The sequence below is a fragment of the Cereibacter sediminicola genome (assembly GCF_007668225.1).
Lineage (GTDB): Bacteria > Pseudomonadota > Alphaproteobacteria > Rhodobacterales > Rhodobacteraceae > Cereibacter_A > Cereibacter_A azotoformans.
Genome location: NZ_VDEK01000001.1, coordinates 224,321 through 279,877, shown reverse-complemented (window position 1 = coordinate 279,877; position 55,557 = coordinate 224,321). Strand labels below are relative to the sequence as shown.

The following is a 55,557-nucleotide window of genomic DNA, read 5'->3' as shown; positions in this document are numbered from 1 at the left end:
GCCAGCGTCCGGCCCAGGAAGGCGCAGCGCACCAGGGCCTGCCGCACCTCTTCCTCATGGTCGTCCGCGTGGCGCAGAAGGCAATCCCGTGCGGCGGCAAGCCGCTCCTGCACCGTTCCTTCCGTCTCCTGCACCTCGACGAGCCGCTCGGCGACATAGCGCCCGAGCCGCCCCGCCACGCAGGTGGCGTACATGCCGCCCGCGTTCAGCACGATGCCGGCCTCGCAGAGCCGGCCGCGCACCTCGAACTCCTGCCTCAGGTCGAGCAGGCGGAAGCCCGCGGGCGAGTCGGGATCGGCCTCCTCGAACTCGGTCACAACCGTGAGGCGCTCGTCCTCGTCCGACAGCTCGATCCTGATCCCGCCGCGCAACGCGAGCGTCTCGAACTCCACCAGACCGTCCAGGATGATCCGTCTGTCCATCGGCGCCTCCCTTTCCGAAGGAAGGCCGCGAGGGCGGAACAGGTTCCCCGGCCGCCTCAGTGCTCGAGCACGATCACGTCGCGGGCCGCGAAGCTGACCTGCGTATGGGCGCCGACCTGCGGCGGGGGCAAGTCGGGGCGGTTGAACGTGTCGAGGGCGACCGTCGTGCCGCCCGTGTGCAGCTGGAGACGGATGACGCTGCCCAGGAACTGGACGTTGGCGATGGTCGCGGGCAGCATCGTGTCGCGCCCGTCGCCGGGCCCGAGATGCAGCGCCTCGGGGCGGAGCGCGAGGCCGATGCGGCCACCGCGCGGCGCCTCGATCGGCTGGGGCAGGCGGATCGTCTGCCCGGCGACGCGGACCGCGCCCGAGGCCGGATCCTCGACCTCGGCCACCAGCGTGCTGATCGTGCCCACGAAGTTGGCCACGAACTTGGTCGTGGGGTGGTTGTAGATCTCGAAGGGGGTGCCCACCTGCTCGGCGATGCCGCCGTTCATCACCACGATCCGGTCGGACATCGACAGGGCCTCTTCCTGATCGTGGGTCACGAAGATCGTGGTGATGCCCAGCCGCTGCTGGATGGCGCGGATCTCGGTGCGCAGGCTCACCCGGATCTTGGCGTCAAGCGCCGAGAGCGGCTCGTCCAGCAGCAGCACGCGCGGCCGCACGGCGAGCGCACGCGCCAGCGCCACGCGCTGCTGCTGCCCGCCCGAGAGCTGGAACGGGTAGCGCGCGCCCAGATCCGGCAGGCCGATCAGCGCCAGCATCTCGGCCACCCGCTCGGCCGCCTCGCGGCGCGGCACGCCCGCGACCTTCAGCCCGAAGCCCACGTTCTGCGCCACGGTCAGGTTGGGAAAGAGCGCATAGGCCTGAAAGACCATGCCGATCTTGCGCGCGTTCGGGCGCTGGCGGACGACATCCTTGCCCTCGATGCGGATGGCGCCCTGGTCGGGCATCTCGAAGCCCGCCACCATGCGCAGGACGGTGGTCTTGCCGCAGCCCGAGGGGCCGAGCAGCGAGACGAACTCTCCCTGCTCGACGGTCAGGTTGAAGTCGCGCACGACGCGCAGGGGGCCGAAGGATTTCTCCAGCCGGGCGATCTCCAGGAAGGCCATCAGGCTGCGTTCCTTCTCATCTTTGTTGGGCTCGGGTGTGTTTCGACAGGCGGGTCACCAGCTGGATCAGCGCCATGCAGGCCCAGGTGACGACAAAGGCGATCACGGCCAGCGCCGCCGGCTCGTAGGCCTTGTTGGCGCCCATCCAGACCATGTAGGGGCCAAAGGCCGGGCGGTTCAGCAGCGCCGCCAGCACGAACTCGCCGATCACGATGGCGAAGGTGAGGAAGGCCCCCGACAGGACCGCCACCAGCACGTTCGGCAGGATCAGCCGCGCGATGATGGTGATCCAGCCCGCGCCGAGGCTCTGCGCCGCCTCGGTCAGGGTCTGCACGTCGATGGTGCGCAGCCCCGTATCCACCGCGCGGTACATGTAGGGCAGGGCGAGCATCGTGTAGCCGAACATCAGCAGCAGGTTCGTCCCCATCGCGCTGCCGGTCAGCGGCAGCCAGCTCGAGGTGTTGTAGAGCCGGATGTAGCCGAAGACGATGACGATGGGCGGGATCACCAGCGGCAGAAGCGTGATGAACTCGATCACCGGGCGCCAGCGGGGCAGCTTCAGCCGGACCCAGAAGACGGTGGGCACGACGAGCAGGATGCCGAAGGCGATGGTGAAGAGCGCCATCAGCACCGAATAGCCGAAGGTCGCGCGAAAGGCCGGATCGCCGAGGACGCTCGCATAGGCGTCAAAGCTGTACTCGCCGCGGCGCGCGCGCAGCGAGAACTCGAACATGCCGATCAGCGGCAGGAAGAAATAGAGGATGCCCGCGATCAGCGCGATCCAGGACCAGAGCTTGGCCGACCTCATTTCACCCACCTCTCGGCCCGCGTGCGCAGCACGATATAGACGAGGTTGGCAAAGCCCGTCAGCACGATCATCCCGAAGGCGATGGCATAGCCGAGGTGCGGATCCTGCAGAACGTCGCCGCGGATCTGCGCGAAGAGGATGATCGGCACGATCGACAGCTGCGATCCCGTCAGTGCCATGGCGGTCGCCACCGCCCCGAAGCTGTTGGCAAAGAGCAGCGCAAAGGTGCCGAGGAACGAGGGCCAGAGCACCGGCAGCGCCACCATCCGCCAATATTGCGCGCCCGTGGCGCCCAGAGTCTCGGCCGCCTCGCGCCACTCGCGCTTCAGCCCGTCAAGCGCGGGCGTGATGATGAGGATCATCAGCGGGATCTGGAAATAGAGGTAGGTCAGGGTCAGCCCGAGGAAGCTGATCAGGTTGAACCCCGTGCCATAGAGGTTGAAGCCGAACCAGTCGCGCAGGATCACCGTGAGAAAGCCCAACCGGCCCAGCGTCGCGATGAAGGCGAAGGCGAGCGGCACGCCCGCGAAGTTCGACGCCACCCCCGAGAAGGTCAGGACGAAGCCCCGCAGCGGGCCGGGCAGGGGCCCGCGCGTCACGGCCGCCGCGATCAGGAAGCCCGCGACGCAGCCGAGCAGGGCCGTCAGAAGGCTGATGCGGATCGAGATCCAGAAGGCGTTCATGATCGAGGGTGTGAAGAGCCGGCCGATGTTGGCAAGCGTGAAATCGCCCGCCGGCGTGCGGAACGCGCCGAGCACGATATGCATCGTCGGAAGGAACAGGAACAGCAGCGCGAACAGCAGGAACGGCGCCACGCCGAACCAGTTCAGCGGCAGCGAGACGCGGCGTCCGGCGCTCGGCGGGGGCAGGTCGGTCATGAAGGGTCCGTCAGGCGAGGAAGCCTCCGCCGGGCGGGCGAAGGCGGAAAGGGGCAGGCCGCGAGGGCGAAGCCGTGCGCGGCGGAAGGGGCTCGGGGCGCGCCGTGGCAAGATCGCGCGCCCACCAGCCCGTGGGCCGAAGGCCCCCGCCCGCAGGGCGAGGGCCGACGTCTCGCGTTACTGGACGTTGGCGCCGACGACACCATCCCAGCCGGAGGTGACGGCCGCCTTGTTGGCCTCCTGCTGCTCGATGGTCGGGAAGACCGCGCGGGCATATCCTTCGGCCGGCGGCAGTGCGTCGAGCAGCTCCTGCGGGACCTTGCCGGCCTCGACCATCGCGTTGAAGCGGGCGGGGTGGCAGTAGCCCTTGAGCCAGCCCAGCTGACCTTCGTCCGAATAGAGATACTCCATCCAGAGCTTCGCGGCATTCGGATGCGGCGCATAGGCCGAGATCGCCTGAACATAGACGCCGGCGAGGCTCGGGCCCTCGGGGATGATGACCTCGAGCGGCGGGTTGCCCTTCAGCTCGTCGCGCCACGAGAGCAGGTTGTAGTCCCAGGCAGCGACGATCGGGGTCTGGCCCTGGGCGATGGTGCCGGCCTTGCCGATCACCGGGACGAAGCCGCCGGCCTTGTTCAGCTCGCCGAAGAACTCGAGCCCCTTCTCGGCCGAAGCCTCGCCCGGCTCGGCGCCGGCCGCGACACCGGCCGACATCACGGCCAAAATCGCCTGGTTCGAGGCGCGCGGATCTCCCGCGAGCGCAAAGGAATTCGCATACTGGCTGTCCAGAAGGGCGGTCCAGCTCGTCGGCACCTCGGTCACGAGGTCGGTGTTCACGCCGAAGGACATGACGCCGTAATAGTCGCCATACCAGTAGCCGTCGGCATCCTTGATCTCGTCGGGGATCTCGTCCCAGGTCTCGACCTTGTAGGGAACGATCAGCCCCTCGTCCTTGGCCTGCGGCCCGAAGGCGAGGCCCACGTCGATCACGTCGGGCGCCTGCGGGCCCTTGTTGTCCTTGTTCGCCCGGATCGCCTCAAGCTCGTCGGCCGAGCCCGCGTCGGGGTTCAGCTCGTTCACGGTGATCTCGGGATACTTGGCCTTGAAGCCCGCGATCACGCCGCCGTAGCCGCACCAGTTGTGGGGCAGGGCGATCGTGGTCAGCATGCCCTCGGCCTTCGCGGCCTCGACGAGTTCGGCGCTTTGCGCGCTGGCCCCCGAGGCGGCGGCCACCGCCATGAGGCTGACCGAAGCAGCCAGTGCAAGTTTGATGGTCATCGGAACTTTCTCCCGGTTGTTGTCGTGCCGAATGCCGTTCTTCCGCGACCGGAGCGGCGATTAGTGTCAGCTAACGGCCTGAAACGGATTCTGGCAAGTTCCCTAACCGGAGCAGGTAACAGATTTTTCGCGGACTAATCAGACTGTAACGAATCCGACAGGCTGCCCGACTTTCGGGCAGGAGCGGCGGCCTTGCCCGTGGCGCGCCACCGTCTTACCGTCGCGCAAAACTTATCCGACAGGGCGAGAGGGTGACATGACGGGATTCGCAACGACACGGCGCGGGCTTCTGATGGCCGGAGGGGCGGCGCTTGCAGTGGGGGCCTTGCCCCGGACGCTGCGCGCGCAGGAGGCGCTGAAGGTCGCCGGCATCTATACGGTGCCGGTCGAGCAGCAGTGGGTCAGCCGCATCCACAAGGCCGCCGAGGCCGCGCGCGCCGCCGGGCGGGTGGAGTACACCTTCACCGAGAATGTGGCCAACACCGACTATCCGCGCGTGATGCGCGAATATGCCGAAAGCGGCGTCAGGCTGATCGTGGGCGAGATCTTCGGCGTCGAGCAGGAGGCCCGCGAGGTGGCGGCCGAATATCCCGACGTGGCCTTCCTCATGGGATCGAGCCTGCCGCCCGACGAGTCGATCCCGAACCTCGCCGTCTTCGACAACTACATCCAGGACGCGGCCTACCTGTCCGGTCTCATTGCCGGATCCATGACGGCCGGCAACATCGGCATGGTTGGCGGTTTTCCGATCCCCGAGGTCAACCGCCTGATGAACGCCTTCATGGCGGGCGCGCGTGAGGTGAAGCCGGACGTGACCTTCCAGGTCAGCTTCATCGGCTCGTGGTTCGATCCGCCGAAAGCGAAGGAGACCGCCTTCGCCATGATCGAGAACGGCGCCGACCTTCTCTATGCCGAGCGGTTCGGCGTGTCGGATGCCGCGAAGGAGCGGGGCGTGCTGGCCATCGGCAACGTGATCGACACGCAGGGCGACTATCCCGACACGGTGGTCGCCTCGGCGCTCTGGCATTTCGAGCCGACCTTTGACCGGGCGGTCGAGGAGGTTCAGGCCGGCAGCTTCAAGGCCGCTGACTACGGCGTCTATTCCTTCATGAAGGAAGGCGGCTCGTCGCTCGCGCCGCTGGGCACCTTCGAGGACAAGGTGCCGGAAGAGGCCCGGGCCCTCGTGGCCGAGCGCGAGGCCGCGATCCGGGCCGGCACCTTCACCGTCGCCATCGACGACAGCGAGCCGAAATCCTCGTGAGCCGTCCGGTCGTCCTGCGTCTTTCGGGGATCACCAAGCGGTTCGGATCCCTTCTGGCCAATGCCGGCATCAGCCTCTCCCTGCACAGGGGAGAGGTCGTGGCCCTCTTGGGCGAGAACGGCGCGGGCAAGACGACGCTGATGAACATCCTCTTCGGCCATTATGTGGCCGACGAGGGCACGGTGGAGGTCTTCGGCCAGCCGCTGCCGCCCGGCCATCCGCGCGCGGCGCTGGCGGCGGGCGTGGGCATGGTGCACCAGCATTTCACGCTGGCCGACAACCTGACCGTGCTCGAGAACATACTTCTCGGGACCGCGCCCCTCTGGCGCCTGTCCCTCGGCCGGAGGTCGGCGCGCGCGCGGATCGAGGCGCTCTCGCGCGATTTCGGCCTGGCGGTCCATCCCGACGCGCGGGTGGGCACGCTCTCGGTGGGCGAGCGGCAGCGGGTCGAGATCCTGAAGGCACTCTACCGCGACGCGCGCATCCTGATCCTCGACGAGCCGACCGCGGTCCTGACCCCGCAGGAGACCGAGGCGCTCTTCCGCACGCTGAAGCTCGCCGTGGCCAAGGGGCTCTCGATCATCTTCATCTCGCACAAGCTGCATGAGGTGATGGGCGTGGCAGACCGCTGCGTGGTGCTGCGGCACGGACGCGTGGTGGGCGAGGTGGCCACCGCCGAGACCGACCGGCACCGGCTGGCCGCGCTGATGGTGGGCGAGGAGGTGGTGCCCCCCGCCGTCGCCCCGCCGCAGCCGGGCCCGGTGCTCCTGCGGCTCGACCGGGTGACGACGCCGGCGCAAGGATCGGCCACCGGCCTGCGCGGCGTCAGCCTCGATCTGCGCGCGGGCACGATCACCGGGCTTGCGGGCGTGTCGGGCAACGGTCAGGCGGCGCTCTCCGATCTCGTCTCGGGCCTCGTGCGGCCCGAGGAGGGGCGGGTCGAGCTGGCGGGCGCCGAGGTGGTCCGGTGGACGCCGCGAACGGCCGTGGCCTCGGGCATCGCCCGCATCCCCGAGGACCGGCATTCCACCGGCACCATCGCCGACTTCACCCTGACCGAGAACGCCATTCTCGAGGGCTACCGTTCGCGCTTTGCGAAGGGCGGCTGGATGGACTGGCGCGCCGCCCGCGCCTTTGCCGAGAGTATCATCGCCACCTACGACGTGCGCTGCCCCGGCCCCGAGACGCGCATCCGCCTCCTGTCAGGGGGCAACATGCAGAAGCTGATCCTCGGCCGCGTGCTCGAGCCCGGCCCCCGGATCATTCTGGCGAACCAGCCGGTGCGGGGCCTCGATATCGGGGCCATCACCTATGTGCATTCCCGCCTGCTGAAGGCGCGGGACGAGGGGGCCGCGGTCATCCTCATCTCGGAAGATCTGGATGAAATCATGTCCTTGTCCGACACTGTTCATGTCATGTCCGAAGGGCGCCTTTCGCCCGGATTCGCCCGCGGCACGATGAGTCAGACCGAGCTTGGCCTCTGGATGGCCGGCCACGGATTCGCCGATGCGGCTTGAGCCCGTAGCCAACCCCTCGGCGCTGCGCCGGGCCGGATTGCCGGCGGCGGCGCTGCTGGCCACCATCGCCGTGGCCTCGGGACTGGCCGCCGTGGCCGGCGCCGACCCGCTCGCCACGCTGGGCCTGATCGTGAAGGGCGCGGTGGGGTCGAAGTTCGCCGCTCTCGAGACGCTGAACCGCGCGACGCCCCTGATCTTCACCGGGCTTGCCGTGGCCGTGGCCTTCCGCGCCCGGCTCTGGAACATCGGGGCCGAGGCGCAGCTCTACGCCGGGGCCATCGTGACGGTCCTTCTGGGTTCGGGCGCGGTCGGCGGCCCCCTTGTCCTGCCGCTGATGGCGCTTGCCGCCATGGCCGCGGGGGCGGTGGTGCTGCTGGGGCCGGTCGTGCTCAAGACCCGCTTCGGCGTGGACGAGGTGGTGACGACGCTCCTCTTCAACTTCATCATGCTGCTCTTCGTGAGCTACCTCCTCGAGGGGCCGCTGAAGGACCCGATGGGGATGGGCTGGCCCAAGTCGGCGCCTCTGGTGAAGGAGGCGCGCCTGCCGCGCATCGTGGATGGCCTGCGCCTCCACTGGGGCTTCGGGCTCGCGCTGATTGCGGCCGTCGCGGTCTGGGTGATCGAGCGGCGCACCGCGCTTGGCTACGAGATGCGGGCGGTGGGCCTGAACGCCCGCGCCGCGCGATTTGCCGGCATCCCGGTGGACAGTGTGCTGGTCAAGACTGCGCTCCTGTCGGGAGGGCTTGCCGCGCTGGCGGGCTATTCCGAGGTGGCGGGGCTCAAGGGGCACCTGACGCTCGATCTGTCGCCCGGCTTCGGCTACACCGGCATCATCGTCGCCATGCTCGCGCTGCTCAATCCGCTGGCGGTGGTGCCGGCCGCGCTGTTCGTGGCGGGCGTCTTCGTCGGCGCCGACAGCATGAGCCGGGCCGCGGGCGTGCCCACCTACATCGCCGACATGCTGCTGGCCACCTCGCTCCTCTTCATGGTGCTGGCGATCCTTCTGATCCGGTTCCGGGTGGTGCGCGGATGATGAGCCTGTTCGACATTCTGCTGTCCGCGACCTTCTGGGCCGCGGCGGTCCGCATCGCCTCGCCGCTGATCTTCGCCACGATGGGCGAGCTGATCTGCGAGCGGGCGGGCGTGCTGAACCTCGGGATCGAGGGGATCATGGTGATCGGCGCCTTCTCGGGCTGGATCACCGTCTGGGCGGGGGCCGGGCTGTGGGAGGGCGTGGCGGTGGCCATGCTGTCGGGAATGCTCTTCGGCCTTCTGCACGCCGTGCTCGTGGTGCCCTTCGGTCTCTCGCAGCACGTCGTGGGGCTGGGGATAACGCTCCTGGCCACCTCGACCAGCTACTTCGCCTATCGGCTGATCCTGCCCGAGGTCACGAGCCCGCCGCGGATCGAGCCCTTTGCCGTGTGGGAGGTGCCGGGCCTCTCGCAGATCCCGCTGCTGGGGCCCGCGCTCTTTGCCCAGACGCCGCTGACCTACGCGGCCTTTGGCGTGGCGGCGCTGACGGCGCTGGTCCTCTGGCGGACACCGCTCGGTCTGGCCGTGCGGGCCGCGGGTGAGAACCCTTCGGCGGTCGATGCGCAGGGGCTGTCGGTCACCGGGCTCCGGATCGGTGCGGTCATGGTGGGATCGGGGCTGATGGCGGTGGGGGGCGCCTTCCTCACCCTCTCGGCCTTCTCGAGCTTCTTCTTCGAGATGGTGAACGGCCGCGGCTGGATCTGCATCGCGCTGGTGGTCTTCGGCGCGTGGCGGCCCGGCAAGGCCGTGCTCGGCGCGCTCCTCTTTGCCGCCTTCGACGCGCTGCAGGTGCGGCTTCAGCAGACGCCGGTGGGGCAGGTCGTGCCCTACCAGCTCTTCCTGATGGCGCCCTACGCGCTCTCGATCGCGGCGCTTGTCCTCATGTCGCGCCGGGCCGAGGTGCCCGCGGCGCTGATGCAGCCGTTCAACAGGGGAGAACGCTGATGTTCGATCTGATCGTCAAAGGGGGCACGCTGCCCGATGGCCGCGTGGCCGATGTGGGCATCCGGGGCGACCGGATCGCGGCCATCGGGGCGCTCGGGACCGAAGCCGGCCGGGTGATCGAGGCCGCGGGCGATCTGGTGAGCCCGGCCTTCGTCGATCCGCACTTCCACATGGATGCCACGCTCTCCTACGGGCTGCCGCGGGTCAATGCGAGCGGGACGCTGCTGGAGGGCATCCGGCTCTGGGGTGAGCTGAAGGAGATCGTGACCGTCGAGGCGATGGTCGAGCGGGCGCTGGCCTATTGCGACTGGGCGGCGAGCATGGGCCTTCTGGCCGTGCGGACCCATGTCGATGTCTGCGACGACCGGCTCCTGGGTGTCGAGGCGATGCTGGCCGTGCGCGAAGAGGTCAAGGGCTGGATGGATCTGCAGCTCGTGGCCTTTCCGCAGGACGGGCTCTACCGCGATCCGACGGCGCGGGCGAACCTTCTGCGCGCGCTCGACATGGGCGTGGATGTGGTGGGCGGCATCCCGCATTTCGAGCGGACGATGGAGGACGGCGCGGCCTCGGTGCGCGACCTCTGCGAGATCGCGGCGGAGCGTGGCCTGCCGATCGATTTCCACTGCGACGAGACCGACGATCCGCTCAGCCGCCATATCGAGACCTATGCGGCCGAGGTGCGGCGCACGGGCCTTCAGGGGCGGGCGGCGGCGGGGCATCTGACCTCTATGCATTCGATGGACAATTACTATGTCTCGAAGCTCCTGCCGCTGATCGCCGAAGCCGGGATCGCCGCGATCCCGAACCCGCTCATCAACATCGTGCTGCAGGGGCGCCACGACACGTTCCCCAAGCGGCGCGGCCTGACGCGGGTCAAGGAGATGCAGGCCTTGGGCATCACCGTGGGTTGGGGGCAGGATTGCGTCCTCGACCCGTGGTATTCGCTGGGCACGGCCGACATGCTCGATGTGGCCTTCATGGGCCTGCATGTGGCGCAGATGACCCATCCCGACGAGATGCGGCGCTGTTTCGACATGGTGACGGGCGAGAATGCGAAGATCATGGGCCTCGACTACGGGCTGAGGGAAGGGGCGGTGGCCTCGCTCGTGGTGCTCGACGCGGGAAACCCGGTCGAGGCGTTGCGGCTCCGGCCCGACCGGCTCTGCGTGATCGCCAAGGGGCAGGTCGTCTCGGAGAAGGCCCGCAACGACGCGCGCCTGACCCTTCCCGGCCGTCCGGCCACGGTCCGCCGCCGCCACGAGCTGTCCCCCCGCTGAGGAGGGGCGCCGGTCGCGGGCCCAGTGTGCGAGGGGATCGCGGCTTGGATCCACACGGTGCGATCCGCGACGACGTGCCCCCCACTTGGGTTCGCGGCCCGCCGCCCGGGCTTCGGAACAGCTTGGCCCGCCGCCACGTTGCCTCTGTCCAAGGGCTCATCGGCCCCGCACCACGGACGGAGGCATGATGAGCCGGCGCGCGGTTTCCCTTTCGGTGCTGGCCTTCGTGCTGGCGCTTCTGATCCTCGTGGCGCCCGACGTCCTTCTGGTGATCTTCGCGGGCATCCTGTTCGGGGTGTTCCTGTCGGCCGGTGCGGGGCTGGTCTCGCGCGTGACCGGCATCGGGCGGGGGGGCGCCATCGCGCTCTTCATCCTGCTGGTGACGGCCGGTCTGATCGGCAGCTTCCTCGCCTTCGCCCCGGCCATGCTCGAGCAGGCCGATGAGTTGGCCCGCCAGCTTCCGCCCGCGCTTGAGAGCCTGCGCGACAGGATCTCGAGCTTCAGCTGGGGTCCGTCGCTGCTGGGCCGCCTCGCGCCGTCGCGGCTGATGTCGGGCGAGGGCGGCTTTGCTTCGACCGCGGTCAGCGCCACCTTCGGCGCGATCGGCAACTTCGTCATCATCCTCTTCGTGGGCCTCTATGCGGCCATTGATCCCGGTCTTTATCGACGCGGCCTGAGGGCGCTGCTGTCGCCCGAGCTGCGCCCGCGCGGCGAGGAAGTGATGGATGTCGCGGGGCACACGCTGCGCAACTGGCTCGGCGGACAGCTGATCTCGATGGGCTTTGTCGGGCTCTTCACCTGGCTCGGGCTCTGGCTCATCGGCATCCCGTTGGCCTTCATCCTCGGGCTGATCGCGGCGATCCTCACCTTCATTCCGAACATCGGCCCGGTCCTTTCGGCCGTGCCGGCGCTGCTGCTGGCCATGCCCGAGGGCTGGAGCCAGGTGGGGCTGGTGCTGGCCGTGTTCCTCACCGTCCAGGCCGTCGAGAGCTATGTCGTCACGCCCATCATCCAGAAGGAGAGGGTTTCCCTGCCGCCGGCCCTCATCATCTCGGCGCAACTGCTGATGGGGGTGCTGTTCGGGCTGATGGGGCTCCTTCTCGCAACGCCGCTGGCCGCGCTGGTGCTCGCCCTGGTGCGCGAGGTTTACGTGCATGATTATCTTGAGGAAAGGCAGAAGACGCGCCTTCTGCGGGATCCGCCGGATCAACCAGTGCAAGAAAAAAGACAACTTTAGAGGGAACCTGCGGCATTGCCGCAACAGTCCTCTCCTTTCGGATAAGAGGGGGAACGCCGAGGGGCGCCGGGAATTGTGCTGACGCCGCCGCCTCTTGCGGCCGAAGACAACCCCGGAGAAGACGAAGATGAGTGTGACCCTGGCCCAGACCCTGGACCGCTGCCTCGACATTGCGGGCAATCCCACCGTTGCCCTGAGCTTCCCGCAACGGCGGATGTTCGGTCAGGCCCTGGCGTTCCTGCCGCGGCAGCACTACCGCCGGGTGCTGGAACTGGGATGCGGCGCAGGGGCGCTGGCGCGCGGCCTGGTCGTTCGCTGCGATCAGTATGTCGGGCTTGATGCCGACGCCGAGGCGCTGGTCGAGGCGCGGGCCCTGCCGGCGCACTTTGCCCGGACCGACTTCCTTCAGGGGCGGGTCCCCGATGACATTCCCGAAGGCCCTTTCGATCTCGTCGTGCTGAACGGCGTGCTGCAGGACCTGTCCCCCGATGAGCTGGAGCGGCTGGCGCTTCGCCTGCAGGAGGTCGCGCCCGCGGCCGACATCCTCTGCCTGCGCAGCCTGCTGTTCGAGGCGCCGGACGAAGCCTTCCGCCCTCAGGCGCGGCTGGGCGTGGCCCTTGGCCGGTCGCTGACCGCCTGCAATCTCGACCGGCTGTTCCGCATCGACGTGTTCGAGCCCGACCGCATGGCCGCGGCCTGAGAGGAACCGCGCCCCGCCGGGAACGTTTGGCCCGGCGGCGACAGGGCCGCGGAGCGCGAGTGCGGAGACCATGATGCCCGAGCCGGATATCTGCGTGGTGATGAATGCCGGATCGGGCAAGGGCGAGGACGCGGATCGCGTCCGCGCCGCCTTCGAGGCGCAGCAGGTGCCGGTGCACCTGGAACTGGTGGAAGACGGCAGCCGTCTTGCTTCGGTTGCCAGCCAGGCCCTCGACCGCGGCTTCGGCACGATCGTGGCCGCGGGCGGCGACGGCACCATCTGCGCTGTCGCAGCGGCGATGGCGGGCTCGGGGCGGCGGATGGGGATCCTGCCGCTCGGCACGTTCAACTATTTCGCGCGCTCTCTGCTGCTGCCCCAGGAACTCGAGGCGGCGGTCGAGGTGATCTGCGCCGGGCGCACCGCCCCGATACGGATCGCCACGGTGAACGACGAGGTGTTCCTCAACAACGCAAGCCTCGGCGTCTATCCCGCAATCCTCGAGACTCGCGAGGAGATCTACAAGCGGTGGGGCCGCAGCCGGGCGCTTGCCTACTGGTCGGTCCTCAAGGTTCTCGCGCGGATGGGCCGGCCCCTGCGCCTGCGCGTCCGGGCGGGGGGCGAGGAGCGCCTCGTGCGCTCGCCGCTGGTCTTTGTCGTGAACAACGCCTTCCAGCTCGAGCAGATGAACCTGGACGGGGCCGATCGGGTGGCGGCCGGGGATCTTGTGGTCTTCATCGCGCCGAACACGGGGCGGCTTGGCATGTTCCGCAACGCTGCGGCGCTGGCGCTGGGCTATGCCAGCGTCGATCAGAACTACATGATGATGAGCGGCCCCCATGTCGAGATCGACCTGCCGCAGGGGCATCGTCATGTCTGGCATGTCGCCCGCGACGGCGAGCGCGAGCGGATGGTTCCGCCCTTCGATCTGCGGGCGATCGAGGGCGCCCTCGAGGTCACCGTTCCCGAACACTGGAATCGCGAGGTCCGATGAAGCGGTTGCTGCACCTGTCCGATCTGCATTTCGGCCGCGACCGGCCCGAGCTGCTGCGCCCGCTGATCGAGACGGTCAACGGGCTCGCGCCCGATCTGGTGGCGATCTCGGGCGACCTGACGCAGCGGGCGACGGAGGCGCAGTTCCGGGCGGCGGCGGCCTTCGTCGAGCGTCTGAAGCCGCCGGTGCTGGTGGTGCCGGGCAACCATGACGTGCCGCTCCACAATCTCTATGTCCGTCTCGTCAAGCCCTGGAAACGGTATCGCCGCTGGTTCGGCCGCGATCTCGAGCCCTGCTGGGAGGATGACGAGATGATCGTGGTGGGGGCGAACACGGTCAATCCGCTGGCCTGGCAGCAGGGCTGGTTCCGCTCGCGCTCGCTGGCGCGGATCCGGCGCAGCTTTGCCAACGAGGAAGGCCGGGTGCGGGTGGTGGTGGTGCATCATCCGATGGAACACTCGCCCGAGGACACCAAGGAGCTGATGCGCGGGGCGGGGCGGGCCATCGGCGAACTGGCCGAATGCGGCGCCGACGTGATCCTGTCGGGGCACCTGCACACCTGGCGCGTCGGTCCCTTCGCCGAAGTGGCGGGACGGGGCGTCGTGCTGCAGGTTCATGCGGGCACGGGCCTTTCGACCCGCGTACGGGGCGAGCCGAACGACTTCAACCTTCTCGAGGTCTCGGCGGACCGGATCCATGTGCAGCGCCACACCGCGCTGGAGGATGCGACGGGCTTCCAGCTGGCCGAGACCCGCACCTTCCGCGGTGGCGGTGGCCAGTGGCGGATGGAGACGGCCGACCCCGCCTGAGGCGCGTCGCCCGTGGCCGTCGTCAGCCCTGTCCCAGCGCCGCACGTTCGACCGCCGGCGCCGCCAGAGCCTCGACCTCGGGGGGGAGGGACAGCTGCGGCGCATCCGTCGGGCGCCCGAAGAGATAGCCCTGGAAGGTCCGGCACCCCTTGGCGCGCAGCCAGGCAAACTGCGCCGTCGTCTCGACGCCCTCGGCCACCAGCGCCACGCCCAGACCCGAGGCGAGGCCGATGATCCCTTCGAGGATCGTCCGGTTCGCCTTCGACTCCGCAAGCCCGCCAAGGAAGCTCCGGTCGATCTTGAGCACGTCCACCGGCAGGTCCCGCAGGTAGCTGAGCGAGGAAAAGCCGGTGCCGAAGTCATCGAGCGCGATCGACAGGCCGAGGGACCGCAGATCCATCATGGTGGCCCGTGCAAGGCCAAGGTTCGACAGCAGCGTGCCCTCGGTCACCTCAAGCTCGACGCGGGTCGGATCGACCCCCGTCTCGGCCAGAACCTCGCGCACCATCTGTCCGAACTCGTCCGAGAGGAACTGGGCCGAGCTTATGTTGATCGACAGCCGCAGGTGGCGCCGGTCGGGATCGCCGGCCCAGCGGGCCAGCTCCTGCGCCGCAGCGCGCAGGACCCAGCGGTCGATGTCGCGGATGAACCCGGTTTCCTCGGCGAAGGGGATGAAGGCCACGGGCGACAGCAGGCCGCGCACCGGATGCTGCCAGCGGATCAGCGCCTCCTGCCCGACCACCTCGAGGCCGCCTTCGCCCAGCCGGACCATCGGCTCGAAGAAGATGCGGAACTCGTCGCGCCGGATCGCCTCGCGCAATTCCTGCGCGAGCGCCACGCGCCCGACCATGTCCTGTTCCATGTCGGGGCGGTAGGCGCAGGCGCGGTCGCCGCCGGCGGCCTTGGCGGCCATGACCGCCAGATCGACGCCCTTCAGCAGGCCCTCGACCGTGTCCTCGGCCGTGATGGCGGCGAGACCGATCGAGACGGTGATTTCGATGGTGAGCCCATCCACGACCAGCGGCTTGCGCAGCTCGGTCAGCACGCGCTCGGCCGAGGCTTCGGCGGCGGCCACGGCGCTGGCGGGATCGGGATGGCTCTCGCTGCAGGTGAACACGAACTCGTCGGCCGAGATCCGCCCCAGGTCGCAGCCGTCCTGCCGCAGATCCTCGAGTCGCGCGGCCAGGGCCTGAAGCACCCGGTCGCCCAGCCAGTGCCCGCGGGTGCCGTTCACCTGCCGCATGCCGTCGATGTCGATGTAGAGCAGGGCGAGGCACGAGTTTTCCCGCGCGCAGATCTGCAGGCAGTCGCGCAGCACCTCGACCACGCCGCGGCGGTTGTAGAGCCCGGTCAGCGGATCGAAGAAGGCAAGCTGATGCGCCTCGGCCAGCGCGGTCCGCAGCGCGCTGTCGGCCGAGACCTGGCCGGTGACATCATCCACCGTCGCCACGACGCGCACCCCGCCGCCGCCGTCGCCGCCCGCGACCGGCGCGGCATTGACCGACAGGATGCGTTGGCGCCCGTCGGCGCCGATCAGCACATGGTGGAGCCCGCGCAGCGCATGGCCTTCCGCCATCGCCTGCCGGACGGGCATCGCCTCGGGCGAGAGCGGTTCGCCGTCGCGTGACAGCAGCCGGCAGCCGATGCCTTCCAGCGTGCATCCCCGCAGCCGCTCAAGCTCTGTCCCCAAAAGGCCCGCGGCTTCCTCGTTGGCAAAGACGATCCGGGCTTCGCCGTCGAAGGCGATGATGGCCGAGTTGCTGGTGCGCAGGATCGCCTCGAGCAACATCCGGTCGTCCTGAAGCGCCTGCAGGGACAGGGCGTGGCGTCCCTCGTGGTCGCGCCGTTCGGCTGCGGCCAGCATCGCCTCGGCCAGCGACTGCAGAACGGCGAGATCTTCGGGCGGCAGACCGGGCCCCCGGGATCGCCAGCCCAGCAGGAGGCTGCCCGCAAGCGCCTCATGCCGCGGCGCCGGTATCGCCACGACCGACCGCAGCCCCGCCGCCTCAAGCCGCGCGCGCAGCGCCGCATCCGACGCCTCGGCCCGGTCGCGCAGCACCAGGGGCTTCTCTCCCGCGGGCAGGGCCAGACCGGTTCGGGATGGGTCAGCGGCCGGGTCGCGCGCCCAGTGGTGGCATGTCTCCAGATCGCCTCCCGGAACGGCACGGCAGAACTGCGCCACATCCGCGCCGCAGCTCAGGGCCACATGCGCCAGAGCCTCCTGGATTTCGGCCGCATCGGGCGACCGCAGCAGCCGGCCGATCAGGTCGATGACGCCCAGTGCCGCCGGGCTGGCATGAAACTTGCCGTTCCCGGTCGAGGAAACGACCGTCGGCACCCATGATCCACCCTGTCCCTTGCCCGTCATCGATCGGCTTCGTCTTCTGTTCAGGCGGGGAGGGACCCGACCGTGGTTTCAACCTAGAGCACAGCCGAAGGCACTGTCAAACCGTTAGAGGAGAGCCCCGCTGGCGGGGTCCGGTCAGATCAGATCGAGAAGGTCTTCAAGGCCCTCAACATATTGCGTCGGCACGGCAAGGAAGTCACCATCATTCTCCATTTCGTATGAGGCGTGCGCGCCGCAGGCCTGTATTTCTGGCGTTACATCTCCTTAAGGATGCAGTGCTACAACAGTCAGGGAATTCAGGTAGGCTCGTTTTGATAAAAAGTAGCGACAAAGGACGAGGAATGCGATGCAGATCGCTTGAGTCCTCCCGTCGGGGAAGGTCGCGTTCGGATCTGCTGTGACGGAGCACGGATGACACAGGCTTGCACTTTTCGCGCCCCGCTGAGGCCCGCATTTCTGCTCGGGGCGGCGCTTCTGACCATCGCCGCCTGCCAGGAGACGTCGATCCCCGGTCGGCCGGCCCTCTCGATCCGCGAAGAGACGACCGAGTTCCGCAGCGTGCCGGACAGCCGCCGCTGGGTGGCGGTCCCCGGCGCCCTTCTGGTGCAGGAGCGTGATCTCGGCGGCGATGTGGAACAGCGCGTGGCGCTGCCCAACGCCACGACGCTCGAGGGCGACAACATGATGCTGCTGCGCGCGCGCGCCGCCGCGGGCCCGGTGCTGCCGCGGCTGCAGCTTGCCTCCTTCGCAGATGCCGAGGGCCGGCTGCCCGCGCCCTTCGGCCGGACCAGCGAAAGCGCGCTCAACACGCGTGAGGATGCGCTCGGGACGGTTGTCTATGCCGAGCGGCGGATGGGTGTGGATACGGTCTGCGTGCTGGCGATGCGGCGGATGCCGCCCACCGCGCGGCCGCTGCCCCCGCGGACCGAGGCGCTGGATGTGATGATGCGCAACTGCACCCGCGGCGGAACCGACGAGGCGCTGCGTCCGATCGACGCCGCAAGCCTCGGCTTGGCGGCGCCCGCGCCCGAGGCCGGAACGGCCACCGGCAGCCGCCGCAACCTCTCGCCTCTTGCCGCCCCCACCCAGTGAGCCACCGCCTTGACCCTGCCGGAGACCCGCCCATGACCGACCGAGCCGCGGCCCGCGCCCGAAGCCGTGTCCTGCCGCTGTTCCTGTTCCTCATGTGGGCGGCGCTGCTCGTGCCCTTCGCGCTGCTGGCCGCGGCGCCCGTCGCTCCCTCGTCGCAGGGGCTCATCGCGCTGTCGGCGGTTCTGCTCGTCGCCCTCCTCAAGCCCTTTGCCAACCATATGGTGCCGCGGTTCCTGCTGCTGTCGGCCGCCTCGATGCTGGTGATGCGCTACTGGTTCTGGCGCCTGTTCGAGACCCTGCCGCCGCCCGCGCTGGACCCGTCCTTCGTCTTCGCGCTGCTGCTCTTCGCGGTCGAGACCTTCTCGATCGGCATCTTCTTCCTGAACGGCTTCCTCAGCGCCGATCCGACCGACCGACCCTTCCCGCCGCAGGTGCAGCCCGAGGATCTGCCGACGGTGGACATCCTCGTGCCCTCCTACAACGAGCCGGCGGACATGCTGAGCGTGACGCTCGCCGCGGCCAAGAACATGATCTACCCGGCGCGGCTGCGCACGGTGGTGCTGTGCGACGACGGCGGAACGGACCAGCGCTGCCTCTCGCCCGATCCCGAGATTGCCCGGCAGGCGCAGGAGCGGCGGCGGGAACTCCAGCAGCTCTGCCGCGAACTGGGGGTGGTCTATTCGACGCGCGAGCGCAACGAACATGCCAAGGCCGGCAACATGTCGGCCGCGCTCGAACGGCTGAAGGGCGACCTTGTCGTGGTCTTCGACGCCGACCATGTGCCCAGCCGCGACTTCCTCGCCCGGACGGTGGGCTATTTCGTCGAGGATCCGAAGCTGTTCCTCGTCCAGACGCCGCACTTCTTCATCAACCCCGATCCGATCCAGCGCAACCTCGCGCTTGGCGACGATTGCCCGCCCGAGAACGAGATGTTCTACGGCAAGATCCACCGCGGGCTCGACCGGTGGGGCGGGGCCTTCTTCTGCGGCTCGGCCGCGGTGCTGCGGCGCCGGGCGCTGGACGACGTGGGGGGCTTTGCCGGCGAGACCATCACGGAGGATGCCGAAACCGCGCTCGAGATCCACGCGCGCGGCTGGAAGAGCCTCTATATCGACCGGGCGATGATCGCGGGGCTGCAGCCCGAAACCTTCGCCTCCTTCATCCAGCAGCGGGGCCGCTGGGCCACGGGGATGATGCAGATGCTGCGGCTCAAGAACCCGCTCTTCCGGCCCGGACTCGGGATCGCGCAGCGCCTGTGCTACCTCAACTCGATGAGCTTCTGGTTCTTCCCGCTGGTGCGGATGACCTTCCTGATCGCGCCGCTCATCTATCTCTTCTTCGGCGTTCAGGTCTTCGTGGCCACCTTCGAGGAGGTGCTGGCCTACATGCCCGGTTACCTTGCGGTAAGCTTCCTCGTGCAGAATGCGCTCTTCTCGCGGCAGCGATGGCCGCTTGTCTCGGAGGTGTACGAGGTGGCGCAGGCGCCCTATCTCTCCCGCGCCGTGATCGGCACGCTGCTGCGCCCGCGCGGGGCGCGCTTCGCCGTGACCGCCAAGGACGAGACGCTGAGCGAGAACTACATTTCGCCGATCTACCGGCCCCTGCTGCTGACCTTCCTGCTCTGTGCGGCGGGGGTGGCGGCAAGCGTCGTGCGCTGGGTCGCCTTCCCCGGCGACCGGTCCGTGCTTCTTGTCGTGGGCGGCTGGGCCCTGTTCAACTTCGTGCTTGTGGGCTTTGCCCTGCGCGCCGTGGCCGAAAAGCAGCAACGGCGCACCGCGCCGCGTGTCCATATGGAGGTGCCGGCCGAAGCCCAGCTGCCCGCCTTCGGCAACCGCCCGCTCTCGGCCACGGTTCTGGATGCCTCGACGCGGGGCGTCCGGCTGCTGCTGCGCCTGCCGGGATCGGGCGATCCGCGGCCCGCGATCGAGCCGGGCGGCATGATCCAGTTCCAGCCGAAGTTCCCCGATGCCCCGCAGCTCGAGCGGATGGTGCGGGGCCGGATCCGATCGGCGCGGCGCGACGGAGGGACGGTGATGATCGGCATGGTGTTCGAGGCCGATCAGCCGATCGCGGTCCGCGAGACGGTGGCCTACCTGATCTTCGGGGAAAGCGCCCACTGGCGCACGATGCGCGAGGCGACCTCGCAGCCGATGGGTCTCGTGCGCGGGATCGTCCGCATCCTGTGGAAGGCGCTGGCCAGCCTGCCCAGCACGGCGGGCGACTTCCTCGCCGAGCCTGCAAGGCGGAAACGGCGCCGGGAAGAGCCGGTGGAGCGTCAGGCGCATCTTCTGGCCTTCGGCACCGATTTCGCCGCCGAGGCTGACTGGCAGGACGATCTGCTCGACCCGACGGCGCAGGTTGCCTCGCGGCCCGGCCCGGTCGCATGGGGGGCAAACTGATGCGCGCGCCGCTTCTGGCCTGCCTTCTCCTCGCGGTGCCGCTGCAGGCTTCGCGGGCGCAGGAGGCGCCCATGATCGTGATCGACGGGCTCACGCCCGAGGAACAGGCGCAGCTTGCCCCGGCCGCCACGCCAGAGCCGGCGGCGCCGTGGCTCCTGCCCCTGCGGCCGGTGCTCGAGACGGTGCAGCCGGGCCCGGTGCTGCGGATCCAGGGTCAGCAAGCGCAGGCCAAGTTCCGCCTGTTCCTGCCGCAAGAGGCGCTTGGCGGAACCCTCACGCTTGCGCAGCGCAGCAGCATAGACGTCCTGCCCGAGGCCTCGCGCATCGTGGTGCGCCTGAACGGTGCCGAGATCGGCAGTTTCGAGCCGCGGCAGTTCGGCGCGCTCGGTGCGGTCGAGATGCCGCTCGGCACGGCCGCCCGGGCCGGGGACAATCTCGTGACGATCGAGGCCCAGCATCGCCACCGGATCTATTGCGGCGCCGATGCCGAGTTCAACCTCTGGACCGACATCGACCTGAGCCAGAGCGGCCTTGCCCTGACGGGTTCCGCGCTGGGCACCGGGCCGAACGCCTTCATCGCTGCCCTGACCGCGCAGGCGGCCTCGGGCCGCCCGATCGAGATCCGCGCCGCCGAGAGGCCCGACGCCGACAGCCTGCGCGAGCTTGCGCAGATCCTCGGTCGGCCGCTGGCCGACGAGGCGCTGCCGATCGCATTGGCCCGGCCCTGGTCGGCCAGCGCGGGCCGGTCCTTTGCGCGTGTGACGCTGCTTGGATCGGACACGGACCGCGCCACCATCCGGCGCGGCGGCGACGGCGCCCTTGTGCTTGTGATCGAGCATCGGGCCGGCGCCGCGCCCAGGCTCGGGCTGGTGGAAGAGATGCTTCAGGCCGCCACCGCCCTGCCGCCGCCGATGCTGCCGCAGGTGCCGCCGGGGCAGACCACGACGCTTGCGGCGCTCGGCGTGCCCACGATCGTCACCGAGGAGCGGTATTTCTACCGCAAGCTGGACTTCCGCCTGCCCGATGACTGGCTGCTGCTGGCCAGCCAGAAGGCGCGCATCGGCATCGACTACGGCTTTGCCGACGGGTTGGCTGACGGCGCGCTGCTTCTCGTGAAGGTCAATGGCACGACGGTGCGGATGCTGCCGCTCGACCGTGAGGCGGCCCCGCAGAAGCCGCGGCTCGAGATCCCGTTCCCGGCCCGGCTGCTGCGCCCCGGCGCGAACCGCCTCGCGTTCGAGGCGATCATTCCGGGCAACCCGCCCGACGAGCCCTGTCCGGCCGGGCAGGGAGAATTGCTGGCGATCCTGGACACGACCGACCTGACGGTGCCGCCCTCGCCCCGGATGCGGATGGCGGACATGGCGCAGGATCTTGCGCAGCTCTCGCCAGAGGCGGTGCAGCCCGCTACACCCGAGGCGCTTGCGCGCGCGCTGCCCTTCATGTCTGCCTTCCGCGATGCGGCGGGAGGAGGGCAGGTGCGCATGACGGTGGCGGGGATCCACGATCTGGGCCGGATGCCGCTGGCAGAGGAAGGTCTCACGCCGCGGCTTCTGGCGATGGCCCTGCTGCCATCCAGCGTGATGCGCCTCGACATCCCGGAGGTGACGGCGCCCGATGCGGGGGCAGACCCGCTCTCTCCGCTGGGCGCCGCACCGGGAGAGAGGACGATGCCGGCGCTGGTCGAGTCGAACTGGCTTGACCGGGCGCATGCCTTCGCGCTGGCGACGCTCGAGCCGGCGCTCGACGGGGTGCGCCGCCTCGTGCGGCCGGGCGACGGAGAGCTGGCCGAATGGCTTGCCGCGCGCAAAGGCATCGCCCTGCTGCTGGCGCCCGAGCCGGGCCATCTCTGGGTGGTGCTCGGGCCGGGCGCCGAGCCTGCGAAGGTCGCCAAGGCGCTCGCCGTGGCCGTGCACTCGCCACTGGGGCCGCGCGGGCAGGTGTCGCTTCTGGCCGAGGATGGCAGCTGGTCGAGCTGGTCCGCTCCGGGGCTGATGCCGCAACTGCAAGAGCCCGTGAGCCTCTCGAACGTGCGCAGCGTGGTGGGCAACGTGGCCTCGGCCCGCCCGCCCCTGCTGCTCGGCGGGATGCTGGGGCTTGCCTGGATCAGCGCCGCCATCGCGGTGGCCTTCGTGTTGCGCACCCGCGCGAGGAGCCGGTCATGAGACGTCGCACCCTTCTCCGGCTCGCCGCCGCCACGGCCCTTGCCTCTCCGGCAGGGCGGCTCCTGGCCCAGGAGAGCGGTGCGGTGCTGCCGCCCGATCATCCGCTCCAGACCGCCTGGGAGAGCTGGAAGGCGGCCTTCCTGCTGCCGGCCGGACGGATCATCGATGGCCCGCAACAGAACGCCAGCCATTCCGAGGGGCAGGGCTATGGTGCGGCGCTGGCGGCCATCTTCGGGGACGAGGCGGCGCTGCGACGCATCGTGGACTGGACCGAGACGAACCTTGCCCGCCGTGACGACAAGCTGCTGAGCTGGCGCTGGCTGCCGGGCGTGACGCTCGCGGTGCCCGACGAGAACAACGCCACCGACGGCGACCTGTTCTACGGCTGGGGTCTTGCGCTGGCCGCCCAGCGGTTCGGCAACGCCGACCTGGCCAAGCGCGCGACCGAGATCGCCCGCGCCATCGCGCTGCACTGCGTCCGCCCGCACCCGGATGGGTCCGAGCGGCTGGTGCTGCTGCCGGGCGCCACGGGTTTCGAGACCGAGGAGGGGGTGGTGCTCAACCCGTCCTATTACATGCCGCGCGCCATGACCGAGCTTGCCGCCTTCAGCGGGCAAGAGCGGCTGGCCCGATGCGCGCGGGATGGCGCCCTCTGGATTGGCGGGCTCGGTCTCGCGCCGGACTGGGTGCTGGTGACGGCCACGGGGGAGGATCTGCCGGCCAAGGGTCTGTCCGCGCACAGTGGCTATGACGCGATGCGCGTGCCGCTCTTCCTGCTCTGGTCCGGCCTTACCGCGAACCCCGCCCTTCGCCGCTTCATCGAGGTGCAGCGAGAGGCAGAACCCGGAACCGGAACCCCCGTCGTCTTTGACCGCGACACCGGCGCCCTGCTCGAGAGGTCGGCGGATCCGGGCTTCGCCTCGGTGCCCGCTCTGGCCGACTGTGCGCTGTCCGGGCGGCCCGGCGCGGCCATCCCGCCCTTTGACGCGCGGCAGCCCTACTATCCCGCGACGCTGCATCTGATGACGCTCGTCGCACAAGTGGAAGGTTTTTCCGCATGCGCTCCGATATGATGTCCCTGCGCCGCCTGACGCTGGTCCTGCTTGTCGCCGGAGGGGCGGCCCTTGCCCAGGCTGCGTCGCCCACCTCGCAGGATCTCGAGGCGCTGAACTACTATGTCTCGAGCGGCGATACACGCGCGGCAGAGGCGGAGCTGCGGCGGCTGCGGGCCCAGTTTCCCGATTGGGCCGTGCCTTCGGATCTCTCGACGCTGGGCGCGCAACGATCCCCCGCCTCGGAGATCGACCGGATCTATCGCCAGATTGCCGCCGGCGAGTTGACCGACGCCCGCAGCACGATGGATGAGACCTCGCGCAACTTTCCCGGCTGGAGCCCGCCGGCCGATATGGTTCGCCTGCTCGAGACGGCCGAGGCGCAGGTGGCCTTCGACGCCGCGGCCGATGCTGGCAATGCGGCTCTGGCGGTCGAGATCGCCCGGCGCATGCCCGCGATCCTGCGCTGCGACCGGGTGAACAATGTCTGGCGTCTGGCCGAGCTTCAGGCTGCGGCCGGCCAGACCTCGGCGGCGGTGCAGAGTTACCGGGGGGTGATCGGCTCCTGCTCGGGGCCGGCCGAGATCACGTCGACGCTGGAAAAGGCCGAAGCGGTCGCCAGCGATGCGGAACTGGCGGATCTGTTCCGGCTGGCGAACAGCCAGCTTCCGAACTCGGGACCGGCGCTTCGCGCTCTCGAAAGCCGCCTCAGGGCGGGACGGGGGCAGGCGGTCGCGGACGGGAGTTCCGCTCCGGCGGGCGGGGCTTCCACCACGGCCACTGGTCCGGGTCAGAGGGCGGCGTCGGAGGCCGGGCTGCCGCAGGCGGGCCAGCCCCGCGGGGCGGCCGTTGCAGCCGTGGCGCGGGGCGGCGGGGCGGGCCTCACCGCGGTCCGGGCCGCTGCACAACAAGGCGACTGGCGCAGGTGCACGGGCCTGACCACCGGCGCGACTTCGGCCGAGATGCTCTATGAGCGCGCATGGTGCGTCTACAATCTCGAACGGCCTCTCGAGGCGCTGGCGGCCTTCGAGCCGGCCGCCGTGGGGCGCCTGGGGGCGCAGGTCGCCCGCGACGCGCGGTTCGGCAAGGCGCTTGCCTTCCTTGCGCTGCAGATGACCGAAGAGGCCGCACGCCTCGCCGCCGCGACCGACCTGACCGATCAGCAGCGGCGCGAGGTCGAGGCGATCATCCTCGACCAGCGCGGCGTCCGCGCCTATCGGCTCAGGGAATACCGACGCGCCATCGCCTTCTTCGACGCCTATGAGGAGCTGACCGGCGGCCTGCGCCGCGATCTGGCGGTCCTGAGGGGCTACGCCTGGCTGAACATCGGCAAGCGCACTGAGGCGAAAAGGATTTTTACCGAGCTGAACAACCAGCTCGCCACGCCCGAGACGCGCGCCGGCCTCAATGCGAGCCGATAGGGCCGCAGAGGCGGCCGGCGCCTGAGGTCAGTGGAGCAGTCCCGGCGAGAGCCTCTCGCGCTTGTCGAGAGTCATCTCGCTCCGGTTGCGGCCGGCCACCTTGGCAGCCTTCACGCAAGTGTCGGCGGCCGCAACCCAGGCCTCGGCGCTGGTGTAGGCCGGCGACCAGGGCGCGATGCCGAAGCTGGCCGTCACGCGCACCTCGGGATGGCCGGGAAAGCGCGTGTCCTCGACCGCCTGCCTCAGGCGCTCTGTCACCTGTGCGGCCGCCTCGGGCGTCGCATTCTCAAGGTATATGCCGAACTCCTCGCCGCTCAGCCGGCCGAACTGGTCGCCGCGGCGGATCATGCCGCGGATGGTGCGCGCGACCGTGGCGAGCACCACGTCGCCGAAGGCATGGCCGTGCGTGTCGTTGACGTGCCGCAGGTGATCCAGGTCGAAGGTTACAAGAGCCGAGGGCGGACCGTTTCGCCGCGCCCGGTCCATCGCGCGACGCAGCACGGACAGGAAGGCGCGGCGGGTCGCGGCGGTCGTCTGCTGATCCTCGGTCGCCTGCAGGCGGAGTTCAAGCTGGATCACCGCAAGCCGTGCAAGGTCGGAGAGCACCTCGCGGTCCACCACCGTGTAATCCCGCGGGATCGTGTCCGCGATGCAGATCGTGCCGATGTTGTGGCCGTCGGGCGTGGTCAGCGGCGCCCCGAGATAGCTGCGGATATGGGGCGCGCCCACCACGAACGGATTGTCGCGAAAGCGAGGATCGCTGAGCGTATCGACGATCTGCACCACCTTGTTGTCGCGGATCGTCTGGTCGCAGAAGGCATGGCACCGCGGGATGTCCACCTCGACCGCGCCCGAGTGAGACTTGAGCCAGAGACGCTGATCGTCGATCAGCGTCATGGCCGCCATCGGCACCGCATAGATCGATCTGAGAAGTCCGACCATCAGGTCGAACTCGACCTCGGGTTCCGTATCGAGAATCTCGTAGCGCTGGAGGGCAGCCAGCCGCGCTGCTTCTTTGTCCGTAAGGGACATGCCTATGATAAGCTCCTGATGCGGCCAACCCAGCGGAAATGCGTGGCACCCGGACGGGCACGGACCGTTGTGAGAACTAATCTCCCCTACGGACGGGTTGTCAACCCTTCGACGAATTACCCCCTACGGATAAGACTATCCGTTCGACGGTATCCGCCCCAGCGAGGGCCGCAGCAGGCAGGGCCCGATCCGCCCGACATAGATCGCGAAGCCTAGGGTCCAGAAGGCGGCAGCGAGGCTGTAGCCGTTGATCCCGCCAAGATCGGCCGTGGCCAGCAGGGTCCGGGCGGCGGCCGCGGCCACGATGCAGGCAAAGCCTGCGGACAGGGCTGGCCCGGCCTCGAGCGGACGGCCGGTATGGCCGAGCGAGGCGCGCATCATCACCGCCAGCGTCATGCCCCCGATGGCGCCGATCCCGAGGAGATGCAGCCCGGCCGGGGCCGAAGCCCAGCCCGCCGCGGCCGCCGCCGTGGCGGCAAGTCCGAGGGGCAGGAAGCCATAGGCCACATGCAGCATGAGAAGGAGCGGCGAGCGCCAGACGAGGTGGCCCCGCCACCGCACCAGCCGGACGCCGTGGAGCGCGGCGGCGAGGGCCAGAAGGGCCGCCGTCAGGATCGCTTCGGGCGCCAGCGTCCAGCACAGGAGCGCGCCCACCGCAGCAAGGAGGCTCGCGGCGTCGAACCGGCCGAAGGGGACGGGCAGGGGGCCCGGGCCGCCCCTGGCCAGCCAGTTGCGGGTGAAGCTCGGGATGATGCGCCCGCCGATCAGCATGATGAGGAAGGTCACGGTGGCAAAGCCGAGGCGGCGGCCGATGTCGCTTTCGCCCTGCTGCATCGCCTCGAGGTGGAAGAGGACGTTGGCGGCCAGATAGAGGCCCACGGGCCCCACCACCATGAGGTTCTTCCAGTTCTTCCCTGCGGCGATCTCGGTCACGGCCATGAGCGTGACGGCGAGGAGGAAGCCCGCATCGATGACAAGCACGAGGAGCGGATCGGTGCCGAAGGCGCCGGCGACGGCGAAGCGGCCCGCGATCCAGAGGGCGGCGAGGGCGGCCAGCGGCAGGCCCCGGCGCGGCATCCGGCCCGTCCAGTTCGGGATCGCCGTGAAGAGGAACCCGGCGATCACGGCCGACGTATAGCCGAACAGCATCTCGTGGATGTGCCAGTCGATCGGAGAGAAGGGGCCGTCGATCCCGATCCGTCCGCTCCAGACCGCCAGCCAGACCGGGATGGCCCCGGCGGCGAAGAGCGCCGAGAGGAGGAAGAAGGGCCGGAACCCGTAGCTGAGCACGGCTGGTCCGGTGTAGGATCTGGGTCTGTCGCTGGCCATTGGCCGCCTCCTCGTGCAAAGAGAGGGCGGCGGCTGATGCCGCCGCCCTCCGAGGTGCCGGCCGTTCCGGGACGCGGGTGGCCGGTTGCTTGCAGGTACGACGGTCAGGCTCTGCTTGGGGCCGGCGCCTGATCTGTTCCGTCTCTCGCTCTCTTGCCCCAGGACCGGCAGGCGTTCATTGTGCTGTCGCAAACTCGGAACGGATCCGTGAACAAACTCGACGAAAGCCTTCTGACCAAGCTGCCGCCTTTCTCGCTGCTCGAGCGTCCGCAGATTCGGACCATCCTCGATCAGGCAACGCCCCGCCGCTACGACGAGGGGAGCACGGTCTTTGGCGAGGGTATGGCGGCGGAGCGGTTCTACCTGCTGCTCGACGGCACGATCCGCGTGGTGCGCACCACCCCCACCGGCGAGCAGATCATCGCGCTGCACATCGGGCCGGGACAGCTGTTCGGGATCGCTCCGGCGCTGGCGCGCGACACCTATCCGGCGACGGCGGTGGCCGCGGCCGAGTGCGTCACGCTCTCCTGGCCCGTGCGGCTCTGGGGCGAGTTCGTCGCCTCCTATCCGGGCTTTGCGACCGAGAGCTACCGCACGCTCGGCGCGCGGCTGGGCGAGATGCAGAACCGGATCACCGAGCTTGCGACCCAGCAGGTCGAGCAGCGGGTCGCGGCCTGCCTTCTGCGCATGGTCAACCAGTCGGGCCGGAAGGTCGCGACCGGGATCGAGATCTCGTTTCCGATCACGCGGCAGAACATCTCGGAGATGACGGGCACGACGCTGCACACGGTCTCGCGGCTTCTCTCGGCGTGGGAGCGCGAGGGGATCGTCGAGAGCACGCGCCGGCGCATCGTCGTCACCGCCCCGCACCGGCTGGTGGTGCTGAGCGGGCCCGCCGGTCAGGTCTGAGCGCGCCGCGGCGCGGGGTTTTCAGATCCCGGCCACGAGACGCAGGGCGCGACGGAACTCGTCCTCGTCCAGCCCGTATTCGGCGCAGGCTTCCACGACCGTGTGGAAGGGCGCGATGGGGCAGCCGGGGCAGAGCATCCGCCGCGTGAGGAACACCTCGGCCGTGGCCGGCCAGCGGTCGAAGAGCCGCGAGAGCGGCAGGTCTGGGTCGTCGAGATCGGGTCGCATCTGGGCCTCCGCCCGGCCGGGAAAGGCCCGACCGATGTCGGATCCAGATAACGCCGGTCAATCTCATGCTTCTTTGTGATGCCGCAACCTCTCCCGCGCCGGCCGGGGCTAGAGGGTTTCCACCCGAAACCATTCGCCAGGACCCTCCCATGTCGGAAATCCTCACGAAATCGCGGGCCCGCAACGTGTTCTATGGGGGATCGCTCTTCTTCATAGCCGTGTTCGTGGGCCTGACGGTCCAGAGCCACAACTATGTGGTTTCCACCACGCCCCCGCTGAGCGACGAGGTCATCCTCGGCAAGCACGTCTGGGAACGCAACAGCTGCATCAACTGCCACACGCTGCACGGCGAGGGCGCCTATTTCGCCCCCGAGGTCGGCAACGTGATGACGCGATGGGGCGTGCTCGACGATCCCGACGCCGCGGCCGAGATGCTGGGCGGCTGGATGGATGCGCAGCCCTCGGGCGTCGAGGGTCGCCGGCAGATGCCGCACTTCGAGCTGACCGACGAGGAAAAGCGCGGCCTGTCCGAGTTCCTGCGCTGGGCCGATCAGATGAACACGCAATCCTGGCCGCCGAACGACGCCGGCTGAGGGGGACCGCATCATGAAATATCAATCGCAAAAGGTGGCGCTGGCCTATTTCAGCGTGGCGATGGGGCTCTTCGCCATCCAGGTGCTGGGCGGCCTTCTGGCCGGCTGGATCTATGTCTCGCCGAACACCCTGTCGGAAATCCTGCCCTTCAACGTGGTGCGGATGATCCACACCAACGCGCTGATCGTCTGGCTGCTGCTGGGCTTCTTCGGTGCGGCCTACTTCCTCGTGCCCGAAGAGGCCGAGCGCGAGCTGTTCTCGGTGAAACTCGCCTATCTGCAGCTGGCGATCCTTGTCATCGGCACGCTGGGCGCGGTGGCGAGCTACCTGATCGGCATCCACGGCGGGCGCGAGTTCCTGGAACAGCCGCTCTGGGTCAAGTTCGGCATCCTCGTCGCGGCGGTGATCTTCCTCGTGAACATCTCGCTGACCGCATTGGCGGGCCGCAAGACCGCGATCACCAACATCCTTCTGGCGGGGCTGTGGCTTCTGTGCCTGCTGTGGGTCTTTGCCTTCATCAACCCCGACAACCTCGGCCTCGACAAGATGTACTGGTGGTACATCGTGCACCTCTGGGTCGAAGGCACCTGGGAACTGGTGATGGCCGCGATCCTTGGCTACCTGATGCTCAAGCTGACCGGCGTTGACCGCGAAGTGATCGAGAAGTGGCTCTATGTCATCGTCGCCACCGCGCTCTTCTCGGGCATCCTCGGCACGGGGCACCACTTCTACTGGATCGGCCTGCCGGGCTACTGGCAGTGGATCGGCTCGATCTTCTCGACGATGGAAGTCATCCCCTTCTTCGCGATGATGTCCTTTGCCTTCGTCATGGTCTGGAAGGGCCGCCGGAACCACCCGAACAAGGCCGCGCTGCTGTGGTCGCTCGGCGCCTCGACTGTGGCCTTCTTCGGCGCGGGCGTCTGGGGCTTCCTGCACACGCTGCACGGCGTCAACTACTTCACCCACGGCACGCAGATCACCGCGGCCCACGGCCACCTCGCCTTCTACGGCGCCTATGTCGCGCTGAACCTCGCGATGTTCACCTACGCCATGCCGATGCTGCTGGGCCGTTCGCCCTACAACCAGTGGCTCAACATGACCTCGTTCTGGCTGATGACGACCGGCATGGCCTTCATGACCTTCACGCTGACCTTCGCGGGCACCGTCCAGGTCCACATGCAGCGGGTGATCGGCGAATACTACATGGACGTGCAGGACCAGCTGGCCATGTTCTACATGATCCGCTTCGGCTCGGGCGCGATGGTGGTGCTGGGCGCGCTGCTCTTCATCTACAGCCTCGCCGCCGTGCGCAAGTCGGCCCCGGCCGCCAATGCGGTGGGAGAAGTGGCATGAACGCGATCCTGCGCGAAGCCGCGGTGCCCTTCTACAAGCCCGTCGGCAACGAGTGCGAGCTGTTCGAGGCGGCCAGCGCGAAAGGTCTTCCCCTTCTTCTGAAGGGGCCGACCGGCTGCGGCAAGACGCGGTTCGTGGAGCACATGGCGGCACGGATGGGGCGCAAGCTCCATACCGTCGCCTGCCACGACGACCTGTCGGCCGCGGATCTGATCGGGCGCTTCCTCCTGAAGGGGGGGGCGACCGAATGGGTCGATGGGCCCCTGACCCGGGCCGTCCGCGAGGGCGCGATCTGCTATCTCGACGAGGTGGTGGAAGCGCGCAAGGACGTGACCGTGGTCCTGCACCCGCTGACCGACAACCGCCGCACGCTGATGATCGACCGCACGGGCGAGGAACTGGTGGCGCCTCCGGGCTTCATGCTGGTGGCCAGCTACAACCCCGGCTACCAGAACATCCTCAAGCGGCTGAAGCCCTCGACCCGGCAGCGGTTCCTGTCGATCAGCTTCACCTTCCCCGATCCCGTCACCGAAACCGCCGTGGTGGCCCGCGAAAGCGGCCTGTCCGAGGCCCGCGTCGCGCCGCTCGTCCGGCTTGCGGGTCATGTCCGGGCGCTGTCGGGGATGGATCTCGAGGAAGGGGTCTCGACCCGGCTTCTGGTCTATGCGGCCTCGCTGATGGCGGGGGGCATGACGGTCGAGCAGGCGCTCGAGGCGGCGGTGGTCGAGCCGCTGACCGATGAACCCGATGTCGCGCAGGCGCTGCGCGACCTGATCGCGACCGTTTACGGGTGATGTCATGAGCTTCCACCTGCTCGACCTGATGGAGCCGGAAGAGACCGTCGGCAACCTCTGGCACGACTATGCCAGCCGCTTTGCCGCGGTGAAGGCCAACGACGGCGTCGCGGTGTCGCTCGACGCGATGCGCCCGAGCGTGGCCGTCCTCTTCCGGGCGCTCGGCGGCGCGGCCGGCGTCGAGATCGGCCCCAGCCCCGACACCGCCGCCCGCCATCGCCGCAGCCTCGGCTCGGTCATGGGCGAGACGCGCATCCTCGAGCAGGTGGCCAGTTTCGACGGCGAGCGGCTGCGGCTGCCCGCCCGGATCGACGCCTTCCCCTCGTGCGACCTCAACCGCGCGGCCTATCTGTGGCTTGCGGCGCTGGCCGCGCAGGTGGATCTGCCCGAGGCCGAAGGCGCGCTGGCGGCGGACCTTGCGCAGATCACGGCGATGGAGGCGGCGAGCGCGCGGGTGCGGGCCCTGGCGCCGGGCCTTGCCGCCGTTCACGGGGTGCTGGCCGCGCATGTGCTGGCCTCGCGCACGACCCATGCCGCCTTCGGCATCGAATCGGCCGTCGAGGCGCGGGTGCGGGCGGCGCTCGGCGGCCCGGCCGCCACGCGCGAGATCGCGCGCCACGAGCCGCGCGGCTACATGCCCTTCGCGCCGGTGCCGCTCTGGCTGCGGCTCGGGCGGGGCAGGGGCCAGGCGGCGGCCGAGACGCCCGAGGCGGCCAACGCCCCCGCGGGCCTGCCCACCACGACGCGCAAGGTGGGCCAGCGGCGCGACCTCGACCAGGCGAACCGCAAGGACAGCTTCATCGTTCACCGCTTCGAGGCGATCCTGAGCTGGGTCGAGAGCCTCAACATCAACCGCGCGACCGATGACGACGATCAGGAGAACGCGCAGAAGGCGGCCGAGGATCAGGATCACATCACCCTCACGCAGCATTTCAAGCGCGCGGCCAGCCGGCTGCGCCTGCATCTCGACCTTGCGCCGCAGGATGCCGAGCACGAGCGGCTGTCGGACCGCTTCACCTATCCCGAATGGAACCACCGCTCGCGCGGCCTGATGCCCGACCACACCCGCGTGCTCGAGGCCGAGGCCGACGAGGGGCCGGGGTTCCATCCCGACCCGCGGCTGATGACCCGCGTCCGGCGGCAGTTCGAGACGCTGCACCCCCGCCGCATCCTCTGCAAGCGGCAGGTCGAGGGGTCGGAGCTGGATCTCGACGCGCTGATCGAGGCGCAGGTGGCGCTGCGCAGCACCGGCCGCGGCTCCGACCGGATCTACCGCGACGCCCGCGCGATCGAGCGGGATCTGTCGGTGGCGATCCTGATGGACTGCTCGCGTTCCACCGAAGCCGTGGTCGGCGAGCGGCCGGTGATCGAGACCGCGCGCGAAGCGCTGGCGGCGCTGGCCGGCGGCATCGACGTGGCCGGCGACCGGCTCGCGATCTGGGGCTTCTCCTCGCTGCGCCGCGACCGGGTGTTCCTCCACCGCTGCAAGGGCTTTGACGAGCCGATGGGCGAAGCGGTCACCGGCCGCATCGGCGGGCTGCGCCCCGGCCACTACACCCGCCTCGGCGCCGCTGTCCGCCATGCCTCGGCCATGCTGGCCGCCGAAGGCTCGAGCCGCAAGCTCCTGCTGATCCTGACCGACGGCAAGCCCAACGACCTCGACCATTACGAGGGCGTGCATGGCATCGAGGACAGCCGCATGGCCGTCCGCGAGGCCCGCGGCCTAGCGCAGTCGGTTCATGCCGTTGTCATCGATGCGGACGGGCAGGACTGGTTCGCCCGCATCTTCGGCCGGGCGGGCTTCACGCTGCTGCCCGATCCGGCCCGTCTTCCCCGAGCCCTGCCCGACCTCTACCGTTCCCTCACACAGGAAATCTGAGATGCGCATGCTTCTTCCCCTGCTGATCCTCGTCCCCGGCATCACGATGGCCGCCACCTTCGAGGTTCCGACCCCCGCAGCCCAGACGGCCGCGGCCGAATTCTGGTTCGCGGTGGCGGCGGGCAGCTTCGTCGTGGCGCTGGCGGCCGTGCAATGGCTGGTGCAGCGCCGATGAGCCGCCAGCGCCGCGTGACGCTGCTGCTCTATCCGTTCGGAGCCGGGGCGGCGGCGGTGAACCTGTTCTTCGCCTCGCTCATCCTTTCCTGGGTCGGTCTGCCGGTCCTGAGCCCTGCATGGTCGGTGCTGGGCGGGATGATCCTGGGCATTCCCGCTACGCACCTCTTTGCCGGGCATATCGTGCGGCTGATGGAGCGGGCGGAGACCCAGGCTTGACCGACTGGATCGAATTTGCGGCGGCACTTGTGGCCTTCTTCGCGTCACACCTGCTGCCGGCGCGGCCCGGCGTGCGCGAGCGGCTGACCGGCCTTCTGGGCCGGCGGCTCTATTTCGCGCTCTATGGCACCGTCTCGCTGCTGGTTCTGGCCTGGGTCATCGTCGCCGCGGGCCGCGCGCCTTATGTGGAACTCTGGCCGCAGACGCCGGCCTCGCGCTGGGTGCCCAACTTCACCTCGCCGATCTTCTGGACGCTGGTGGTTCTCGGCATCCGCCTGCCCTGGCCCTGGACGCTCGGCGGCCAGCGGGCGGCGCGATTCGACCCCGACCGGCCGGGCTTTGCCGCCGTCAGCCGTCACCCGCTGCTGATCGCGCTGATGCTCTGGTCGTGCGCCCATCTCTTCCCGAACGGCGACCTGGCGCATGTGATCCTGTTCGGCTCGTTCTTCGGCCTGTCGCTCGCCGCGATCCCGATGTTCGACGCCCGCGCCCGACGCGCCCTGCCGCCCTGCGAGGCCTGGGACGCCTTCCGGGCCACCTCGATCTTCTCGCTGCGCCCGCTGCTGAACCCCGAGTGGCTGAAGCAGAACGAGGACCACCTGATCCCCCGCCTGCTGGCGATCGTGGCCTTCTGGGCGGCCGCGCTTGCGCTGCATCCGATCCTGCTGGGTGTCTCGCCCCTGCCGCACTGAGCCTGCGACACCCTGTCCCGGCCGTTTGATCCTGCGCAAAGTCGAATGTCGCGTGAACCGTTATCAGGTTCAGCATGACAAACATCGCCCTCCTCCAGAGTCTCGGACTCTTTGATGCGCGCGTGCCGCGCTACACGAGCTACCCGGCGGCGCCCGTCTTTTCCGGTGCCGTCGGTGCGGACTTTCAGGCACAGGCGATCGAGGCGCTCGATCCCGCCGTGCCGATCTCCGTCTATATCCATGTGCCCTTCTGCGAACGGCTATGCTGGTTCTGCGCCTGCCGCACGCAGGGCACCCAGACGCTGGCCCCGGTCGAGGCCTATGTCGGAACCCTCCTGCAAGAGCTGGAACTGGTGAAGAAGCACCTTCCGGCGGGCGTGAAGGCGGGGCGGCTGCACTGGGGCGGGGGCACGCCCACGATCCTGTCGCCCGAGCTGATCCACAAGCTCGCGCAGGCGATCAAGGCGGCCATCCCCTTCGCCGAGGACTACGAGTTCTCGGTCGAGATCGACCCGATGATGGTGGACGAGCCCAAGATCCGCGCCCTGAGCGAGGAGGGCATGAACCGCGCCTCGATCGGCATCCAGGACTTCACCGACATCGTCCAGAGCGCCATCGGCCGCGAGCAGCCGTTCGAGAACACCAGGGCCTGCGTCGAGACGCTGCGCCGCTACGGTGTCCATTCGCTGAACACCGACCTCGTTTATGGCCTGCCGCACCAGAACCGCGAAAGCCTCGCGGCCACCATCGACAAGGTGCTGCAACTCGGGCCCGACCGCGTGGCGATCTTCGGCTATGCCCATGTGCCGTGGATGGCCAAGCGGCAGAAGCTGATCGACGAGAACGTGCTGCCCAACGACATCGAGCGGCACGAGCTGGCCAATCTCGCGGCGAGGATGTTCACCGAGGGCGGATTCGAGCGGATCGGCATCGACCACTTCGCCCGGCCCGACGACAGCATGGCCGTCGCCGCCCGCAGCGGCAAGCTGCGCCGCAACTTCCAGGGCTACACCGACGACACCTGCCCGACGCTGCTGGGCATCGGCGCCTCGTCGATCTCGAAGTTCGAGCAGGGCTACCTGCAGAACACCGCCGCCACCGCCGCCTACATCAAGGCGGTCGAGGAGGGGCGCCTGCCCGGCTATCGCGGCCACCGCATGACCGATGAGGACTACCTCCACGGCCGCGCGATCGAGATGATCATGTGCGAGTTCCGGCTGGATCTGCCGGCCCTGCGGGCGCGCTTCGGCGAGGCCGCGGAGACCTTGGTTCCGCGGATCGCCGAGGCTGCGGCCAAGTTCGCCCCCTTCATCACTGTGGACGAGGCGGGCTCCATGTCGATCGAGGCAGAGGGCAGGGCGCTCACGCGGATGATCGCGCGCGTGTTCGATGCCTATGAGACGCCCGAGGCGCGCTACTCGCAGGCCTCGTGAACGAACTGCCCCGGCCCCCTGCGAGGGGGCCGGGGCATCGGCCGCTCCGGTTCAGGAGAGGCGACCTTCCCCCGCAAACATGCTGGAATTCAGCTTGAAGGCAGCCTCGGTGCGGTTCTTCGCACCCAGCTTCTTCATGATGTTGCGGATGTGGACCTTCACGGTGCTCTCGCAAAGATTGAGCTCGCCCGCGATGATCTTGTTGGACTTGCCCCGGCGAAGCGCGTCACAGACGGCCCGCTGGCGCTCGGTCAGGTGCTCGTTCACGGCCATGTGCGACTCTTCCCGGTCGGGAAGGGCGCCGCGCAGGGCGGTCAGGCTCGCCGTCGGCAGGAAGATCCCGTCGAAGGACGCAAGGCGGCTCGCCTCGACAATGTCGTCGATGCCGACCGAGGAGGGCAGATAGCTGCGTGCTCCGCAATCGAAGGCCGCGATCATCTCGCGCAGATCGTTCGCGGCGCCGATCACGACGACCGGCGCAGCGCCGGCCTCCGCAACAAGCGTCGCGATTTCACGGGAGACCTCGGTCACCGGGCGATTGCCGGTGCTGTAGAGGATCACCTCGTGCCCGTGGTGGTCGCGGCGGGTCTGCCACTCGTCGAACGAGCCAAAGCCCATGACCTTGATCTCTGGATGAGCGAGCTCGACACAACGGACAAGACACTCACGCTCGAGCGTCCGAGGGTCGATCATGATCAGGGTGCAGCGTTCCGAGAGACAGACACCGGCCGACCCGGGCAGATCGGCGCCGATGGAGTTCAGGGACTTGGAAAAAGTGTCTGGCAAATGTTTCATCGTAATCTGTCCACTCTGTGGCTGGGACGTCTATTCCGGCTAATCCTACTCTTCAAAGTTTTGTCGATATCCATACTTAGCATGCGGTATGGGGAGCCGCAAAGTCCTGTAATGACAGGAAAAAGGTGGATCTCGATTGCTACCCTGCCGAAATGGACAGGTCACCCCTGGATGAGCACTCGGAACATGTTGTTTCCGTTGTGTTAAGCATGATCAGGGGCACTGCAAGACAATTCCTGCAATGGGCGGAATCTCGCCTTGAGAGTTGTGTGGGTTCAACCTTTCGGGGAAAGGGAACCTGCCGGACGTCACCGGAAGCTGTGGAAGAAGCCTGGGTGCTGCCGCAGGCGGAGCGGGCGGGCGCGACCGGCCCGCCCGGTGATTCGCTCAGAGGCGGCGGGCCGCCAGGGCCGAGCGCAAGAGCGGCAGGATCACGATCATGGTGACCAGCAGGAAGGCCGCTTCAAGAGCGAATACAGCCAGATAGGGCGCACCGGGGCCGTAGGCGCCAAGGTCCGGCAGGGCCTGAAGCAGGTCGCGGATGATGCCGGCGCTGGCGATGCCGATCCCGGCCGCCGTGGCCTGCACAGCCCCCCAGGCGCCCAGAGCCAGGCCCACCTGCTCCTTCGGGGCCAGGCGCATGGTGGCCGTCAGCGTCCCGTGGCTGAAGAGGCCGCCGCCAAAGCCCACCGTCAGCGTGCCGAGGATGAAGATCCAGGTGCTGGTCATGCCCGTCGCGCCCATGATGGCAAAGAAGCCGGGCAGGCCCGCGGCCGCGCCCAGGAACGCCATGCGCAGCGGATCGAAGCCCCGGCCCAGCACCCAGGAGGCCAGCCAGAAGCCCACGAGCCCGCCGCCGGCGAAGGTCGCCGTCAGCCGCGTGGTCTCGGCCACCGTCATCGACAGCACCTGCCCGCCGTAGGGTTCGAGGATCACATCCGCCATGCCGAAGCCGAGCGTGCCGAGGCCGATCACGATCAGCCCGTGCAGCGCGTTCTCGCGGCTGATGAACTCGCGCCAGTGGTCCGAGAACTCGGGCTCCTTCTCGGGCTTGACCGTGTAGGCGCGGTTGCGCGGCTCCATCTTCCAGAGCGCGATCATGTTCAGGAAGAACACGGCCACCGCCACGCCCGAGATCACCTTGATCAGCTGCGCGTCATGGTAGGGCTCCAGCAGCCAGCCGAAGCCGATCGACGAGAAGATCATGCTGACGAGCAGCACCACATACATCAGGCCCACGACCTTCGGCTGATCCTCGCGCGGGGCGAGGTCGGTGGCCAGGGCAAGGCCCACGGTCTGGATCGTGTGGACGCCGCCGCCGACCATCAGGAAGGCAAGGGCCGCCGACGAGACGCCCAGCCAGACGGGCTGACCCTCGGCGTAGCCCTGTCCGCCTAGCACGATGAGGGCGAAGGGCATGATGGCAAAGCCGCCCCAGAGCGCGAGCGTTCCGCGATAGATCCAGGGCACGCGGCGCCAGCCCAGCGCCGAGACATGGGTGTCGGACTTGAAGCCGATCAGGGCCCGGAACGGCGCGAACAGCAGCGGCAGCGAGATCATGATGCCGACGACCGAAGCGGGCACCTTGAGTTCGACGATCATCACGCGGTTCAGCGTGCCGACCAGCAGGACAATGGCCATCCCCACCGCCACCTGGAACAGGGACAGGCGCAGCAGCTTGCGCAGGGGCAGCTCATCCGATGCCGCATCGGCAAATGGCAGGAAACGCGGTCCGATACGGACCAGATGCTGGGCAAAGCGGCTCATGCGTGGAAGTTCCCGGGAAGGCGCAGGACAGCGCAGCTTGAGGAGGATCGGGCTTCAGGCACGCCGCCCGAACGGGTAAGGCGACAACAACGCGTCGCTATTGCGACGAGCAGGCCGGAACCCTGCGATCCCGGCCTGCTCGGAACTCAATGACTGCATGGCGCGGGCCCGCAAGCCCGCGCCTTTGGCAGCATTACTCAGCAGCGACTTTCGCCGAGCCCTGGTAGTAGTCGGGCAGCCAGGTGGTGGTGGTCAGCACAGCAGCGTGAACCACAACCGAAGCGATGACGGCGGCGCTGAGGAACAGCGGAACGCCAACAGTCGGTTTCACCACGAGCCAGATTTTGCCGTTGGTCATGTCAGTCTTCTCCTATCAGCCGAGCCACGGGGTCGCAGCGGCGGCGAGGAAGTGCGCGATGAGCGCCATGCCACCGAACACACGGGTGCCGAGGATGAGTTGCTTATGAACTTCTTCGGCTTCGGCAACGGTCAGGCCGCTCGGCCAGACTTTGTTCAGATCGTCAGTCACTGTGTCGTCTCCCAACTGGTAATCGACGGTTTTGCGTGTAGGGCCTGCACGCTGGCTTCGACGAGACCGGAGAGCCCTTGGCCACCTTGTCGGCGTCCTTGGATCCGCCCCGGCTCACATTATGGGTGTCACATCCCACTGACAGTTTCAACGTCAACGTGGCCTGACAGAGCCGTTTTGGGTGCGACTTATTGGCCGCCGAATTGGCGCGCGCATCGGACTAAGGGCTTGAAAAGGGACAATTTTGACGCAGGCGCGCGGAAAATTGACGCTGCCTGCCGCGCAGTGGGGAGGGCGGTTCAAGGCCATGTTCTGCCGCGGAATCCATGCCAGGCGAGCCCTTGCGCCGGGGCTCCGCCTCTCCTATGTCGGGTGATTTTTCCGGTGAAACAGGGGGCTTGGCCGGTTCCGGTCAGGCGGCCTCGGGCGTCCTGAATCAGCCGATCGCGGCCAGCACCGACTCGATCCGGTCGAGGAACAGCGCGGCATGCGCCGTCGAGAAGACCAGGGGCGGGCGGATCTTGAGCACATGGCCGAGCGGACCCGTGGCCGAGATCAGCACCCGCGCCTCGCGCAGCCCGTTGACGATGCGCCCGGCGGTGAGCGGGTCCGGCGCCCGTGAGTCGGGATGTTCGACGTCGATGCCGATGAAGAGTCCCGCGCCCCGCACCGCGCCCAGCCGGGGAAAGCGCGCGGCGAGGGCGCAAAGATCCTCGCGCAGCCGCGCCCCGACCGTAAGCGCATTGGCCTGCAACCCCTCGGTCTCGATCACCTCGAGGACGGCCAGTGCGGCCGCCGCGGCGACGGCGTTGCCGCCGAACGTGTTGAAGTAGCGGGCACGGGCCCCGAAGCTTTCGACCAGTTCGGGCCGCAGCGCGAGGGCCGCCACCGGATAGCCGTTGCCCATCGGCTTGCCCATCGAGATCATGTCGGGCACCACCCCGTGGCGCAGGAATCCCCACATCGCCTCGCCGGTGCGCCCGAATCCCGGCTGCACCTCGTCAGCAATGAAGAGGCCCCCCGCCGCACGGATCGCCTCGGCCGCGGGCGCGAGGAAGCCCGGCGGATCGGTGAAGACCCCGTCGGACGAAAAGACCGTGTCCAGGATCAGCGCCGCGGGGCGGATGCCGTGCCGCTGAAGATCCGCCGCCGCCGCCGCGACCGCCGCGGCAAAGCCGGCATCCGCGCCCTTGGCGGCATCCGGCGCGGGTACGGTGCGGACATGGGCCCCGAGCGGCACGCCCGGACCCAGCGAGGGCGACAGGGCCGCGACGGCCTGCGTCACGCCGTGATAGGCGTTCTCGGTCACGATCACGCCCGTGCCGCCCGTCGCCGCAAAGGCCAGCCGAAGTGCGAGATCGTTCGCCTCCGACCCGCTGCAGGTAAACATCACATGCCCGATTCCCTTCGGCAGCGTGGTGAGCAACCGCTCGGCCAGCTCCAGCACGCCTTCATGCAGGTAGCGCGTGTGGGTGGCCAGCTCGGCCGCCTGCCGTGCCACGGCCTCGACCACGCGGGGATGGCAATGGCCGAGGGAGGCCACATTGTTGTAGGCGTCGAGATAGGCCGTGCCGTCCGCGTCATGGAGCCAGACGCCTTCGCCCCGCACGATATGCAGTGGACGCTCGTAAAAGAGCCGGTAGGCCGGCCCGAGGACCGCCTGCCGCCGCTCGATCAGCGCCCGCTCCGGTTCCGAAAGGCGAGCCTCGCCCGGGAGGAAGGCGTTCGGCATGGCGTCACGGGTCATGGGGGCCTCATCCCTCGTCGAGTGCACGGGCGAGGGTCGCGGCCGCAGCCCCCGGCGCGAGCGCCGTCAGCGCCTCGAGCCCCGCCGCCGCCGCGGGCAGGTTGCGCAGGATGTAGGGCGCGTTCTCGGGCTGCTGCGCGGCCCGCGACGAGGCGATGGCAATCGTCGCAACCATCCGCGCCGCGACCAGCCCGGGCAGGACCTCGATCTCGGCGCGCTGAAGCGGATTGGCCTCGTGGTAGCCGGCCACCATGTCGGCCAGCGAACCCGCGGGATCGCCCGGGTCCAGCTGGTAGGCCCCGGCGATCGCCAGATCGCATACCCGCGCCGTCCTCACCATGTCACCGAAGTCGATCACGCCCGTCACCCGCGAGAGGTCGGCCGGATCCACCATGATATTGTGGGGATTCATGTCGTTGTGCACCACCTGCCAGGGCAGGTCGGCCAGCCGCGGGGCGGCCTCGGCTTCGAACCGGTCGATCACCTGCGCGGCGAGGACCGCCGTTCGCGCATCGGGAATGGCGGGCAGAAGGGGCCGCAGCCGCGCCGCATGACGGATGTCCCACAAAAGCTCGTAATCCGCGGCCGGGTGCGCGAAGTCGGCCAGGGCCGCCGTGATCCCGCCGAGGCAGCGCCCGACCGCCCGGCGCTGCGCCGCGCCGCCGCGGACGCGCCAGAGCGGCTCGCCCCCGACCCAGGTCAGAAGCCGCAGCAGATGGCCCGACGGCAATTCGGCCCACGGCGCGCCCTCTGGCGTGCGGCCGACGCGCGGCACCGGCAGGCCCGGCGCCCGGTCCTCGAGATGGAGGAGGGCGAGCGTCTGGAACTCGGTCACGCCCCGCGGCTCGGCGGCGTTCGCGATCTTGAGCACGAACTCGCCATGTCCGGTCACGAGGCGGAAATTCTGATCGCGCTCGGAAGTCAGCGGCAGGGCCCGGCCCTCCTGTCCGAAATGCGCCCGTGCCAGCCCTTCCGCCTCAATTGCCGTGAAGGCGGGGCGGGGCGTGGCGAGCAGGGTTCCGATCGGCAAGGTGGAGTGGGGCAAGGCGGGCTCCTCGGCGATGTGGAGGCGATCATGGGCGAGCCGCCCGCGGAAGGGAAGTCGAAGTGCCCTTTTCCATTCCGCCCGATCCGCAGGCAAGACGCCGTCAAAACCGGCAATGACGCCGGTGCGGGCGGCGGCCCCGCGAACCGGGCCGGATGGCCGATTGCGGCGCCCGGGGGCCGATGATGGGATGCGCTGAGAATGAACGCCCTCACGCCCCCTCGCGATTGTCTGGAACGCAGCCAAGGCCATGCGCAGGTGACGCTTGCGCGGGTGCGCGGGGCGGTCCGGCTGCGCGATCTGGCGCAGCGGGGCTCGGCCAAGGCCTTTCTGCCGCGGGTGGATGGGCCGGTGCCCGAGATCGTGTTCCTCAACACGTCGGGGGGACTTACCGGCGGGGACCGGCTTTCCTACCGGCTGGAGGTTGGCGAGGGATGCCGCGCCGTCGCCACCACCCAGACCGCCGAGCGGGCCTATGCCGCGGGCCAGGGCACTGCACAGGTGCGGGTTGCGCACGAGGTCGGGGCGGGCGGCTGGCTCGACTGGCTGCCGCAGGAGACGATCCTGTTCGAGGATTCGGCCCTCGACCGGCGGACCGAGATCGCGCTGGGGCCGGGGGCGGGCTGCCTCATGGTGGAATCGGTGGTGCTGGGGCGGGCGGCCATGGGCGAGACGCTGTCGCGGCTGGCCTTCCGCGACCTGCGCCAGATCACGCGCGGGGGGCGCCCGGCGCTGATCGAGCCGCTGAGGCTGGACGGGCGGGCGCTTGCGGCGGCCGGTGGCGCCGCCGTGCTCGGCGGAGCGCGCGCTCTTGCCACGCTTGCTCTGGTGGGTCCGGGCGCCGAGGATGCGCTGGGCCCCGCGCGGGCCGTGCTGGACGAGCCGGGGGTGGAAGCCGCAGCCTCCGCCTTCGATGGAAAGCTGCTGGTGCGGATGCTGGCGCCCGATGGCTGGCCGCTGCGGCGACAGGTGGCGCGGGTGCTGGGGGTGCTGCGCGGCCGGGCTCTGCCGCGCGTGTGGCAGGACTGAGGGGAACGACATGAACCTGACACCGAGAGAGAAGGACAAGCTCCTCATCAGCCTGGCCGCCATCGTGGCGCGCAACAGGCTCGAGCGCGGGGTGAAGCTCAACCATCCCGAAGCGGTGGCGCTGATCTCGGACTTCGTCGTCGAGGGGGCGCGCGAGGGTCGCTCGGTCGCCGATCTCATGCAGGCCGGTGCCCATGTGATCCGCGCCGAACAGTGCATGGAGGGCGTGCCCGAGATGCTGCATTCGGTGCAGGTCGAGGCGACCTTCCCCGACGGAACCAAGCTCGTCACTGTCCACCACCCGATCCGCTGAGAGGTGCGCATGCCGGCCCATCCCTTCCGCTTTTCCCCACAGGTGAGCGCATGATCCCCGGAGAGATCTTCCCCGCCGAGGGCGAGATCCTGCTGAACGCGGAACGCATGCAGGTGACGCTTGTTGTCTCCAATGCCGGCGATCGGCCGGTGCAGGTAGGCTCGCACTACCACTTCGCGGAGACGAACCCCGCGCTCGACTTCGACCGTGAGGCCGCACGCGGGATGCGTCTGGACATCCCCGCCGGCACCGCTGTGCGATTCGAGCCTGGGCAGACCCGGGAAGTGCGACTTGTGTCCTATGCCGGCGACCGTGAAGTCTATGGCTTCAACGGCCGGATCATGGGCAAGTTGTAGCGGCCTCGACATAAGGAGTATGGAATGCCGCTCGCCTTGCCCTTCACCAGCCTCATGGCGCTCTATTGGCAGACCGGGATGATGGTCGTCGAAGCGCAGACCGTCGTGGCCATCCGAACCATGGGCATGATGGGCGTGCTGACGCCACACCCGCTCGAGAACCAGCGCATGGTGGCCGAGAAGGGCGTTGCCTTCGCGCAGGCGGCCCATGCCGCCACGACGGCCGCGATGCAGGGCAAGCGGCCCGATGAGGTTGCCGCGGCCGCGCTGAAGCCGATCCGCCGCCGGACGCGCGTCAATGCGGCGCGCCTCACTCGTGCGGCGAAGCGCTCGAAGGCCTGATGTGACGCGCCTGCCTGCCGGATCTCCGGGCCCTGGCGGTCCGATCGGCGTCCGGCGGCGGAGGCAGGCCCCTTGGGCAGAGGAGGGGCCCCACGGCGCCCGTGTCGGGCGGGCCGCGCACCTGTCCGGCTCGCGCTCCGCCGAGGGCTCCTGCGCGCAAGAAGCTGCTGATCGATCTCGGGATGCCTCACTGAAATTTGGCGCGGGCCGTGCGGGGCGACCTTGGGTGATCGCACCCGACGCGCGCGCCCGCCTGTGTCAACCGCCGCACGGGGCGGACCCGCCCCACTTCCGCTAGCGCCAAGGAGGGTTCATGCCTGCTTCCATCTCGCGTTCGACCTACGCCGCCATGTTCGGCCCCACCACCGGCGACCGGCTGAGGCTGGGCGACACCGACCTGATCATCGAGGTCGAGCGCGACCTGACCACCTATGGCGAAGAGGTGAAGTTCGGCGGCGGAAAGGTGATCCGCGACGGCATGGGTCAGAGCCAGCGCACCCGGGCGGACGGTGCGATGGATACGGTCATCACCAACGCGCTCATCCTGGACTGGAGCGGGATCTACAAGGCGGATGTCGGCCTGCGCGACGGGCGGATCGCGAAGATCGGCAAGGCCGGCAACCCCGATACCCAGCCGGGCGTCGACATCGTGATCGGGCCGGGCACCGAGATCATCGCGGGCGAAGGGCGGATCCTCACAGCCGGTGGGATGGACGCGCATATCCACTTCATCTGCCCGCAGCAGATCGAGGATTCGCTCCATTCCGGCATCACCACCATGCTGGGCGGCGGCACGGGGCCTGCGCATGGCACGCTCGCCACCACCTGCACGCCGGGGCGCTGGCACATCGGGCGGATGCTGCAGGCGGCTGATGCCTTTCCGATCAACCTCGCCTTCGCGGGCAAGGGCAACGCGTCGCTTCCCGCGGCTCTCGAGGAGCAGGTCCGCGCCGGCGCCTCCTGTCTGAAGCTGCACGAGGACTGGGGCACCACCCCCGCCGCCATCGACTGCTGCCTGACGGTCGCCGACCGAATGGATGTGCAGGTGATGATCCACACCGACACGCTGAACGAATCGGGCTTCGTCGAGAACACGCTGGCCGCCATCGGCGGGCGCACGATCCACGCCTTCCACACCGAGGGGGCGGGCGGCGGCCATGCGCCCGACGTCATCAAGGTGGTGGGGGCGGCGAACGTGATTCCCTCCTCGACCAATCCGACGATGCCCTACACCGCCAACACTGTGGAGGAGCATCTGGACATGCTGATGGTCTGCCACCACCTCGACCGCTCGATCCCCGAGGACGTGGCCTTCGCCGAGAGCCGCATCCGCAAGGAGACGATCGCCGCCGAGGACATCCTGCACGACATGGGCGCCTTCTCGGTGATCTCGTCGGACAGCCAGGCGATGGGGCGGGTGGGCGAGGTCATCACCCGCACCTGGCAGACCGCCCACAAGATGAAGGTGCAGCGCGGGCGTCTGGCCGAGGAGACCGGCGCGAACGACAACATGCGGGTGCGCCGCTACATCGCGAAATATACGATCAACCCGGCGATCGCGCATGGCCTCTCGCGCCATATCGGCAGCGTGGAAGAGGGCAAGCGCGCTGATCTCGTCCTCTGGACGCCCGCCTTCTTTGGCGCCAAGCCCGACATGGTGCTGCTGGGGGGCATGATCGTCTGCGCGCAGATGGGCGATCCCAACGGGTCGATTCCGGCGCAGCCCTTCTATTCGCGGCCCATGTTCGGGGCCTTCGGGGGGGCGCTTCATGCCAGTGCCGTCACGTTCGTGTCGCAGGCGGCCCAGGCCGATGGTGTCGGCGAGCGGCTGCGGTTGCAGAAGGAGACCCTGGCCGTCGAAGGGACGCGAGGGATCGGCAAGGCCGACATGAAGCTCAACGCCCACCGCCCGGCCATCGAGGTCAATCCCGAAACCTACGAGGTGCGCGCGGATGGAGAGATCCTGACCTGCCAGCCGCTGGCCGAGTTGCCGCTTGCCCAACGCTACTTCCTTTACTGAGGCCGGCCGTGGCGGGGCAGGCGTGGGCGGCGGCGGACCGCCGCGCCTAATGCACGGCGCGCAGGGCGGGCGCGCGCGGGCGGGCCGGGCCTACGGCGGCGGGCAGGCAGCGCACCTCCCGCGTGACGCTCTCGCTCCAGTAGCGGGGGTCGGCCAGCACCGCTTCGGGCAAACGTGCCGTGTCGAACAGGCGGAACCGCCGCTCGGCCACTTCGGCGCGGAAGTGCCGGCCTTCCATCCCGTCATCCGGGGCCGCAAGGATCCGGGCGCAGAGCCGGGCCTCCCGCAACCGCAACCGCGCGATGGCCGCTCGCACCTCTCCCAGTTCGTCGGCCGGGCTGGCCGCGTCCGACTTGTGCATGTCTGCCCCCGTTGCCATTCTGTTCCACGACACATAGCCGGCTGTCCCTTAACGAATCGCTGACGCCGGAGCAGAGAAAGGACCTTCCATGACCGAGCTTCCCCAGGCGCGCCGGCTGCTGAGACAGGGTGAATGGACGGGCGTGGCCGCAGGCCGCGTGCAGCTGGGCTATGACGAGCGGCTGCTGCGCCGCAAACGGCTCGAGACCGACGCGGGCGACGGGTTCCTCGTGGATCTGCCAGAGACGACCAGCCTGGACGAGGGCGACGCCTTTGAGCTGGCCGACGGCCGTCTGATCGAGGTGCGCGCGGCCGAGGAAGAGGTGCTCTCGATCACCGGGCCGATCCTGCGGGCGGCCTGGCACATCGGCAACCGCCACACGCCTTGCCAGATCGAGTCGGACCGGCTGGTGATCCGCCGCGACCATGTGCTCGAGGGGATGCTGCGGGGCCTTGGCCTCAGCCTCGAGCCGCGGACCGAGCCTTTCCGGCCCGAAGGGGGCGCCTACGGCCACGGCCGCACGATGGGGCACGATCACGGCCCCGCGCATGACCATGATCATCACCATCCGCATGTCCATGTTCACATCTCGCGCAAGGCCGACGAGGACGAGACGCCCGACGCCGACCCGGCATGAGTCGCGCGCTGCTCACGCTTGTCCAGTGGCTCTCGCCGGCCTTCCCGACCGGGGCCTTCGCCTATTCGCACGGGCTGGAATGGGCGATTGCGCAGGGCGAGGTGCAGGATGCGGCCGGCGTGGAACGCTGGATCGCCGACACCCTGCGTTTCGGATCCGGGAGGACGGATGCGATCCTGCTTGCCCATGCGCTGAAGGGCCATGACCTTGATGCGCTCTCGGATCTGGCGCGCGCTCTGGCGCCTTCGGCCGAACGGCTGCGCGAGACCGAGGAGCAGGGGGCGGCCTTTGCGGCCACCACGGCGGCCCTGACCGGGCGCGCGCTGCCCCCGCGGCCCCTGCCGGTGGCGATGGGTCAGGCGGCGGCCGCGCTCGGCCGGCCGGTGGCCGAGGTGCTGGCGCTGACGCTCCATGCCTTCGCCGCCAATCTGGTCTCGGCGGCGGTGCGATTCGTTCCGCTCGGCCAGACCGAAGGGCAGGCGATCCTGTCCCGCCTGCATCCGCTGATCGAGGAGATCGCGCGCGAGGCAGCCGAGGCGCCGCTCGAGGCGATCGGCAGCGCGGCCGTCCGCGGCGACCTTGCGGCGATGCGGCACGAAACCCAGCAAGTGAGGATCTTCAAGACATGAGCCACGGACCCCTGCGGGTTGGAATCGGCGGCCCGGTGGGCGCCGGCAAGACCACCCTGACCGAAAAACTCTGCGCGGCGCTGGCGCATCGCTGCTCGATGGCCGTCATCACCAACGACATCTACACGCGCGAGGATGCCGAGGCGCTGATGCGGGCGCAGGTGCTGCCGGCCGAGCGGATCCGTGGCGTCGAGACCGGAGGCTGCCCCCATACCGCGATCCGCGAGGACGCCTCGATCAACCTCGCCGCCGTGGCCGATCTGCGGCGCAGCTTTCCCGACCTTGACCTGATCCTGATCGAGTCGGGGGGTGACAATCTCGCCGCGACCTTCAGCCCGGAACTGGCCGACCTTACGCTTTATGTCATCGACACGGCCGCCGGGCAGGACATCCCCCGCAAACGGGGTCCGGGCCTCGCGCGCTCGGACCTGCTGGTTGTCAACAAGACCGATCTTGCGCCCCATGTGGGCGTCGATCTTCGCTTGCTGGAAGAGGACACGAGGACGGCGCGGGGTCGCCGGCCCTATGTCATGGCGCAGCTTCGCCGGGGCGCGGGCGTGGCCGAGATCGTGGCCTTCCTCAAGCGGGAGGGCGGGCTGCAACTCCTGCCTCAGGAATGAGCAGCTGGCCGATTCCGCGCCACACCGGCGCGGTGGCTGCCCAATCCTTGGACGTTCGGTCCTGATCTGATGAGATAAAGGGCATTTTCACCCAACGCCTGATGCCCCACCGTCCGCTGTCTTGCCCGCTCCGGCGCCCCAATGTCATCTGATCCCGCGAGGATCGTCCGCGGGGCGATCCGGCGCCCGCGGGCCGACAGCCCCGCGGCGGATCAACAGGGGACTGCCAAGGCTCGAGAATCGCGACCGGCCCACCGGGACCGGACGGGCGGAGCCTTGCTGCGAAAGGGAACAGGAACATGAAGATGTTCAGGGGATATCTGATCGGCACGGCGCTCGGCCTGTCGCTGGCGGGCGCGGCTCTCGCTCAGGAGGACACGATCAAGATCGGCGTGCTCCATTCGCTTTCGGGCACGATGGCGATTTCCGAGACGACGCTGAAGGACACGGTCCTGATGCTCGTCGACCAGCAGAACGCCAAGGGTGGCCTGCTGGGCAAGAAGCTCGAGGCGGTGGTGGTGGACCCTGCCTCGGACTGGCCGCTCTTTGCCGAGAAGGCGCGCGAGCTGCTGACCGTGAACGACGTGGACGTGATCTTCGGCTGCTGGACCTCCGTCAGCCGCAAGTCGGTGCTGCCAGTGATCGAGGAACTGAACGGCCTTCTGTTCTATCCCGTCCAGTATGAGGGCGAGGAGAGTTCGAAGAACGTCTTCTACACCGGCGCCGCGCCGAACCAGCAGGCGATCCCGGCGGTGGATTACTTCCTCGAGGAACTGGGCGTCGAGAAATTCGCGCTCCTTGGCACCGACTATGTCTATCCGCGCACCACGAACAACATCCTCGAAAGCTACCTGCAGCAGAAGGGCATCGCCAAGGGCGACATCTTCGTGAACTACACGCCCTTCGGCCATTCCGACTGGTCGAAGATCGTGGCCGACGTGAAGGCGCTGGGTGCTGACGGCAAGAAGGTGGGCGTGATCTCGACCATCAACGGCGACGCCAACATCGGCTTCTACAAGGAGCTGGCCGCGGCCGGCATCTCGGCCGACGACATCCCCGTCGTGGCCTTCTCGGTCGGCGAGGAAGAGCTTTCGGGCCTCGACACCTCGAACCTCGTGGGTCACCTCGCGGCCTGGAACTACTTCCAGTCCGCCGAAAGCCCCGAGAACGAGACCTTCATCACCGACTGGAAGGCCCGCATGGGCGAGAACCGCGTCACGAACGACCCGATGGAAGCCACCTACATCGGCTTCAACATGTGGGTGAATGCCGTGACCGAGGCTGGCACGACCGATGTCGATCCCGTGGCCGAAGCCATGATCGGGCAGAAGTTCCCGAACCTCACCGGTTCCGAGGCCGAGATGCTGCCGAACCACCACCTGACCAAGCCCGTGCTGATCGGCGAGATCCGCGACGATGGCCAGTTCGACATCATCTCGCAGACCGACCCGGTGCCGGGCGACGCCTGGACGGATTACCTGCCGGAATCGGCGGTGCTCGAGTCGGATTGGGCCGAACTCGACTGCGGCATGTACAACACCGAGACCAAGAGCTGCGTGCAGATCAAGTCGAACTACTGACGTGACGGGGGCGGCCTCCGCCGCCCTCCGATCGCCGAACCGGGAGCGGTCCGCGCCGCTCCCGTCCCCTCCGACGAGGTCCGAATGCGGTTTGTCCTGATTTTCCTCGCGGCGCTGGTCTCCGCGCTGCCCGTCCTTGCGCAAGGCACACCGGCCGCGCAGATCCTCTCCGAAAACCGCGCGCTGGTCGAGAAGGCCTCGCGCCAGACCATCGGCCCGGTGATCGGGGCGCTGGCCGCCTCGGGCGACCCGGCCGCCGCCACCCTGCTGGACGCCTGGGCCAACCGCGGCCTCGGCCTGCGCGAGAGCGACGGCACCTTCTTCCTGATCGAGCCCGCCAATGAGGGCTGGGAGCTGCGCGACCTCGACGGCGCGCCCGCCGGAACCGCCGGCCGGCGCGAGATCCAGCAGCTTCGACCGAACAGCGGTGTCCGCGGCCTGATCGCCACGGCCCTCGTGCAGTTCCAGCTGGCCGATCCCGATCCGGCGCGCCGGTCGGCGGCGTTGGCCTCCATGGCCCGCGATCCCGCGCCGGAGCATCTCGAGCCGCTGCGCGCCGCGCTGGCGCAGGCGCACGATCCCGCCATGGCCCGGCTCGAGCGTCTGCTGACCCTGCGCTTCGGTGCGACCGCCGAAGAGCGGGTCGCCGCCATCGAAAGCTTCGGCGCCGATCTGGGCCTTGACCTCCGGGGCGCGCTGAACCCCCTCGTCGCCACGCGCCGCATGGCGGTGGAGGGTGAGCCGCAGGGGCTCAACATCGCCCGTGAACTGACGCCCGGGCGCGAGATCGCGCGCGAGGAGGCCTACGACCTGCTGGTGGCCGAAGGTTTGGCCCCCGCCCGGCTCACCCGTGCCGCCGTGCGCGAGACGCTGGTTGCGCAGATCCGCGACGGTCAGGTGGCCGGCATCCCGGTCTCTGACCTGAAGAGCCAGGAGGCCCGCGACCGTGCCTACACCGCACTCGAGGCGCAGGGCATCGTGCCGCCCGGCGCCACCGAGGACGAGGTCGACGCCACGCTCGACCGCTTCCGCTTCCTCGAGGTCCATGCCGAGCCCGACCCGGCGGTGACCGAGGCCGCCCAGGCCGCGCTCGCCCGGATCGGCCGGACCGTCGGTCTCATGCAGGCGGCGGACCTCGCGCTCGATGCGGTGTCGCTCGCCTCGATCTACTTCCTTGCCGCCATCGGCCTCGCCATCACCTTCGGCGTCATGCGGGTCATCAACATGGCCCATGGCGAGTTCATCATGATGGGCGCCTATACCGGCTATGTCGTGCAGCAATGGATCGCCGACTACACGATCTCCATTCTGGTCGCGCTGCCGCTCGCCTTCGCCGTCACTTTCGCCGCAGGCGTCGCGATGGAGCGGCTGGTGATCCGCCACCTCTACAAGCGCCCGCTGGAGACGTTGCTTGCTACCTTCGGGATCTCGATCGCGCTCCAGCAGCTGGCCAAGAACATCTTCGGCACCCAGGCCCGGCCGCTGACCGCGCCCGCCTGGCTCGACGGGGCGCTGAGCTTCAACGACGTGGTGTCGATCAGCTACATCCGCATCGCGATCTTCGTCCTGGCCCTGATCTTCCTTGGCGTCTTCCTCATCATCATGAAGCGGACACGCCTCGGGCTCGAGGTGCGGGCGGTGACGCAGAACCCGTCGATGGCGGCCTCGATGGGGATCAACCCCGACCGGATCAACATGCTGACCTTCGGGCTCGGTTCGGGCATCGCGGGCATCGCGGGCGTGGCCATCGGGCTCTTCGCCAAGGTCACATCGGAGCTTGGTCAGGACTATATCGTGCAGAGCTTCATGACTGTGGTCGTGGGCGGCGTCGGCAACATCTGGGGCACGCTTGCGGGGGCCGCGATGATCGGCGGCGCGCAGAAGGGGATCGAGTGGCTGAACCCCTCGAACACGCTCGCGGCCCAGACCTACATGATCCTTCTCATCATCATCTTCATCCAGTTCCGGCCGCGGGGGATCATCGCCCTCAAGGGCCGCGCCGCAGGAGACTGACATGCACCCGACGAACCTCTGGGGCCGCCTGCCATGAGACAGGGCTTCCTTTCCCGCAACCCCTCGGTGCTGGTGTTCCTGCTGATCCTCGCGCTCTTCACGCTGGGGGTGACGCTTTTGTCGCACGCCTATGGCAGCGCCTTCCTCTCGACCTCCTTCATCAAGACGCTGGGCAAGACGCTCTGCCTGTGCCTCGTGGCCCTCGCGATGGATCTGGTCTGGGGTTACGCCGGCATCCTCAGCCTTGGCCACATGGCCTTCTTTGCCCTTGGCGGCTACATGATCGGCATGTGGCTGATGTATGCCCGCACCGAGGAGATCGTGTTGCAGGCGCTGGCCAACGCGCCGCTGCCGGCCACGCCGCAAGAGATCTCGGACGGGGTGGCCAGCCAGATCTTCGGCGTGGTGGGCGGGGCCGAGCTGCCCGCGGTCTGGACCTTCGCCCACAGCCTCCCCCTGCAACTGGCGCTCGTGGTGCTCGTGCCGGGTCTTCTGGCGCTCGCCTTCGGATGGCTGGCCTTCCGCAGCCGGGTGACGGGCGTCTATCTCTCGATCCTCACGCAGGCCATGACGCTCGCCCTTGCGCTGCATCTCTTCCAGAACGACTCGGGCCTGCGCGGCAACAACGGGCTCTCGGGGCTTCAGAACATCCCCGGCCTCGGTGGCCTGTCGCAGGACCGGCTGTCGGTCTGGTTCTTCTGGGCTTCGGCCGCGGCGTTGGCACTGGGCTATCTGCTTGCGGCTTGGCTCGTCTCGGGCAAGTTCGGCTCGGTCCTGCGCGCGATCCGGGATGACGAGCAGCGCGTGCGCTTCCTCGGCTATTCGGTCGAGGGCTACAAGCTCTTCATCTTCACCTTCACCGCCGTGGTCGCGGCCATTGCGGGCGCGCTCTATTATCCGCAGGCCGGGATCATCAACCCGGCCGAGCTGGCGCCCATCGCCTCGATCTATCTGGCGGTCTGGGTGGCGATCGGCGGGCGGGGGAGGCTCTACGGGGCCGTGATCGGCGCGGCCTTCGTGTCGCTGCTCTCCACCTGGTTCACCGGGGGGCGCGCGCCGGACGTGAACCTCGGCTTCGCCACGATCCAATGGGTGGACTGGTGGCAGATCCTGCTGGGGCTCGCCTTCGTGCTGGTCACGCTGCTGGCCCCGCAGGGGATCGGCGGGCTCTTCGACTGGGCCGCGGGCCTGCGCCATCCGGCGCGGCGCGGGGCACCGCTCGGGCCCGCCGAAGGCTCGCTGCAGGAGAGGGAGGCCACGGAATGAGCGCGCTTCTCGAGGTTTCGGGCGTCTCGGTCACCTTCGACGGCTTCCGGGCCATCAACAACCTCTCCTTCAACATCGGCGCGCAGGAGTTGCGCGCCATCATCGGGCCGAACGGCGCCGGCAAGACCACCTTCATGGACATCGTGACCGGCAAGACCCGGCCCGACGAAGGCTCGGTGACCTTCGGCGAACGCTCGGTCTCGCTGCTCGCGCTGTCCGAGTCGCGGATCGCGCAGGAGGGGATCGGCCGCAAGTTCCAGCGCCCCACCGTCTTCGAGGATCAGACGGTCTTCGACAACCTGATGATGGCGCTGAAGAAGCCGCGCTCGCCCTTTTCGGTGCTCTTCTTCCGCCCCTCGGGCCGCGACGCCGCCCGCGTCGAGGAACTGGCGGCCGAGGTGGGGCTTGGCGATCATCTCGCGCGCAAGTCGGGCGAGCTGAGCCACGGGCAGAAACAATGGCTCGAGATCGGGATGCTTCTCGCGCAGGAGCCGCGGCTTCTGCTGGTGGACGAGCCCGCCGCCGGCATGACGCTGGCCGAGCGCGAACATACCACGGCGCTTCTGGTCGAGATGGCCAGGACCCGCGCCGTGGTGGTGGTGGAGCATGACATGGAGTTCGTGCGCCGGCTGAACTGCAAGGTGACGGTGCTGCACGAGGGCTCGGTACTGGCCGAGGGCAGCCTCGACCACGTCACGAAGAACCCGGCCGTGATCGAAGTCTATCTGGGGCGCGGATGAAATGCTGAAGACCGAAGGGCTGACCCTGCATTACGGCGGCAGCCAGATCCTTTACGGGATCGACATGGAGGCCCGCACGGGCGAGGTGACCTGCATCATGGGCACCAACGGCGTGGGGAAGACCTCGCTGCTCAAGGCCATCGCGGGGGCGCATCCGCGATCGGGCGGGCGCGTGATCCTCGATGGCGAAGAGCTGCCACGGCTGCCGCCGCAGGCCATGGCGCGCCGCGGGCTGGGGTTCGTGCCGCAGGGGCGGATGATCTTCCCGCTGCTGACGGTGACGGAGAATCTCGAGACCGGCTTTGCCGTCCTGCCGCGCTCCGAACATCGCATCCCGGACGAGATCTACGAGCTTTTCCCGGTGCTGAAGGACATGGCGCACCGGCGGGGCGGGGACCTCTCGGGCGGGCAGCAGCAGCAGCTGGCCATTGCCCGCGCCCTGATCATGAAGCCGAGGCTTCTGCTCCTCGACGAGCCGACCGAGGGCATCCAGCCCAACATCATCCAGCAGATCGGCCGCGTGATCTCGTATCTGCGCGAGAAGGGCGACATGGCGATCATCCTGGTCGAGCAGTATTTCGAGTTCGCCTACGGGCTCGCCGACCGCTTCTATGTGCTCAAGCGCGGATCGGTCGATGTGGCGGGCAGCAAGGCGGAGCTTGGGCGCGACCGGGTGCGGCAGGCCGTTTCGGTCTGACGGCCGGTCGTCCGTGGCCGACATGACAAAGGGGCCGGCAGGATTGCCGGCCCCTCTTCGCGTCGGGAACGCGATCAGTTGGTCGCGGCTTCTTCCGCAGCCTCTTCGGCGGCCGGCGAGACGGACACGAGATAGGCCCAGATGTTGTGGGCGTCTTCTTCCTTGCGGACCTTGTAGGTCATCTTCCCCCGGGCCTTCGAGTTGTCGGTGTACTCTTTCAGGAAGGCGGTCGGGTCCTTGGTGTAGGCGGTGAACTGCGCTTCGTTCCAGACCAGCCCGCTTTCACCCGCCGCGATGAGGTCCTTGCCGTAGCCATTGAAATCCTCACGGGTGCCGGCCTGACGGCCCGGCACGCCAAAGAGGTTCGGGCCGGTCTTGGCGTTGCGCCCGGCGATGGTGGTGCCGGCATCGTCCACGATGACGTGGCAGGTCTGGCACTGGTTGAAGGCCTTCTCACCGGCCGCGGCATCGCCTTCCTGAGCGAGCGCCGGGGCGGCGGCGAATGCGGCGATGGCCGCGAGAGCCTTGATTTCGAACTTCATGGGTATCCTCCCTGTATGGGTAGATGGTGATGGTAATGTCGGGTGCCGCCGGCACACAATCGATACTGCGGAACGCGCGCCCCGGATCATCCATGGCATCTGGAAAATGGTTGCGCAACGGCCGCGGGAGGCGGCAGGAACGGGGAGCGGGCAGAGCGCCCGGTAGCTTCGGGGAAGAGCCGGACCTGCGGACCCGAAAGGCGCTTGAGGTTGCGGGGCGGCTGACATGAACTTCCTGCCGGGCTGATCGGACGCAGGGGACTATGCCGCCCGCCCACGTCCGGAATTATATGACGGATTGCCGCAGAATGTGCGGTGGGGCGCGCCTCACCTCGATTTGACCAGAGCCCCCTTCGCCTCTTCCTTGAGCAGTTTCGTCTCGGCCCGGCGCACCGGCTCGGGCAGGGGGGCGGACACGGGCCGGAAGGCGCGCGCGCCGGGCGGCCGCCGCTCGGGCATCATCCATTTCCAGAGCTTGCGGTCCTGCAGGTTCACCACCATGAACCAATGTTCAAGGACGGCGAGCGCCGTCAGGGCGGCCAGCAGCCAGAAGCCCACCTCCCGATGGCTCGAGCCGCCGGACGAGATCGCGCGCTCGACCCAGCAGCCGGTGGCGAAGGTCAGCAGCGTCACCGACAGCGGAAAGAAATGGTTCATCCGCGTCCGGCGGAAGTAGCTCGACAGATGCGAAAGGGTCGAGGGCAGGAACTCGACGTTGATGTAGGGCACCCCCAGGTAGAGGTTCAGCTTGGCTGAGACCCGCGCCACGAACAGGATCAGGAAGGTCCAGAGGCCGAAGCGGTTCGGCGCGTCGCCGGCATGCATGGCCATCGCCACCAGAACCGTCACCAGTACGATCTCGTGCCACAGGACCGTGCCGACCGCGCGCAGGAATCGCTCGAGCGGCCCGGCATGGGTCGGGCAGGGGTCGGTGTTCGGCCCGGTGATCACGCCTGACAGGAAGGCAAGCTCGATCCAGCCCCAGACGGCCAGTGAGGACAGGAAGGCCACATAGACCCCCTGCACCGTCGCATCCTGCAACGTATGAACATACCCCCAGGCGCCCGCGAACAGCATCGGCAGGCCGATGATGACCGAAGTCAGGTGCGACTCGGGTCCGCGGTTGTCGGCATGACGCACCCGCCAG

54 protein-coding genes (2 of these 54 only partly in view) are annotated in these 55,557 nt (G+C 68.8%); 36 read left to right on the top strand and 18 right to left on the bottom strand.

Going from position 1 to position 55,557, the window contains the following annotated elements; translation table 11 throughout:
* The 5 genes from FG154_RS01310 to FG154_RS01290 form a co-directional block, all read right to left on the bottom strand.
* Window positions 1–422: the 5' portion of a hypothetical protein gene (locus FG154_RS01310; RefSeq protein WP_011907986.1), read on the bottom strand. 7 nt of this gene lie to the left of the window's left edge; the window shows 422 of its 429 coding nt (coding positions 1–422); its start codon is at window positions 420–422; its stop codon lies off the left edge, out of view.
* A 56-nt stretch (window positions 423–478) separates the two neighbouring features.
* Complete coding sequence (locus tag FG154_RS01305) at window positions 479–1,537, bottom strand: ABC transporter ATP-binding protein (RefSeq protein ID WP_145103626.1); 1,059 nt, start codon at window positions 1,535–1,537, stop codon at window positions 479–481.
* A 16-nt stretch (window positions 1,538–1,553) separates the two neighbouring features.
* Entirely contained in the window at window positions 1,554–2,345 is a 792-nt protein-coding gene (locus FG154_RS01300) for an ABC transporter permease (RefSeq protein ID WP_145103624.1), read from the bottom strand.
* Complete coding sequence (locus tag FG154_RS01295) at window positions 2,342–3,223, bottom strand: ABC transporter permease (protein ID WP_145103621.1); 882 nt, start codon at window positions 3,221–3,223, stop codon at window positions 2,342–2,344. Before FG154_RS01295 ends, FG154_RS01300 begins: the two co-directional genes overlap by 4 nt.
* A gap of 177 nt (window positions 3,224–3,400) precedes the next feature.
* Window positions 3,401–4,501, bottom strand: coding sequence for an ABC transporter substrate-binding protein (locus FG154_RS01290; protein WP_145103619.1), 1,101 nt, complete (start codon window positions 4,499–4,501; stop codon window positions 3,401–3,403).
* A gap of 256 nt (window positions 4,502–4,757) precedes the next feature.
* Here FG154_RS01290 and FG154_RS01285 point away from each other — a divergent pair, with 256 nt between their 5' ends.
* The 9 genes from FG154_RS01285 (at window position 4,758) to FG154_RS01245 (ending at window position 14,270) form a co-directional block, all read left to right on the top strand.
* On the top strand, window positions 4,758–5,762 hold the full coding sequence (locus FG154_RS01285; RefSeq protein ID WP_145103617.1) for a BMP family protein: 1,005 nt from the start codon (window positions 4,758–4,760) through the stop codon (window positions 5,760–5,762).
* Window positions 5,759–7,279, top strand: coding sequence for an ABC transporter ATP-binding protein (locus FG154_RS01280; protein ID WP_145103615.1), 1,521 nt, complete (start codon window positions 5,759–5,761; stop codon window positions 7,277–7,279). Before FG154_RS01285 ends, FG154_RS01280 begins: the two co-directional genes overlap by 4 nt.
* The gene (locus FG154_RS01275) at window positions 7,269–8,312 is read left to right on the top strand and encodes an ABC transporter permease (RefSeq protein ID WP_145103613.1); all 1,044 of its coding nucleotides are present in this window, start codon (window positions 7,269–7,271) and stop codon (window positions 8,310–8,312) included. The genes FG154_RS01280 and FG154_RS01275 overlap by 11 nt, the downstream gene beginning before the upstream one ends.
* A complete protein-coding gene (locus tag FG154_RS01270) occupies window positions 8,309–9,256 on the top strand; it encodes an ABC transporter permease (RefSeq protein ID WP_145103612.1) in 948 nt (315 codons plus the stop codon). The genes FG154_RS01275 and FG154_RS01270 overlap by 4 nt, the downstream gene beginning before the upstream one ends.
* Window positions 9,256–10,533 carry an amidohydrolase family protein gene (locus FG154_RS01265; protein ID WP_145103610.1) on the top strand — a complete coding sequence of 426 codons (1,278 nt, stop codon included), beginning with the start codon at window positions 9,256–9,258 and terminating at the stop codon, window positions 10,531–10,533. The genes FG154_RS01270 and FG154_RS01265 overlap by 1 nt, the downstream gene beginning before the upstream one ends.
* 187 nt (window positions 10,534–10,720) lie before the next feature.
* The gene (locus tag FG154_RS01260) at window positions 10,721–11,770 is read left to right on the top strand and encodes an AI-2E family transporter (RefSeq protein WP_145103608.1); all 1,050 of its coding nucleotides are present in this window, start codon (window positions 10,721–10,723) and stop codon (window positions 11,768–11,770) included.
* A 127-nt stretch (window positions 11,771–11,897) separates the two neighbouring features.
* Complete coding sequence (locus tag FG154_RS01255) at window positions 11,898–12,470, top strand: class I SAM-dependent methyltransferase (RefSeq protein ID WP_145103606.1); 573 nt, start codon at window positions 11,898–11,900, stop codon at window positions 12,468–12,470.
* A 73-nt stretch (window positions 12,471–12,543) separates the two neighbouring features.
* On the top strand, window positions 12,544–13,461 hold the full coding sequence (locus FG154_RS01250) for a diacylglycerol/lipid kinase family protein (RefSeq protein ID WP_145103604.1): 918 nt from the start codon (window positions 12,544–12,546) through the stop codon (window positions 13,459–13,461).
* On the top strand, window positions 13,458–14,270 hold the full coding sequence (locus FG154_RS01245) for a metallophosphoesterase family protein (protein ID WP_145103602.1): 813 nt from the start codon (window positions 13,458–13,460) through the stop codon (window positions 14,268–14,270). The genes FG154_RS01250 and FG154_RS01245 overlap by 4 nt, the downstream gene beginning before the upstream one ends.
* Window positions 14,271–14,292: 22 nt before the next feature.
* On the opposite strand, the gene FG154_RS01240 is transcribed toward FG154_RS01245, so the two are convergent.
* Window positions 14,293–16,638 (bottom strand): putative bifunctional diguanylate cyclase/phosphodiesterase, encoded by a 2,346-nt coding sequence (locus FG154_RS01240; RefSeq protein WP_145103600.1) that lies wholly within the window; start codon window positions 16,636–16,638, stop codon window positions 14,293–14,295.
* Window positions 16,639–17,028: 390 nt separating this feature from the next.
* Here FG154_RS01240 and FG154_RS01235 point away from each other — a divergent pair, with 390 nt between their 5' ends.
* From FG154_RS01235 to FG154_RS01215, 5 genes are read left to right on the top strand one after another with little or no spacing between them, the layout of a single operon-like run.
* Window positions 17,029–17,709 (top strand): hypothetical protein, encoded by a 681-nt coding sequence (locus FG154_RS01235; protein ID WP_145103598.1) that lies wholly within the window; start codon window positions 17,029–17,031, stop codon window positions 17,707–17,709.
* 32 nt (window positions 17,710–17,741) lie between these two features.
* The gene (gene bcsA, locus FG154_RS01230; protein WP_145103596.1) at window positions 17,742–20,108 is read left to right on the top strand and encodes a UDP-forming cellulose synthase catalytic subunit; all 2,367 of its coding nucleotides are present in this window, start codon (window positions 17,742–17,744) and stop codon (window positions 20,106–20,108) included.
* Entirely contained in the window at window positions 20,108–22,273 is a 2,166-nt protein-coding gene (locus FG154_RS01225) for a cellulose biosynthesis cyclic di-GMP-binding regulatory protein BcsB (RefSeq protein ID WP_145103593.1), read from the top strand. The genes bcsA and FG154_RS01225 overlap by 1 nt, the downstream gene beginning before the upstream one ends.
* Complete coding sequence (locus FG154_RS01220) at window positions 22,270–23,346, top strand: family 8 glycosyl hydrolase (protein WP_145103590.1); 1,077 nt, start codon at window positions 22,270–22,272, stop codon at window positions 23,344–23,346. Before FG154_RS01225 ends, FG154_RS01220 begins: the two co-directional genes overlap by 4 nt.
* Window positions 23,331–24,746: a hypothetical protein gene (locus tag FG154_RS01215; RefSeq protein ID WP_145103587.1), complete on the top strand. Its 1,416-nt coding sequence runs from the start codon at window positions 23,331–23,333 to the stop codon at window positions 24,744–24,746. Before FG154_RS01220 ends, FG154_RS01215 begins: the two co-directional genes overlap by 16 nt.
* A gap of 27 nt (window positions 24,747–24,773) precedes the next feature.
* Here FG154_RS01215 and FG154_RS01210 read toward each other — a convergent pair whose 3' ends face one another.
* Window positions 24,774–25,778, bottom strand: coding sequence for a sensor domain-containing diguanylate cyclase (locus tag FG154_RS01210; RefSeq protein ID WP_145103584.1), 1,005 nt, complete (start codon window positions 25,776–25,778; stop codon window positions 24,774–24,776).
* 135 nt (window positions 25,779–25,913) lie between these two features.
* Window positions 25,914–27,107: an NnrS family protein gene (locus FG154_RS01205; protein ID WP_145103581.1), complete on the bottom strand. Its 1,194-nt coding sequence runs from the start codon at window positions 27,105–27,107 to the stop codon at window positions 25,914–25,916.
* A gap of 207 nt (window positions 27,108–27,314) precedes the next feature.
* Between FG154_RS01205 and FG154_RS01200 the strand changes: the two genes are divergently transcribed.
* Entirely contained in the window at window positions 27,315–28,016 is a 702-nt protein-coding gene (locus tag FG154_RS01200; protein WP_145103578.1) for a Crp/Fnr family transcriptional regulator, read from the top strand.
* 21 nt (window positions 28,017–28,037) lie between these two features.
* Here FG154_RS01200 and FG154_RS01195 read toward each other — a convergent pair whose 3' ends face one another.
* Window positions 28,038–28,244: a DUF1858 domain-containing protein gene (locus FG154_RS01195; RefSeq protein WP_145103575.1), complete on the bottom strand. Its 207-nt coding sequence runs from the start codon at window positions 28,242–28,244 to the stop codon at window positions 28,038–28,040.
* Between the two features lie 149 nt (window positions 28,245–28,393).
* Here FG154_RS01195 and FG154_RS01190 point away from each other — a divergent pair, with 149 nt between their 5' ends.
* The 8 genes from FG154_RS01190 (at window position 28,394) to hemN (ending at window position 35,382) form a co-directional block, all read left to right on the top strand.
* Window positions 28,394–28,837, top strand: coding sequence for a c-type cytochrome (locus FG154_RS01190; protein WP_145103572.1), 444 nt, complete (start codon window positions 28,394–28,396; stop codon window positions 28,835–28,837).
* 13 nt (window positions 28,838–28,850) lie between these two features.
* Window positions 28,851–30,191: a cbb3-type cytochrome c oxidase subunit I gene (locus FG154_RS01185; protein WP_145103569.1), complete on the top strand. Its 1,341-nt coding sequence runs from the start codon at window positions 28,851–28,853 to the stop codon at window positions 30,189–30,191.
* Window positions 30,188–30,985, top strand: a complete 798-nt coding sequence (locus FG154_RS01180; protein ID WP_145103566.1) for a CbbQ/NirQ/NorQ/GpvN family protein — start codon at window positions 30,188–30,190, stop codon at window positions 30,983–30,985. Before FG154_RS01185 ends, FG154_RS01180 begins: the two co-directional genes overlap by 4 nt.
* 4 nt (window positions 30,986–30,989) lie before the next feature.
* Window positions 30,990–32,864 (top strand): nitric oxide reductase activation protein NorD, encoded by a 1,875-nt coding sequence (locus tag FG154_RS01175; protein ID WP_145103564.1) that lies wholly within the window; start codon window positions 30,990–30,992, stop codon window positions 32,862–32,864.
* Between the two features lies 1 nt (window position 32,865).
* Window positions 32,866–33,039 carry a protein NnrT gene (locus FG154_RS01170; protein WP_145103561.1) on the top strand — a complete coding sequence of 58 codons (174 nt, stop codon included), beginning with the start codon at window positions 32,866–32,868 and terminating at the stop codon, window positions 33,037–33,039.
* The gene (locus FG154_RS01165; protein WP_101340573.1) at window positions 33,036–33,257 is read left to right on the top strand and encodes an NnrT protein; all 222 of its coding nucleotides are present in this window, start codon (window positions 33,036–33,038) and stop codon (window positions 33,255–33,257) included. Before FG154_RS01170 ends, FG154_RS01165 begins: the two co-directional genes overlap by 4 nt.
* The gene (locus tag FG154_RS01160) at window positions 33,254–33,949 is read left to right on the top strand and encodes an NnrU family protein (RefSeq protein ID WP_145103559.1); all 696 of its coding nucleotides are present in this window, start codon (window positions 33,254–33,256) and stop codon (window positions 33,947–33,949) included. The genes FG154_RS01165 and FG154_RS01160 overlap by 4 nt, the downstream gene beginning before the upstream one ends.
* 74 nt (window positions 33,950–34,023) lie before the next feature.
* The gene (gene hemN, locus FG154_RS01155) at window positions 34,024–35,382 is read left to right on the top strand and encodes an oxygen-independent coproporphyrinogen III oxidase (RefSeq protein WP_145103556.1); all 1,359 of its coding nucleotides are present in this window, start codon (window positions 34,024–34,026) and stop codon (window positions 35,380–35,382) included.
* A 51-nt stretch (window positions 35,383–35,433) separates the two neighbouring features.
* Here hemN and FG154_RS01150 read toward each other — a convergent pair whose 3' ends face one another.
* The 6 genes from FG154_RS01150 to FG154_RS01120 form a co-directional block, all read right to left on the bottom strand.
* Window positions 35,434–36,177 carry a response regulator transcription factor gene (locus tag FG154_RS01150; protein ID WP_145103554.1) on the bottom strand — a complete coding sequence of 248 codons (744 nt, stop codon included), beginning with the start codon at window positions 36,175–36,177 and terminating at the stop codon, window positions 35,434–35,436.
* A gap of 387 nt (window positions 36,178–36,564) precedes the next feature.
* Window positions 36,565–37,944, bottom strand: coding sequence for a PucC family protein (locus FG154_RS01145; protein WP_145103551.1), 1,380 nt, complete (start codon window positions 37,942–37,944; stop codon window positions 36,565–36,567).
* A 193-nt stretch (window positions 37,945–38,137) separates the two neighbouring features.
* A complete protein-coding gene (locus FG154_RS01140) occupies window positions 38,138–38,302 on the bottom strand; it encodes a light-harvesting protein (protein ID WP_069332414.1) in 165 nt (54 codons plus the stop codon).
* Between the two features lie 15 nt (window positions 38,303–38,317).
* Window positions 38,318–38,473: a light-harvesting antenna LH1, beta subunit gene (gene pufB, locus FG154_RS01135; protein WP_002720479.1), complete on the bottom strand. Its 156-nt coding sequence runs from the start codon at window positions 38,471–38,473 to the stop codon at window positions 38,318–38,320.
* A 436-nt stretch (window positions 38,474–38,909) separates the two neighbouring features.
* Window positions 38,910–40,220 carry an aspartate aminotransferase family protein gene (locus FG154_RS01125; protein ID WP_145103548.1) on the bottom strand — a complete coding sequence of 437 codons (1,311 nt, stop codon included), beginning with the start codon at window positions 40,218–40,220 and terminating at the stop codon, window positions 38,910–38,912.
* A 7-nt stretch (window positions 40,221–40,227) separates the two neighbouring features.
* Window positions 40,228–41,265: a phosphotransferase gene (locus FG154_RS01120; protein ID WP_145103545.1), complete on the bottom strand. Its 1,038-nt coding sequence runs from the start codon at window positions 41,263–41,265 to the stop codon at window positions 40,228–40,230.
* A 201-nt stretch (window positions 41,266–41,466) separates the two neighbouring features.
* On the opposite strand from FG154_RS01120, the gene FG154_RS01115 reads away from it, so the two are divergent.
* From FG154_RS01115 to ureC, 5 genes are all read left to right on the top strand, one after another.
* Window positions 41,467–42,294, top strand: coding sequence for an urease accessory protein UreD (locus FG154_RS01115; RefSeq protein WP_145103542.1), 828 nt, complete (start codon window positions 41,467–41,469; stop codon window positions 42,292–42,294).
* A 10-nt stretch (window positions 42,295–42,304) separates the two neighbouring features.
* A complete protein-coding gene (locus tag FG154_RS01110; protein ID WP_145103539.1) occupies window positions 42,305–42,607 on the top strand; it encodes an urease subunit gamma in 303 nt (100 codons plus the stop codon).
* Window positions 42,608–42,657: 50 nt separating this feature from the next.
* Window positions 42,658–42,963 (top strand): urease subunit beta, encoded by a 306-nt coding sequence (locus FG154_RS01105; protein ID WP_145103536.1) that lies wholly within the window; start codon window positions 42,658–42,660, stop codon window positions 42,961–42,963.
* 24 nt (window positions 42,964–42,987) lie between these two features.
* The gene (locus FG154_RS01100) at window positions 42,988–43,305 is read left to right on the top strand and encodes an antifreeze protein (RefSeq protein ID WP_145103533.1); all 318 of its coding nucleotides are present in this window, start codon (window positions 42,988–42,990) and stop codon (window positions 43,303–43,305) included.
* 313 nt (window positions 43,306–43,618) lie between these two features.
* Entirely contained in the window at window positions 43,619–45,325 is a 1,707-nt protein-coding gene (ureC, locus tag FG154_RS01095) for an urease subunit alpha (protein ID WP_145103530.1), read from the top strand.
* Between the two features lie 46 nt (window positions 45,326–45,371).
* On the opposite strand, the gene FG154_RS01090 is transcribed toward ureC, so the two are convergent.
* Window positions 45,372–45,686, bottom strand: a complete 315-nt coding sequence (locus FG154_RS01090; protein ID WP_145103527.1) for a hypothetical protein — start codon at window positions 45,684–45,686, stop codon at window positions 45,372–45,374.
* 88 nt (window positions 45,687–45,774) lie between these two features.
* On the opposite strand from FG154_RS01090, the gene ureE reads away from it, so the two are divergent.
* From ureE to urtE, 8 genes are all read left to right on the top strand, one after another.
* On the top strand, window positions 45,775–46,323 hold the full coding sequence (ureE, locus tag FG154_RS01085; RefSeq protein ID WP_145103524.1) for an urease accessory protein UreE: 549 nt from the start codon (window positions 45,775–45,777) through the stop codon (window positions 46,321–46,323).
* Window positions 46,320–46,952, top strand: a complete 633-nt coding sequence (locus FG154_RS01080; RefSeq protein ID WP_145103521.1) for an urease accessory protein UreF — start codon at window positions 46,320–46,322, stop codon at window positions 46,950–46,952. The genes ureE and FG154_RS01080 overlap by 4 nt, the downstream gene beginning before the upstream one ends.
* The gene (ureG, locus tag FG154_RS01075; protein WP_145103519.1) at window positions 46,949–47,572 is read left to right on the top strand and encodes an urease accessory protein UreG; all 624 of its coding nucleotides are present in this window, start codon (window positions 46,949–46,951) and stop codon (window positions 47,570–47,572) included. Before FG154_RS01080 ends, ureG begins: the two co-directional genes overlap by 4 nt.
* 299 nt (window positions 47,573–47,871) lie before the next feature.
* A complete protein-coding gene (urtA, locus tag FG154_RS01070; RefSeq protein WP_145103516.1) occupies window positions 47,872–49,152 on the top strand; it encodes an urea ABC transporter substrate-binding protein in 1,281 nt (426 codons plus the stop codon).
* Window positions 49,153–49,236: 84 nt separating this feature from the next.
* Window positions 49,237–51,165 carry an urea ABC transporter permease subunit UrtB gene (gene urtB, locus FG154_RS01065; RefSeq protein ID WP_145103513.1) on the top strand — a complete coding sequence of 643 codons (1,929 nt, stop codon included), beginning with the start codon at window positions 49,237–49,239 and terminating at the stop codon, window positions 51,163–51,165.
* 33 nt (window positions 51,166–51,198) lie between these two features.
* Window positions 51,199–52,431: an urea ABC transporter permease subunit UrtC gene (gene urtC / locus FG154_RS01060; RefSeq protein WP_145103510.1), complete on the top strand. Its 1,233-nt coding sequence runs from the start codon at window positions 51,199–51,201 to the stop codon at window positions 52,429–52,431.
* Window positions 52,428–53,171 carry an urea ABC transporter ATP-binding protein UrtD gene (gene urtD, locus FG154_RS01055; protein WP_145103507.1) on the top strand — a complete coding sequence of 248 codons (744 nt, stop codon included), beginning with the start codon at window positions 52,428–52,430 and terminating at the stop codon, window positions 53,169–53,171. Before urtC ends, urtD begins: the two co-directional genes overlap by 4 nt.
* Window position 53,172: 1 nt before the next feature.
* Window positions 53,173–53,868 (top strand): urea ABC transporter ATP-binding subunit UrtE, encoded by a 696-nt coding sequence (gene urtE, locus FG154_RS01050; RefSeq protein WP_145103504.1) that lies wholly within the window; start codon window positions 53,173–53,175, stop codon window positions 53,866–53,868.
* 74 nt (window positions 53,869–53,942) lie between these two features.
* Here urtE and FG154_RS01045 read toward each other — a convergent pair whose 3' ends face one another.
* Window positions 53,943–54,410 (bottom strand): c-type cytochrome, encoded by a 468-nt coding sequence (locus FG154_RS01045; RefSeq protein WP_145103497.1) that lies wholly within the window; start codon window positions 54,408–54,410, stop codon window positions 53,943–53,945.
* Between the two features lie 327 nt (window positions 54,411–54,737).
* Window positions 54,738–55,557, bottom strand: the 3' portion of a protein-coding gene (gene puhE, locus FG154_RS01040; RefSeq protein ID WP_145103495.1) for a putative photosynthetic complex assembly protein PuhE. Its footprint extends 71 nt past the window's final position; the window shows 820 of its 891 coding nt (coding positions 72–891); the start codon falls outside the window, past its right edge; its stop codon occupies window positions 54,738–54,740.

Bases quoted from the DNA above. Each gene is read 5' to 3' on its own strand.
- FG154_RS01305 (WP_145103626.1), bottom strand. From the start codon at position 1,537: ATGGCCTTCCTGGAGATCGCCCGGCTGGAGAAATCCTTCGGCCCCCTG.
- FG154_RS01300 (WP_145103624.1), bottom strand. From the start codon at position 2,345: ATGAGGTCGGCCAAGCTCTGGTCCTGGATCGCGCTGATCGCGGGCATC.
- FG154_RS01295 (WP_145103621.1), bottom strand. From the start codon at position 3,223: ATGACCGACCTGCCCCCGCCGAGCGCCGGACGCCGCGTCTCGCTGCCG.
- FG154_RS01290 (WP_145103619.1), bottom strand. From the start codon at position 4,501: ATGACCATCAAACTTGCACTGGCTGCTTCGGTCAGCCTCATGGCGGTG.
- FG154_RS01285 (WP_145103617.1), top strand. From the start codon at position 4,758: ATGACGGGATTCGCAACGACACGGCGCGGGCTTCTGATGGCCGGAGGG.
- FG154_RS01275 (WP_145103613.1), top strand. From the start codon at position 7,269: ATGCGGCTTGAGCCCGTAGCCAACCCCTCGGCGCTGCGCCGGGCCGGA.
- FG154_RS01270 (WP_145103612.1), top strand. From the start codon at position 8,309: ATGATGAGCCTGTTCGACATTCTGCTGTCCGCGACCTTCTGGGCCGCG.
- FG154_RS01265 (WP_145103610.1), top strand. From the start codon at position 9,256: ATGTTCGATCTGATCGTCAAAGGGGGCACGCTGCCCGATGGCCGCGTG.
- FG154_RS01260 (WP_145103608.1), top strand. From the start codon at position 10,721: ATGAGCCGGCGCGCGGTTTCCCTTTCGGTGCTGGCCTTCGTGCTGGCG.
- FG154_RS01255 (WP_145103606.1), top strand. From the start codon at position 11,898: ATGAGTGTGACCCTGGCCCAGACCCTGGACCGCTGCCTCGACATTGCG.
- FG154_RS01250 (WP_145103604.1), top strand. From the start codon at position 12,544: ATGCCCGAGCCGGATATCTGCGTGGTGATGAATGCCGGATCGGGCAAG.
- FG154_RS01245 (WP_145103602.1), top strand. From the start codon at position 13,458: ATGAAGCGGTTGCTGCACCTGTCCGATCTGCATTTCGGCCGCGACCGG.
- FG154_RS01240 (WP_145103600.1), bottom strand. From the start codon at position 16,638: ATGACGGGCAAGGGACAGGGTGGATCATGGGTGCCGACGGTCGTTTCC.
- FG154_RS01235 (WP_145103598.1), top strand. From the start codon at position 17,029: ATGACACAGGCTTGCACTTTTCGCGCCCCGCTGAGGCCCGCATTTCTG.
- bcsA (WP_145103596.1), top strand. From the start codon at position 17,742: ATGACCGACCGAGCCGCGGCCCGCGCCCGAAGCCGTGTCCTGCCGCTG.
- FG154_RS01225 (WP_145103593.1), top strand. From the start codon at position 20,108: ATGCGCGCGCCGCTTCTGGCCTGCCTTCTCCTCGCGGTGCCGCTGCAG.
- FG154_RS01220 (WP_145103590.1), top strand. From the start codon at position 22,270: ATGAGACGTCGCACCCTTCTCCGGCTCGCCGCCGCCACGGCCCTTGCC.
- FG154_RS01215 (WP_145103587.1), top strand. From the start codon at position 23,331: ATGCGCTCCGATATGATGTCCCTGCGCCGCCTGACGCTGGTCCTGCTT.
- FG154_RS01210 (WP_145103584.1), bottom strand. From the start codon at position 25,778: ATGTCCCTTACGGACAAAGAAGCAGCGCGGCTGGCTGCCCTCCAGCGC.
- FG154_RS01205 (WP_145103581.1), bottom strand. From the start codon at position 27,107: ATGGCCAGCGACAGACCCAGATCCTACACCGGACCAGCCGTGCTCAGC.
- FG154_RS01195 (WP_145103575.1), bottom strand. From the start codon at position 28,244: ATGCGACCCGATCTCGACGACCCAGACCTGCCGCTCTCGCGGCTCTTC.
- FG154_RS01190 (WP_145103572.1), top strand. From the start codon at position 28,394: ATGTCGGAAATCCTCACGAAATCGCGGGCCCGCAACGTGTTCTATGGG.
- FG154_RS01185 (WP_145103569.1), top strand. From the start codon at position 28,851: ATGAAATATCAATCGCAAAAGGTGGCGCTGGCCTATTTCAGCGTGGCG.
- FG154_RS01180 (WP_145103566.1), top strand. From the start codon at position 30,188: ATGAACGCGATCCTGCGCGAAGCCGCGGTGCCCTTCTACAAGCCCGTC.
- FG154_RS01175 (WP_145103564.1), top strand. From the start codon at position 30,990: ATGAGCTTCCACCTGCTCGACCTGATGGAGCCGGAAGAGACCGTCGGC.
- FG154_RS01170 (WP_145103561.1), top strand. From the start codon at position 32,866: ATGCGCATGCTTCTTCCCCTGCTGATCCTCGTCCCCGGCATCACGATG.
- FG154_RS01165 (WP_101340573.1), top strand. From the start codon at position 33,036: ATGAGCCGCCAGCGCCGCGTGACGCTGCTGCTCTATCCGTTCGGAGCC.
- hemN (WP_145103556.1), top strand. From the start codon at position 34,024: ATGACAAACATCGCCCTCCTCCAGAGTCTCGGACTCTTTGATGCGCGC.
- FG154_RS01150 (WP_145103554.1), bottom strand. From the start codon at position 36,177: ATGAAACATTTGCCAGACACTTTTTCCAAGTCCCTGAACTCCATCGGC.
- FG154_RS01145 (WP_145103551.1), bottom strand. From the start codon at position 37,944: ATGAGCCGCTTTGCCCAGCATCTGGTCCGTATCGGACCGCGTTTCCTG.
- FG154_RS01140 (WP_069332414.1), bottom strand. From the start codon at position 38,302: ATGACCAACGGCAAAATCTGGCTCGTGGTGAAACCGACTGTTGGCGTT.
- FG154_RS01125 (WP_145103548.1), bottom strand. From the start codon at position 40,220: ATGACCCGTGACGCCATGCCGAACGCCTTCCTCCCGGGCGAGGCTCGC.
- FG154_RS01115 (WP_145103542.1), top strand. From the start codon at position 41,467: ATGAACGCCCTCACGCCCCCTCGCGATTGTCTGGAACGCAGCCAAGGC.
- FG154_RS01110 (WP_145103539.1), top strand. From the start codon at position 42,305: ATGAACCTGACACCGAGAGAGAAGGACAAGCTCCTCATCAGCCTGGCC.
- FG154_RS01105 (WP_145103536.1), top strand. From the start codon at position 42,658: ATGATCCCCGGAGAGATCTTCCCCGCCGAGGGCGAGATCCTGCTGAAC.
- FG154_RS01100 (WP_145103533.1), top strand. From the start codon at position 42,988: ATGCCGCTCGCCTTGCCCTTCACCAGCCTCATGGCGCTCTATTGGCAG.
- ureC (WP_145103530.1), top strand. From the start codon at position 43,619: ATGCCTGCTTCCATCTCGCGTTCGACCTACGCCGCCATGTTCGGCCCC.
- FG154_RS01090 (WP_145103527.1), bottom strand. From the start codon at position 45,686: ATGCACAAGTCGGACGCGGCCAGCCCGGCCGACGAACTGGGAGAGGTG.
- ureE (WP_145103524.1), top strand. From the start codon at position 45,775: ATGACCGAGCTTCCCCAGGCGCGCCGGCTGCTGAGACAGGGTGAATGG.
- FG154_RS01080 (WP_145103521.1), top strand. From the start codon at position 46,320: ATGAGTCGCGCGCTGCTCACGCTTGTCCAGTGGCTCTCGCCGGCCTTC.
- ureG (WP_145103519.1), top strand. From the start codon at position 46,949: ATGAGCCACGGACCCCTGCGGGTTGGAATCGGCGGCCCGGTGGGCGCC.
- urtA (WP_145103516.1), top strand. From the start codon at position 47,872: ATGAAGATGTTCAGGGGATATCTGATCGGCACGGCGCTCGGCCTGTCG.
- urtB (WP_145103513.1), top strand. From the start codon at position 49,237: ATGCGGTTTGTCCTGATTTTCCTCGCGGCGCTGGTCTCCGCGCTGCCC.
- urtC (WP_145103510.1), top strand. From the start codon at position 51,199: ATGAGACAGGGCTTCCTTTCCCGCAACCCCTCGGTGCTGGTGTTCCTG.
- urtD (WP_145103507.1), top strand. From the start codon at position 52,428: ATGAGCGCGCTTCTCGAGGTTTCGGGCGTCTCGGTCACCTTCGACGGC.
- urtE (WP_145103504.1), top strand. From the start codon at position 53,173: ATGCTGAAGACCGAAGGGCTGACCCTGCATTACGGCGGCAGCCAGATC.
- FG154_RS01045 (WP_145103497.1), bottom strand. From the start codon at position 54,410: ATGAAGTTCGAAATCAAGGCTCTCGCGGCCATCGCCGCATTCGCCGCC.